Below are 57,671 nucleotides of genomic sequence, written 5' to 3'. Positions count from 1 at the left end.
GCGCGATCAGTTGTTTACTGCTTTTATCTAAATGGCATGACCAGCAGCTTTCTAAATACTAAAGGCGTTTAGTGGCAAAGGGATAGATCTACATTGCCAAGTGGGTAGACATATAATCGATAAGCAACCGGACTTTAGGTGATACATATCTGTTCTGTGGATATAACGCCCAGATACCCTCATCGTCGGGTTGATAGTTTTCCAGCAGGGGGATTAATTGGTGGCTATCAAGGTGTTCCTGTACATAGTAATCAGGTAGTTGAACAAGGCCTAAGCCTTTAAGCGCCGCATCAACGAGGGCGGGGCCACTATTAAAATTTAAGCTCCCATGTATCTTAATATTATGTTCCTGTCCGTTTTCCTGAAATCGCCAAAACTGAAGTGTTCCTTGTAAGCAGTTATGTTGTTCCAGCTCTGTAAGTAGGTGTGGCTCTCCATGGTTGGATAGATAGGTGGGAGAGGCACAGACAAACAACCGTCTTGAGGCTAGCCGTTTTGCCATCATGCTTGAGTCGTCCAGCTTGCCGAGCCTAATGGCTAGATCAAAGCCGGAATCAACCAGATCTATTTTTTGATTGGTAAATAGGCATTCAATCTCTAATTCAGGGTAGAGGAGGGAGAAGTCATTTAGCATAGGCGCTATCTTACTCTCACCAAAGGATGTGGGAGCGGTTAAGCGCAGCCGTCCTTTTGGTGTGTTTTGTAATTGTGTAAGAACCCGCTCAGCTTCACCAAGTCCATCTAATAATTGGCGACAGTGTTGGTAATAGATACCGCCTGCTTCGGTGATGGATACCTTGCGCGTGGTTCTATAGAACAGTTTTGTCGATAGGCGCTTTTCTAAGGCGCTGATCTGGCGACTCACTTGAGCCGTGGATATGCTTAGCTGGCGTGAGGCCGCAGTAAAACTCTCGGTTTCTGCTACCGCAACAAATTCTGCAATACCCTCCCAACTGTACATTACCGCTCCCGTTTCCACTTTATTGTTACTATATAGTAAAAGACATTTATTAAAATCATAGATTATAACTTTGAGGTAATTAACTACAATGGAGTCATCGTAAATATTCAAGACTGCTAGAGGTAGATATGAGTGAGAAGATGATTAAGTCGAAAGCGGCCATTGCTTGGGGTCCAAATCAACCGCTATCTGTTGAAGAAGTGGATGTAATGCCACCACAAAAAGGTGAGGTATTAGTTCGTATTATCGCTTCCGGCGTATGTCATACTGATGCTTTTACCTTATCGGGTGAAGACCCAGAGGGTATTTTTCCTGCAATTCTAGGTCACGAAGGGGGTGGTGTTGTTGAAGCCATTGGCGAAGGCGTCACTAGTGTTGCGGTAGGCGATCATGTTATTCCTCTTTATACCCCTGAGTGCGGTGAGTGTAAATTTTGTAAATCCGGTAAAACAAACTTATGCCAGAAGATCCGTGAGACTCAAGGCAAAGGCTTGATGCCCGATGGAACTACACGTTTCTATAAAGATGGTCAGCCTATCTATCATTATATGGGTTGTTCAACCTTCTCTGAATTTACCGTTCTTCCTGAAATCTCTTTAGCTAAAGTCAATAAAGATGCGCCATTAGAGGAAGTCTGCTTACTTGGTTGTGGTGTAACTACAGGTATGGGCGCAGTAATGAACACCGCCAAAGTTGAAGAGGGTGCTACGGTTGCCATCTTTGGTATGGGCGGCATTGGTCTATCTGCGGTTATTGGTGCGACTATGGCTAAAGCGAGCCGTATTATCGCGATTGATATTAATGAAAGTAAGTTTGAATTGGCTAAGAAACTTGGGGCGACGGATTGTATTAACCCTAAAGACTACGATAAGCCAATCCAAGAGGTCATTGTTGAACTAACGGATGGCGGCGTTGATTACTCATTTGAATGTATAGGCAATGTGGATATTATGCGTTCGGCTTTGGAATGCTGTCATAAAGGCTGGGGCGAGTCGGTTATTATTGGTGTGGCTGGCGCAGGGCAAGAGATCTCTACCAGACCTTTCCAATTAGTAACTGGACGCGTATGGCGTGGTAGTGCGTTTGGCGGTGTAAAAGGCCGCTCAGAGCTGCCTGATATCGTTGAGCGCTATATGTCAGGTGAGTTTAGGCTTGATGACTTTATTACGCATACAATGGGTCTAGAGTCGATTAACGAGGCGTTTGATTTAATGCACGAAGGTAAGAGTATTCGTAGCGTTATTCATTTCGATAAATAAGGTTCCATCATCAAGAGGCTTTATTTCAAAGCCTCTTTTCGGTGTCCTCGTTAAGGAGTTCCTATGAGTATTGAAAACCTGAGTCAAAACAAATGTTTTGATGGTTGGTTAAAGCAATATAATCATCAATCATCTGTCTTAAATTGTACGATGCGATTTAGCATCTTTTTACCACCTCAAGTGAATGATGGGGCTAAAGTGCCTGTTATCTACTGGTTATCTGGTTTGACCTGTACTGATGAAAACTTCACTCAAAAAGCTGGTGCGCAAAGAGTTGCGGCTGAGCTTGGGGTTGCGATTGTTGCACCCGATACTAGCCCTCGGGGTGAAGGCGTTGCTGATGATGATAACTATGATTTAGGCCAAGGTGCGGGTTTCTATCTTAATGCTACAGAAGAGCCTTGGAAGCAGCATTATCAGATGTATGATTACATCACTAAAGAGCTACCGGCACTGATCGAAGAGATGTTTCCGGTGACGGATAAACGTTCAATTTTCGGTCATTCAATGGGGGGACACGGCGCCTTAACTATTGCGCTAAAAAATATCGACAAGTATCAGTCAGTATCGGCGTTTAGCCCCATCACTAACCCAATGAAGTGTCCTTGGGGGCAAAAGGCGTTTACTGCTTATTTAGGTCGTAACACGGAAACATGGAAAGCGTACGATAGTTGTGAGCTTATTAAACAAGCAACATCGACCCTACCTATGTTAGTTGATCAAGGAACATTGGATGATTTCTTGAAGGAGCAACTGAAGCCAGAAGCGCTTTCCCAAGTGGCTGTTGATATGGGCTTTCCGTTGGAGCTGCGTTATCACAATGGTTATGATCATAGCTATTATTTTATGGCTAGCTTTATTGAGGATCATCTTAGGTTTCATGCCAAGTATTTGAAATGAACCTTAGATAATCAAGAATTAAAAAGGGTATAGATCGCTGATTTATACCCTTTTTTTATTCTCGAATATCAGTGTCGAGTAATCAGAAATAAGCCTGCTCCGGCCATAATGGAACCTGCACTTTTATTCAGACGGTTAACCGCTTTCTCTGATTTAAACCAGCGACGTGCTTTACTAGCAAAAAGTGCGATCAGCATTAAACCACTCATCAAGCTAACTAATGTTAGAAAGGAGGCGAGTGCTATATCCATATTATCGAGTGCAGTTAGATCCATAAATGTAGGTAAAAAAGCGATATAAAACAGAATCACTTTAGGGTTTGAGGCAGAGATGAGAAAGCCTTGAATAAATCCCATTATGCCTTCGGATTGTTTCTCACCATTAGCCTCCGTCAAATCTAACGGGGCATGCCACATTTTCCAGCCTAAGTAGAGAAGGTAGCAAGCCCCTAAGATTCGAATAAAAGTAAATAGCTCACTCCAATGGGTGGCAATAACAGCCAAACCATAACAGGCTGCAACTAGGTATAAAATATCACTAATGGTCATGCCTAACGCTAGCATAAGACAAGCAGGCGCACCTTTTGTTAGAGCGCGGGCTAAAATGGCAAAGATACCTGGGCCGGGAGTAATACTAAAAATAAACACTGCCACAAAAAATGATAATGCGCTTTCTAAGGTCATAAATAACTCGAAAATAGGGACTGTAACTATCGTTGAAGAGGGGGTATTTAGCTGGCCAATAAGTTAAGGACTAAACCTCGGTTAGCATTTGCTTGTGCTTGCATTGCAATTCCAACCTCTTGCTGGACCAGTGCCGCAGAGCGCTCAGAGAGTGCTTTCGCATAATCGGTGTCTCCAATCCTAGAGGCTGCCTCCGCGCTATTTAGACTTGTTTCAGCCAGTTGATTGATCGTGCTGTCGAGCCTATTTTGGTTCGCGCCAATTTCGCTAGATACGGTTGTCAAAAAGTCTTGTGCGTTATCTAGCTGATCAAGCGCTGCACTCTCAGTAATATCAATTGAAAATAAGCCTAGTTCGTCTAATGTGTCGGCTAGATTGTATGTCGTAATGTTTTGAGAGTTTTCAGAATCAGGCCCCGTCTGAAGTTTTAACTCGCCGTCTTGGGAAAGAAGGGATTGGCCATTAAATGAGGATTGAGAAAGACTGTCTTTAATACCTTCAAGTAAAGCGTCGGCTTGTTTCTGTAATGACGCTTTATCATTGCTATTAAGTGTTCCGTTTTGAGCTTGAACGGATAGTTCTCTGATCTGCTGTAAGGAATCATTGACTTGGTTGACGCTGCCCTCGGCAATTTGCAGAGCTGATATACCATCTAAGCTATTTTTAATGGCGGTATTATTGCCTAACTCTTGCCCTTGTAACTGTAGAAAGACTTGGAGGCCCGCAGGATCAACCGCAGATTCATTAATACGTTTGCCCGAGGCAAGTTGTTGATCATATTGATTAACACGGGTTTGAATCTGATTAAATTGATTAAGTGAGCCAGCCGAAGCGCCTGTCACAGTAATAGCCATTAGAATATCTCCCTTACAATCTTCTCAATTATAGCTTATTTCAGTGAAACAATAGTGAGATTTGTTCACGCTATAGAAGGGGTATTGTAGAAAAAAAAGGCGTACCTAAGTACGCCACAATATCTTGCAAAGGATAAGATTAGAATGCGTGAGCATTCAATGACTCAAGGTAAAAAGAAGAAAAGCTTGAGTAAACAAAGATAGTAGTTTTTCTTGCGCTTAACTAACATCATCTCTTAGTTCTATTATAAAAAGTATGGTTATTATAGTGGGCTTTATAACCAGCCAAGTATTTTCCACCAGAGGTAATCTAAGGGAAATAGGACTAAAATGGTAATAGGGGTTAAGACAAAGCAAAGTTTAGCGGCATGTCTAATCGATACCCCAGCCAATTGCATTCCCACCATTAAGGGGGCTGATTGGAAAGGAAAAAGAATGGTAGAGAAGCCCAATACTTGAGTCATCAGCACCGCCTCTAATGTGAAACCACTTTTATCACTCATCTGCTCAGCGAAAGGGGTTAGTATGGCGGGCACACCGGGAAGTGTTGCAACCATGCCGGTAGTAAAAGCAGTAAGGGAGAGAGAAAGATAGCTCAGTAACGGGTGTTCGCTTGAAAGTGGTAACCACGTATTAAGCTGCTCGCCAACCACATCACCTATGCCGCTATAGTTAATTAAAGCTCCAACACCTAGTACACCAACAACAAATACCAGCGAGCTAATATTAAATTTCTTCTGGAAACTTTGCTGGCTTACCACGCCAATCCTAGGCATTAATAGTATGCAAACCGCTGCCAAACCTATCCAAGCTGCTGAGATATGATGGAGAGAATCGGTTAACCAAAAACCGAGAGTGACCATCATAATAACCATCAGTTTATATTCCTGTTTAGATACAGGTTCTTTAGCTACAGATCGGCTAGAGCGTGTAGGTGTATCGGGAAATAACCAGACAATGACAGCAATAATGAGCAGGGCTTTGATAAAACCTAAGACGGGGAAATGCAGTAGTAAGTATTCTGCATACATAGGTGTCCAGTTATGCATAGTTTCAGCGGCGCCGATCAATACCATATTAGGTACGTTGGCGGGTAGTACTGCAAAGGTAGGTACATGACAACCAAAGGCAGCAGCAAGCGCAACACCAATTTGACCATTACTCCCCTCTTTAAAACCGCAACTTGTTCCCATCGCCATTGCAATAGGGATTAAAAGTACAGCCCTACCTATAGAGGAGGGCATAAGAAAACCAAGCAAAATAGAGAGTAAAACAATGCCACTAATAAGATGGGTGTAGCTTTTATCTAATCGGCCAGTAAAAGTGTTGCCTATACGTTTTGCTAGCCCCGTTTCATTAACCGCTATACCAATAATTAAACCGGAAAAGATAAGCCAGCAAGCTGTTGAGCTAAAGCCAGAAAATACAACCTCGGCAGGTGCTATAGCTAGCAACATAGCGGCGGTCATAAAGATAAGCATACTGAGGTGTTCAGAGATTGCGCTGGTGGCTAAGAGAACGAGAGCCGATAAAATTAAACAGGCAGATAAAAGTTGTTTGTTATCGAGCGGCAAAGATAGAGGGCTCAAAAAGGCAACAAAAAATATACTAGGAATAAGTATCAGAGCGATTAATTGTGAACGGCTTAATTGAAGATTGATCATTGCAACACCATTATGAATTATCTCATGGGCTTATTGTGACAGGGAATTAAAGGTGATTTAATCGATAATATGACAATAAATATCGCATAAGTGACAAAGCTATGGAAAATTCCACTTCTAAACGGCAACCTTCATCTATTGGTCAGAGAATCGATTCGCAGCGACCTATTGTTGGTTTACGGGGGCATTTAGCCGCTAACGTAGATATGGATCCGCACCAGCATCCACGTGGCCAGCTTGCTTATGCTAGCGAAGGGATTATCCGTGTATATACAGATGCAGGCAGTTGGGTTGTTCCTCCAACCCAAGCCGTTTGGATACCGGGAAATATAGTGCATAGAACAAGTGCAGAGGTGCGCGCTGAATTGCGTCATCTGTTTGTCGATCCTGCGTATCTACATAACTTATCTGATCAATGTAGTGTGGTCGAAGTTTCCCCTCTACTGCGGGAACTGATTATGAAAGTAGCGGATTTTGGTACAGAGTACTTGCCAAATAGTCCCGCTAGTCGGGTATGTGCGGTTATTTTAGATGAACTTCAAGCACTTAAACCCTCTTTACTTCATCTGCCAGGCGCAACAGATCGACGTTTGCAAAGGGTGATGAAAACAATGATTAAGTCACCCAATGCTGAAACAAGTCTAAATGAGTTAGCTGCCAAAGTTGGTGCCAGTGAGCGTACAGTTGCTCGGTTATTTAGCAAAGAGACAGGGATGACGTTTCAACAATGGCGCAAGCAGTTAGTGTTGCAAGAAGCGGTGGATAGAATAGGAAAAGGGGATGCGGTGATTGATGTGGCATTAGCTCTAGGTTATCGCAGCCCGAGTGCTTTTGTGGCGATGTTTAGAAAATCCCTAGGTAAACCGCCGGGTCAGTATTTTAGTGATACAGGTGCAAGAGTTGAGTTCTAATATAAAAAAACAGCCCTAATAAATTAGAGCTGTTGTATTGATTAATCTATGTTTACTAAAGCTTTAGTTATAGTTTAAAAAGATCAGGGTGTTGTTCTAGTGTATCCACTAAAAGCTGCATCTCTTCTTGCGTACCGATACTAATACGCAGGTAGTTATCTATACCGGGTTTACTAAAATAGCGGACCAATATTTTTTTAGTACGAAGGTAGCCCATCAACTCGGCTGCTTCTAAGATGCGGTGGCGAGTAAAAAGGAAGTTGGTTTTTGAGGGTAGGCTAACAAAGCCTAATTCAGCTAAACGCTCAATTGTCCAAGTCCGAGTACCAATAATTTTTTGAGTCGTCTCCTCAAAATAAGTTTGGTCTTTTATCGCTGCAGCGGATGCTTCGATTGCTAACATATCCAGTGGGTATGAGTTAAAACTATTTTTTACCCGCTCAAGACCGTCAATAAGGTCTTCATGCCCAATGGCAAAACCGACACGCATTCCTGCAAGAGAGCGTGACTTCGAGAAGGTTTGTATCACTAAAATGTTGTTGTAACTCTGGGTAAGCTCAACAGCCGAACTTGCACCAAAATCCACGTAAGCTTCATCGACAACAATAACGGATTCAGTGTTACGTTTTGCTAATGATTCGATCTCGTCTAGCTCAATTGCTCGGCTTGTGGGGGCATTTGGATTCGCAAAGATAATACCGCCATTAGGCTGATCGAAATCATCTACGTTAAGCACAAATTCGTCACGTAGGGGGATTTGCTCGTAGTTGATATCGTAAAGGTTACAGTACACAGGATAAAAGCTATACGTAAACTCCGGCATTAACAGAGGTTTATCCTGTTGAAAAAATGCTGCGAAGGTATGAGCAAGTACCTCGTCTGAACCGTTACCCACAAATACATGCTTACGTTCAACGGAAAAGTGATCGGCAATTGCATCTTTTAATAGTGTGCAATCTGGATCTGAATAGAGACGTAGACGATTTGTATCGAAATCCTTAATAACGGCTTCAGCAAGAGGTGAAGGTGGGTAAGGATTCTCGTTGGTATTGAGTTTAGTGATCCCTGATTCTTTAGGCTGTTCGCCGGGGACATAAGGGGTTAGACGCTTAATTGCATCACTCCAATATTTGCTCATTATATGATCCGTAGTGGCGCGCACGTTTGGAAATCGCTTATAGATCTGCCCGTGCGGATATAGATTGTTAACTGGCTTGAAGAATAGCAGAAAAGTGGTTTTTTCATAAGCCTGATAATCGAATGCTAATAGTTCAAGAATCTATCATCAAATTGCTTTATCCTATCCTTTTCTAAGTTCGGATACAGGTTTATGTCAGCTCAAGATAACAGCTATGATTTGGCTGCAATCGAAAAATTAAATGATGAGCAGCTCTACGCTCTTTTTGTTAGCGAAGCAGTCTCATCAGATGAAATTTGGATTCTAACCGATCAATATGGCAGCGTAATGCTCAATACAGAAGATGAAGACTGTGTGCCTGTTTGGCCATATAAAAAGTTGGCTGAAGCTTGGGCTACGGGCGAGTGGGAGGCCTGTAAAGCAGAGGCAATCTCTCTGGCTAAATGGCATAGTCGTTGGACACCCGGTTTGGAGGATGACGAGTTTGCTGTTGTTGTTTGTCCGACTGAGGGCCGAGATGGGTTAGTGGTATCGCCTTTGGAGCTAGATAAGGCTCTTAAAAAGCGTAAACAGAAACAGAGTACTTAAATCCGTTATTGTGGTTAATCGCTTTGATTGGGGCTCTTTTTTATAAGAGCTCTTATTCTCTATAGGTTAGCTTTAGATCTGACTAGGTACCGCGAGTATCTAAGCCTTTATATCCTTTTAGCTTTTTCCAATGTTTTAATTTATCTCAAACGTTAATGGATTAGGTGTCTATTTCCTCCTCGTTTTTATAGCTCCCATATAGATAAGCATAACCTCTCCTTAAATGGGTTCTGCGCAAACATATTTTAAATATGGTTTTTTATGTAAGTTTATACCGTTATCTTATGTGGTTTTTTATAGAGTCCTAAGCTAGAACACACTATAAAAATAAAACTAAAACCAAGTAAACAGGGGGAGGTTTTGGCTTATACCTGAATGCATAAGCCGAGATGAGTCTGAGATCACTTTCTTTTAGAGTGAAGTGTTTTTAGTGGGCGTGCTGGTTGATAAACATGGCTGTGACTGTATCCATTGTTTTAATGTGGTTGATAAACCAGTTCCACAAAGTGCAGTTAAGGTAGTGCGCAATATACTCTCGGTCGTTTCTCTCTTTCCACTGCTCTATTGCTTCAGCTAATTCAAACAGAACGCGGTCATGCTCCCCTTTATGGCAAGAATAAGGGGGAAAATTAACGCGTCTCATCTGTTCCTCTTCACGGGAAAAGTGGACTTGGTTATGAGCGAAGAACGCTTCGAGCCGTGAGGTAACCTCGTCTACAGTACTGTTCTCTATAGCAGCGAGTATGGTATCTAGTATTTCGACTGCTTCCTCATGGTCATTATTCATAAACTCTACTGTGACCTGAGGAATCAACTTTGTATCAGCATGCGTCATTATCTTGTGCTCCAAAAGAACATGAGTGTCTATCTTATGTGGAGAACAAAAGTTTAAAATTGATATCCGTCAATAACATATATTTATAATGCATTTATTTATGAGCTGTACTCGCTTCTTTCAAATAACCCTATATTTTGATTAGAAAAGAATTAGTTCTAGGGTTGTCTAAAATGATGGAAAAGTACCTTAGTCTATTCATGCTGTTTTTTCAGCACCTTACGCAGAGGTAAGCTAGTATCAAGCAGATGCTTTTTAAAAGAGCGCTGTTAAGTAAACATTTGGAAGTTGCTAGATAGAGCGTTATATAAAGCTAAATCTAAAGGGCGCAATCAAGTGGTTTGGCTGCCTGAGTAATGATTAGCGCCAATGAATCCAATAACTGTATTCAACGCGATTAGAGTTGTTGATTGTAGTTTGAAATAGTTGGCTCGCTGATGATGAGCATTGAACTCCTTTAAATTCAGGTTCTGCCCAGCCAGTCATACCTCCCATATACTCACGTTTATAGCCCCAAGTACCACATGACAGCACTAAGTCGTAATGCTGATCTCGTTCACAAATCGCGCAGGTCTCAAAATTAACCTCTAAATCTTCTCCTTCTACACCGTAAGAGTCAGAGACGTAAGGCGTGTCATAGATCGATACGGACGCATCGCGGAAGAATCTTCCCTGCCAAGGTTTATCTGCATCATCTTTAGGTGTTTTATGCAGCCCATGACCATGTTCAAGCGGGGCATTATCATAGAAAGGGTTTTCGGCTTCGTTAGGGATATCAATCTGTATACCTCGCTCGCCTTGGTGGAGTCTAGCATTAGTTTTTCGGATCTGTAATAAGCGATAACGATCACAGTCAGCTAAGTTCAGGCCATCCGTTTTACCATTAAAGTTGTTTTTTAGATGGATCTCTAACCCTATTCCCGTAGCATTATCCCCAGGGATATACTTGGCATCAGAGCGACTGCTATGGTACCAAGGCTGAGAGAAAATAAGCCGTCCAATCGGTTCCTTTTGATAAGTGACAGGGCATACTTTTCCCACTTTTAGCTCTTCGGCCCATAGTTTATGAGATAGGACGCTCAGTAAGATCAACGGCAAAACTTTGTAATAATTAACCATCAAATCACCTTAACTGTAATTTGTATATACAAAGTATAGTCTAAAATTTATAAGCCGATAATTAAGATTTAGTGGGCGATAAGGAGCTAGCTCGGTACTGTTGAGTTTAAGGGAGTGATAAGTTACAACCTAAAGATAAAAGAGAGACCGATCTTTGGCATAGATGAATGAAGCAGTGAACGCTTTGTGCTTTTAGGTATAAGAAATCGCTCAAAAAGAGCAAAGGAGTTCCAGATCGCTTTCTATTTCATTAGTTTCCTCGCAGGCTTTTTCTAACTTATATCGAGTTTTAATATGAAGTTTTTAGTTTTTTTAGGCACTGTTCGTGATAGCACACCACCTAGCCCCGCTCGTCTTGGTTTGCGCGTTTCAAAAGCTTGCATTGAATGTTTATTGAGTCACTATACCGAGCATGAAGTGGAGCTGATTGATCCTTTAGATTATCCTTTGGGACCTGTTTTTAAACCACATTTTGCGTACTCTCAGCGCACGGTTCCCCCAGAACTGAATGAGCTGGCAGACAAGATAGAGTCAGCTGATGGCTATATTATGGTTAGTCCTGAATATAATCACTCGATGAGTCCTGCGTTGGCTGATATGTTAAACCATTTTGGTAGCTCTCTATTCTCTTACAAGCCGAGTGCCATTGTTACCTATTCTGCGGGGCAGTGGGGTGGTATGCGTGCAGCTGTAGGCATGCGGACGTTTCTTTCAGAACTTGGTTGTTTACCTGTTTCTGCGATGATTCATGTACCTAAAGCACAAGAGGTCTTTGCTGAAGATGGGAGCGTGCAGGCAGGCCAGAATCAGGCGTCTTGGTTTGAATATTTTAGCCGTACCTTCAATCAACTTATTTGGTGGGCTCAGGCTACCCGTGAGCATAAAGAGGTAGTCGATCCACACAAAATAGTGATGCCCTTAAAAATAGACCCCTCTCAGCGAAATGCGCCTTAATCAGCTTGGCAACAGGGTCGATTGGATCGGTTTTTGATAGCCATCGGTAAAGAGAGTGGGCGTACGATAAGCAACATGCCGGTGCTACTGACCTGAGGGGTAAGTGAAGTAAATAGATCCAGTTTGTTATCGCTATGATGACTATTGAGGGCAGAGTATGATTTTTTTGATACAGGATTAGCGATGGAAAACTTTCGAGTAATTATATTTATAGTGGGAAGTGTTTTACTGTTATTTGGTTATTTACGTTTTATAACGGATGAGCAAGGCCATGTGAATTTAAATAATTATCGCTTTACGGGCGGGATCGGACTTGTGATTATCGGCATAGTAAAAGGGACGGGTGATATAGTCTCAAGGGATCTCTCCAAAGATGGCGTTTCCGCACTCTCAATCTATATGGGAGCCTTACTTTTCTATATAGGTTTTACATTGTAAGAGCCGAATAAAGAGGGGAGTTATCAATAGTCTTCTCGGCTTAAACTAACACTTACTCATCCCTCTATAGTCAGCTGCTCTATTAGCTTATATATAATCTGTTCTAAGCTTAATCATACTTCTAACTCATAGTGCTAGCGGCAGTTAAGGTGACGTGCTAGATTAATTGAGTACTTGAAGAACGAAGGACGATACCTAATAGGGCCGTGCCGTTGTGAAGCAGTTTAGAGTATAGAATTCCTTTGGCTTAAATTAATCAGGATGTTCTTATGTGGTTACATGCTTCTTGTGTTCTTGACTTCAATATCCCTGTAGCTACGCCATTTTTATTAATGCTTCGCCCTCGTAGTGGGCAGCAGCAGTGGGTAGCCCGTGAGCAGTATGAGTTTTCACCTAGCGTTATGGCGGTCGAGTTCACCGATCCATTTGGTAATTTATGTCAACGGGTGGTGGCACCTGCTGGACCTTTTTCAGTTTACACATCGGTTAATATCGAATGTGCAGATGCCTTTGATGTAGCGCCGGGGGCACCGTTTATTGAAGTGCAAAATTTACCTGAAGATACACTGCCATTTCTGTTACCGAGTCGGTTTTGTGAGTCTGATCGTTTCACTCAATTAGCACAATCACTCGTTGTTGGTGTCGCGCCTGGATATGATCAGTGCACAGCAATTATTGATTATATTCGCCAAACACTGCGCTACTCTCCTGGAAGTGGTCAGCAGATCATTAGTGCCTGTGAAGTTAATGAAAAATCAGAGGCGGTTTGCCGGGATATGGCCCATCTAGGTATAGCCTGTTGCCGTTCTCTGTCGATCCCTGCTCGAATGGTTGTTGGTTATCTTGAAGGGCTTGAACCTATGGATCTTCATGCTTGGTTTGAGGCTTATGTCGGAGGGCGCTGGTATGCATTCGATCCGACTCAGAATAGCCGATATGGTGGACGTGTTGCGATCGCCTACGGTCGAGATGCTGCTGATGTGGCGATATATAGCCAATTTGGTGATCCAGTGGATCTGCTGCGTATGGATATCAGAGTCGAACGGATGTTGTCGCCGCTTCTATGATAGATGCATGCTCTAAATCTATTGCATATTAGACCGATGAACTCTGATATTAGCTAGGTTAAAAATTAGTAGGAATTAACTGCTAATTTATTCCTTTGCTTCGCTATTTTCGTCTATTTGTAGATAATCGATCAAATCCCCGATAGGTTCTGGGGATTGAAAATAAAAGCCCTGAACAAAGTCACAATTGTGGCGGGCGATAAAGTCAAATTGTTCTTTCGTTTCAACACCTTCAGCAATCGTTTTTAACCCTAATGCTTTAGCGATAGATATTGTGGCTTTCACAACTTCTTCTGATTTATCCACTTCTCCAATTCTAGATATGAAGGAACGATCAATTTTTAATATGTCGAAAGGTTTGTTAATTAGGTAGCCTAAATTTGAATAGCCTGTGCCAAAATCATCCATTGAAAAAGAGACATTTAGCTTTTTATAGCGCTCCAAATGTTTTTGATTTTGGTCATTAGATAAAATAACTTTCCTTTCGGTAATCTCTAAGGCGATTGAGCTACCATCAATTTTAAATTGCTGTAAATATTTTTTGAAAATGTAAAAGAGTGAATCAGATTCTAAATCTTTTAATGAAAAGTTAATGGCTATTTTGCATTTATAATGATTAATGTCATTTAGTTTACTGATGGTCGTCATTACCTTAAAAACAACATATTTTGTTATTTCAGTAATTAACTCGGATTCTTCAGCAAGCGGAATAAACTTATGAGGCATAACTAATCCCAGTTTGGGATGGTTCCACCTTATTAACGCTTCTAAGTGCGAGACTTTCATTGTCTCTAATTCGATAATCGGTTGGTAATAGACCTCGAATTCATCTTTATTTAATCCTTCCCGGATTAAACTTTCCATTGATGCTTTCTCAAAAGCAAATGAAGATAGCTCTTGGGAGATATAGCGATACATGTTTCTGCCATTTTCCTTTGCACCATACATCGCAATATCTGCTTGGCGAATGAGTTCGTCAGCGGAATGCCCATCATTTGGGTAGATACTGATCCCAATGCTCGCGCCTACTATGATTTTATGCGTATCGACAACAATCTCTTCTTTAACTGCTTGAATTAAATTCAGAGCTATTTTTGATGCATGTAATGCCGTATCTAAATCTTGAATAATAACAATAAATTCATCGCCGCCCACTCTGGCAATAGTGTCGCCTGAACGTAGAAGGTTCGATAATCTTTTGGAGACTTCAATTAGAACTTCGTCCCCCACATTATGTCCTAAACCATCGTTTACAATTTTAAAGCGATCTAGATCAATAAATAAGATTGCGAGTTGCTTTTTAGAACGGCGAGATTCCTGTAGCGCTTGCTCAAGTCTATCCGCTAGCAAAGTGCGGTTAGGTAAGCCGGTGAGGGAGTCATGGTTGGCTAGATATTGTATTTTATTTTGAGACTGTTTTATTAATGATATATCTGTTATTACACCAACATACTGAATGATATAACCATTTTCATCTTTAACCGCATTTATATTAAGAAAAACAGGGAATATATCACCGTTTTTAGATTTATTGATAACTTCACCGGACCAGAACCCACTTTGTTTGTAGGAACGCTCCATTTCACTGTAGAACTCTGGGGTGTGCTGATCAGATTTTAATATATTTATTTTTTTGCCTGCCACTTCCTTAAAGGTATAACCCGTTATATTTTCAAATGCAGGGTTAATATTGATTATTCGGGTTTCACTATCAGTAATAACAATGCTTTCTTGTGTTGTATTGAACACTGTTTTTGCTTGTGTGCTTTCTAAACTTACTTGTTTTTGATTATCAATATCTTCAATTACAGAGATGAAATATAAGGGTTTGTTTTTATCCCTAACAATAGCAACGTAAAGTACTACCCAGAATAGGTCGCCATTTTTTTTATAGTAGCGTTTTTCCATCTTGTAGGAGTTTCGCTCCCCATTAATGAGCTGCTGTACTAAGCCTAAATCCTCGTTTAGATCTTCGGCATAGGTAATATCTTGGAAGGTTAGTGATAGTAGTTCTTCTTGTGTATAGCCGAGCATTTTAGATAAAGTGCTGTTGACAGAAATCCAGGTTCCATCTAAAGCAACATGGCCAATACCTATGTTAGCGTTATCAAATGTGGCTTTGTATTTCTGCTGGCTCAATGATAGTTCAGCAAGTGCGTGCCTCTCTTTCGATATATCTGAAGCGAAAGACCATATTTGAGTGTTACCTAATTCGTCACGACTGAGATAGTCTTCTACATCTAGAACTGTAGTGACATTACCCTTGGATTTTAATTCGATAATGTAAGGGCCAAATGTTCCTTTTTCTGTTAACTCTTTCTGCCGATTTAAAAAGCGAGTGTTGTCTTCAATGGGGTATAGATCAAACCAGTTTTTAGCGAGTAGCTGCTCTCTTGTTAATCCTGTATAGGTTTGCATGGCATGATTGGTTTTAAGAATCATACCTTGTAAATTAGTGATGATGACGCCGTCATTAATATTTTCTAAAACGGATTCATAACGGCGATTGAGAGAGCCGTACTTTTCTTTGATGACTGTATTTTCATTAAAGATCTCTTTGAGTTCCGCATAGGCGGTTTGAAGCTCTTCGTTAGTAGACTGAAGCTCTTCATTACTGGTTTCCATCTCTTCATTGGTTGCCTGTAACTCTTCGTTAGCACTTTGTAACTCTTCATTGGTTGATTGTAATTCCTCGTTAGATGTTTCTAACTCTTCAACGAGGGTTTGCATATGTTCTTTAATGCGTTGTAATTCAAACTCGAGCTCTTGAGTGGAGGAGGTTACAACGTCATCGGAATTTGTGTTAATGAGCGGTAGGTCTAATACCGAAATGCTCTGGAAATAAAAGATATACATCTGGTTGCGGCCATTCAAAATTGGCACAAGGTAGACTTTTATTAATCGAGCTTTTCCATTTTTTTGTGGTAAAGGTATATAACCACTTGAGCTAACTCCGGATCCTTTTTTTACGTTGCTAAACAATTTTCTTAAATCGATAGCTAAACGGGAGTCGACTATTTTGTACAGATTATATGAGATATATCCTTCTGGGATGGAAACAAAATCAAGGTTCCCTTTTTTATATACAACATCAAGCTGTTCGTTCGTTACTATTATATTCGGCATGAGAAGCTTTGCGGCTTCAGTAACAATCGTTTCTTGAAGGGGAGTCGTTTCTAATGCTTTAGATTGTTCGACTTCCGGATATTTAACGTATTTAGGGGCTTTTATAGTAATTGCTGAGAGGTTTTTATTGGAGGAGGCCACGGTTTTAAAAATTTTATTAGATTTGTCTACGGGTACGAAAAGATGTTCAAAGTAAGTCGCATTTTCAGACTTTCCAAGAAAAAGTAACGCATTCGTTTTAAGTGCATAGTGAAATGCAGGCATGATCCATTTTTGCGCATCAAGATTAAAGTAGATAAGCAAGTTACGACAAACGATAAGATCAAGCTCTTTAAATGGTGGGTCGGATAAAAGGTTATGATAAGAGAATACAATGTTTTGTCGTAAACTTTTCTTCACCTCAAATTCATTGTTGGTAATGTTGAAATAGTCTTTTATATGGGAGTCAGATACTTCCGTCATTGAGGCTTGGCTATAAATCCCTTGCCGAGCTGTTTTTAAGGCATCTTCATCAATATCTGTCGCAAATATTTTTAAATCAAGGTTGTTTTGGCGGTCGTTTAATAGTTCGTTCAGAATTATAGCTACAGAGTAGGCTTCTTCACCGGTGGAGGAGCCAGGCATCCAAATTCTGAGTTCCTTTGCGTCTGGAATTTCATCAAGATATTTATCTAAAAGGTTTTCAAGTGAGTTGTAAGCATCTCTATCACGGAAAAAACTGGTCACACCAATCAAAATATCTTTAAAAAGTAACTCTACCTCTTGTTCATCTCTTTCAATCAGCGCGACATATTCACTTAGGGTTGTGACCTTCAGAGCAACCATACGTCTTTCGATTCGTCGACCAATTGTTGCTTTTTTATAAACAGAGAAATCGATATGTTTTATTTTATGGAGTAAAGCGAAAATAATTGATATGTGGTCATTTTCTGGTGTTACTTGGTGCTTTTTTAGCACTTTATTTCTTGGAAAGTTGGCCAGAGCTACGAGCTCTTCCCCGATTTTGCCTGCTTCGATTAAGATATCAACAACCGAGCCATTAATCGCCGCCATTGGCATGCCATCATACTTGGCTGTACTGGGCTCTTGTACTATGGTAATCCCACCCTCTGAGTTAATTGCTCGCATACCTTGGCAACCATCAGAACCTGTGCCTGATAATATAATGCCGACAGATTTTTCTTTTTTGTATTTGGCAATAGATATAAAGAGTTGATTTACAGAGGGTTTCGGTAGGAAAGAGTGTTTTTCTGGGGCCGATAAAACTATTCGATTATTATTGTTGATTTCAACGTTTTTATTAGGGGGGGTGATATAGAAAATATCAGGTTCAAGCGTCTCGCCGTGCACCGCCTCCTTAATCATTAAAGTACTTTCTCTAGAAAGTAATTCAACCAGCATAGTGTTGTGTTTAGGGCTTAAATGCTGTGCAACAATATAGGCGGTATTGTTATTTCCGGGCAGCCCTTTTATCAAGGTGGTCAGTGCTTCGAGCCCCCCAGCACTTGATCCAATACCTACGACCATAAGGCTATCGGGGGCTTGGGCTAGATCTTCTTCAGATTCATTGTGTACAGTTAAACTATCGCCCAGTATTTTAGTTTTGCCTACAGAGTCTTCATGTTTCCCAAGCGATAAAACCTGATTAATGACTTGTGCTAATTTTTGATTATCTGCGGGTTTACTAATAAAACCATTAATTTGATCTTTAATAGTATCTAATATGAAATCTTCTTGAATATAAGCGCTGAATACGATGATCGGTGTTTTTTTATCTGTTCTACGGATCTCTTGTATTAATTCAGGCCCATTCATGTGGGGAAGCTGAATCTCGGTGATAACTAGGCTGGGACGATGCGTCACAAACTTTGATATGCCTTCTCGACCGTTAGACGCTTCCAGAACGGTTGTAAATATCCCACGGAAAAAGTCGACGTGGATTTTGCGGGTATGTTCATTACTTTCTATATATAAAACGGTTAAATCGTGCTTCATTTACTACTACCGGTAAAATTTCTATTGATTTAGTCAAATGAAGTGAAAAGTCAACTACCACTACCACTACCACTACCACTACCACTACCACTACCACTACCACTACCACTACCACTACTAAAAGATAGTCAATAAATATGTATCTAACAACTTTCTATAGAAATTAATTATCGTTCAAATATAAAAGGCGTTTACTGTTTTTTTGAGGGGATGTTAATTGTTATCTATCCAAGATGCATAAGGTCTGAGGGTCAACCTTATTTGATCGGCGGAGAGGCGTTTTTTTCATGGTATTTGAAGATAGGTTTATTGGTTGCTAAGCCCTCCGTTTAGCCAAAACTTCATTCGAGATAAAGGCCCCTTCCTCGTTTAGAGCTGATTGGCTTTACGGTGTCTGCCTTCGTAATCGAAGATCCGTTCTTGAACGCGCCAGTAGTGTTTTTGCTTACGGGCGATGACGAAGTCTGGGGCCGTAAGAAGTGACTTGATGGCGAGTACTTCGGAAATGTTGTTCAGGGTTTTAGGGGCTTGCGCATTAGCGATGCGTTTGCCAAATAGATTGTTAAATACAGTTTTCTGGCTGTGTTTAGAAAAATCAAAAGATTCGCTCAGTTCTTCGCCATCCTCTCCATAGTAGGTGACTTTTAAGCGATCTTGTACGCTGCTGAGTTCCATGCCTGAACAGCGAATAACCATTGCATCTTTTAGTTTTAAGGCGTTTTTTAACTGGTCATCGGGATCGATAATCGCCATTTTGCATTTATGGCAGTTGCGTGCAGCGATGTCGTTTTCGGCGTTACAGTGAGGGCATTCCTTAAATCTAAAACGGTAATCACACTGTTGTGGTTGCTGTTTTAGCTCTTGCTTATCTGTAGGGTCGAAATCTAGTAAACCTTGACAGCGACGACCGTAATGTTCGATCACGTTCCCTTCATCATCCGTTTTCCCCCAGAATATATTGGCAAAGCCACAGCTAGGGCAAAAGACTTGTACTGGATCAGTATCAGGGTTGGGTTTCTTTTCCCCCACTTCAGGGTGATGCAGGTTAAAGTGGTTGCCGGCATAGTCAATGACCAGACAGTCAGTTTTCCCCTCTGCAAGGCGAAGACCACGGCCAACAATTTGCTGATACAAACTTACCGATTGGGTTGGGCGTAGGATGGCAATAAAGTCTACGTGGGGCGCATCAAAACCTGTCGTAAGTACAGAGACATTGACCAGGAATTTTAGTTTTTTCTGCTTAAAACTTTGTATGAGTTGATCGCGCTCTTTGTTGTCAGTCGCACCAGTAATTAAGGCGGTTTGACCTACTGGGAGGTAGCCGCAGATCTCTTGTGCATGTTTTACGGTAGCAGCGAATACCATGACACCTTGACGGGTTTGAGACAATGCTTTGACTTGTTCAATAATCGTTTGTGTTACGCGGGGATGTTTGCCTAGTAATTGGTTTACTTCTGCTTCTGCATATTCGCCAAAACGGTTTTGCTTTAATGCGGAGAAGTCATATTGGGTAATACTGGCATCAATGCATTTAGGCTCAGTAAGGTATTTTTTACGAACCATATAACTTAAGGGAAGTTCGTAAATACAGTATTTAAAGGGTTTAGGATCGCTACTACGAGCAAAACCACGGTGATGGTATTGATAGATCCATCCCATGCCTAGCCGGTAAGGTGTAGCGGTTAGCCCGAGTACTTTTAGCTGTGGGTTGAGTGAACGGAGTTGGCTGATAACCTTGCCGTATTGGCTGTCGTCATCATCATTTAGGCGGTGGCATTCATCAATAATCAGCAGTGAGTATTCTGCTGAGAAACGGTCAAGATTAGCTGATACGGACTGGATACTGGCAAAGGTAACTTGAAAATCATTTTGTTTGCGCTTTAAACCTGCGGAGAATATTCCGCCTTTGAGCCCGTAGCTTTCATACTTCGCGTGGTTTTGCTCAACCAGTTCTTTTACATGGGCTAAGACCAATATTTTTCGTTTTGCGAGTTTGGCCAGTTTTGCTATGACTAAGCTCTTGCCTGCGCCAGTGGGCAGCACAATGACGGCTGCATCATCTGTTTTACGGAAGTGTTGTAGAGTGGCGTCTACAGCATCTTGTTGATAGGGGCGCAGTGTAAAGGGAGAGCTCATGGATACAGATCAAATGATGATGAATTATAGGGCTGATCATATCAGCCCTGGTCTTTATATGGGAGCGATTGAGCGGCATAAAAAAAACCGGCCTTTAAAAGGCCGGTTTAACGTATATTGCAGCGATTAAGAAGGGGGGTTAATCGTCTGCATTTTCCTGAGAAAACTGAGCCATAATGCTTTGTAATAAACCAACGTTATTATCTAGTTTACTCTGGGATTCTTCATCCGCATCTTTGTAACGTATATCTTCTTGGATCAAATTTTCTAATAAGCTGGCGCCAAATAAAGAGCTATCTTCTAAGAATCCAAGTGCTGGATTATTCATGAAGTTCTCCATGTTTTGCATCATGCCACCTAAGTGACGCCCGTTATCGCCGAGCGGATTATCATACTGCTGAACTTGCTCATAAGCGGCTACTGCAGAGTAGCTCGTTGACTGAGTCATAGTTACATTCAAGTTCATTAATTGGGATTTGTCCATTTCTAATTCGGCCGCTTGGTTAAAAGCATCCTGAACATCACCGCTGTAGAAATCTTCTGCAATCAGATTAATGTCTTGAATTAGGGAGGTGAGGGCGTCTAACTCTTCTTCATTAAGATCGCCTTCTACACTAAAGCTAAAGTTACTGCTGGCGTTACGGTCAATACCATAAGAGACTGCACTGCTTTCACCATCAGTATATGCACCAAGGGACGCTGTAATGCTGGCTTCACTATCAAAGTAGATTGAGACCTTGTCGCCTTCTTGGGTCATCACTTCCATAGAGAAGGATTCTGCTTTGGAATAACGCTCAGCGGCAGAGATAGATGTTTGGCTGCTTGTTGCTGCCACGTCTTCAGTGCTTGCTGTTGGTGCAATTGCGGCTAGTGCTTCAAAGGTGAGGTCTTTAGTTTGATCTATAGTGGCTGATGTATCTTCGGTGAGCATATTCAGCTTTTCTAGTATCTCCGTGGCTTCTTTAAAGCCTTTCTCAACACCCGATACAGCTGCTTGGTACATGCGATTGAGATCAGCGTCAGATGCACCTCTAGAACGAGCTTGTTCTAACCCTTGGGCAACAAAATCTGAAATCCGAGAAGCTACTTTTTCTGGAGAGTAATCATTTGCATCGAGACCTTTCATCTCAGATAAGCTCATTCCAGGAATGTTTTCTGCTAGTTTGGCGACTAACTTATCTGCCGCAGATGCAGAACGACCACTGCTGTCTTTACCATCTGCAAACCCACCGGTTACCAATGTTTCTTGGCGAACCTGAGAATAGGCTGCTTGGCTGCTTAATAAAACTTGCACGGGTAATTCCTCCACAGACAAAAAGGATCCTTATGACCCCGATTTTGCATTTCCATATTATAGCGATAAATGGGTTATCGACAGATATGCACTTTGCTTTAATGTAAACACTGATGTATGAAATTCTTTCATCAGATAAAAGGGTTCTTATTGGCTTTAGTCAATGGGATGGTTATACCCACTTTCAGCTATTGGCCAGATAATAAAACAGTTTTTACCTTATTCATTTAGTTTTTAGGCGGTATAAAATGATTTGATTACGGACAAAGTAAAGAATTTCTTTCATGTTCTGTTAGGGATTAAGCTTTGGCCTGAGTTTAATCGCTATCAGTAGGGCGCTACTTGTATCTATAGCCTGCGCCCGTGCTGAAAGGTCTTTCAATTCCTAGTTCGACTACCACATCAGATCATCAGGGATCTTATAATCGGCGTAAGGGTCATCTTCATCCGGTTCTTCTTCAGGTTGAACGCGAATAACGTAATCAGGTATACGTTGTTCAATCTTTTCTGCGAACTTATCGGGGATTAAGTAAAACTTTTCATCGAGTGTAGCAATGGCTACTTGGCCACGTATCAACTGTGTCTGTAAGTCGCTGGTAACGTACATTGTTTTAACTTTTTTATCGTAGACAAAGTTGTATGTGAGCTCAGCATTGTCTGGAATATTGATCTGCTGCTGCATGATCATTTGTCGGCATTGCGCTTCAATCTCTCGGTTCTGGCGCTCTTCATCGCGCTGTAGATTGAGTAGGCGGTCACGCTCTTGTTTCTCTTTACGCTGTTGCTCGAGTGCTTGTTGTTTAATCGCTTGTTCGTCGATGACTGCTTGGCCAGATTTCCGCGCTTTATTTGCCTGTTTTTTCTGTTTCTTCTTGTCTGAATCGGCTTTTTTCGCTTTCTTCTGATCAACGAGGCCGATGTTTAGTAATTGATCTTTCAGTGAACCTGCCATAACAATCTCTTAATACAAAATATAGATGTTGCGAAACTATATCAAAAACTGATCATAGCGCCTGCATTTAATCGTTTTTAATGTTGTAAATTGTATTAAAAAATAGCCCTTTAATGGCTTGCAGGGGCTAACGCTTAAACGTAATCTTCAGCCATACTGTAATTTATAGCTAGGAATAGAATGTCTGAAGATAAAATGTCTGAGCATGATAAGACCCATCCCTTTGAACGCTTAACACCCTCATTTTTGATGGATGCTGTTGAAACGCAAGGGTTTTGGTGTGATGGTCGGACCTTTCCATTAAATAGCTATGAAAATCGTGTTTATCAGGTAGGTATTGAAGAGAAAGAGCCGCTGATTGCGAAGTTTTATCGGCCCAACCGTTGGAGCCAAGAGCAGATTTTGGAAGAGCACGAATTTTCGTTTGAATTGGCCGAACATGAACTCCCAATTGTTACCCCTTTAAAAAATGAGGAGGGTAATACACTGTTTGATTATCAAGGGTTTATGTTTTCACTTTTTCCTCGAAAGGGTGGACATGCGCCTGAACTTGATAATATGGATAACCTGTTTGTATTAGGTCGATTGCTGGGCCGAATGCACCGTGTTGGTGAGGTTAAACCTTTTACTCACCGCCCCGAAATTACTACGCAAAATTTTGGTTATGAGAGTGTAGCGTTTGTCTCAGAGCACTTTATTCCCTTGGATCTTAAAGCGGCTTATACATCGGTCTCTGCTGACTTGTTACAAGCGATTGATGAGATCACTCAACAGTGTGGCGAGATAAAGAAGATTCGTGTTCACGGCGACTGTCACTCTGGCAATATGTTGTGGCGAGATGATGCCCCTCATTTTGTTGATTTCGATGACGCGCGTATGGCTCCGGCCATGCAGGATATTTGGATGCTGTTATCGGGGGACCGCCATGAGCAAACGGCACAACTCTCCGAAATCGTTGATGGGTATAATGAATTTAATGATTTTAGAACTACAGAGCTTCGTTTAATTGAGGTCTTACGGAGTTTGAGAATTATGCACTATAGCGCTTGGCTAGCTAAGCGCTGGGAAGATCCCGCATTTCCACATAGCTTTAACTGGTTTAATACTAGCCGCTATTGGGGCGAGCATATCTTAGAGTTAAGAGAGCAGATGGCCATTCTTGATCAAGCGCCTTTAAAAATGATCTAGTGTTTATTTTTTCTGGATTACAGGCTTAAATTCCTATACCGTTGAATACTGTTTTTATATACAGTTTATTTCGATGATTTTATATATAGCCGAAAAACCCAGTTTAGGGCGAGCGATCGCTGATGCACTGCCAAAACCCCATAAAAAAGAGGAGGGGTGTATTCGGGCAGCCAATGGCGATACTGTCACTTGGTGTATAGGTCATTTGCTTGAGCAGGTTGAACCTGATGCATATGATGAAAAATATAAACGCTGGTCACTAGAAGACCTACCGATTATCCCTCAACAATGGCGACTTAAACCCCGTAAATCCGCTGTAAAACAACTGTCTGTTATACGCAAGCTGCTGAAAGAGTTTGATTCTATAGTACATGCCGGTGACCCTGATCGAGAGGGGCAGTTATTAGTGGATGAAGTTATTGATTACTGCAAAGTCAGTAAAACTAAAAAAGAACGTATCCAACGATTATTGATCAATGATTTGAATCTACCCGCAGTGAAAACCGCTTTACAGCAAATGCGAAGTAACAAAGAGTTTATTCCTCTATCGGTTTCAGCCTTAGCACGTTCAAGAGCTGATTGGTTGTATGGAATGAATATGTCTAGAGGCTATACACTACTTGGGCAAAAAGCGGGTTATAAAGGGGTTTTATCTGTTGGCCGTGTTCAGTCGCCTCTGGTGGGTTTGGTTGTGCGCCGTGATGAAGAAATAGAAAACTTTATCCCTAAAGATTTTTATACACTGGATGCCATTATCCCTTATCAGCAAAACCCTTTGCTGGAAATTTATGCACGTTGGCAGCCGAGTGAGGCTTGTCAGCCTTGGCAAGATGAAGAAGGAAGAGTTATAAACCGAAAGCTTGTGGAGAATGTTGCTTCACGTATTGCGGGTCAACCGGCACAGGTTGTTACTTCAGAGCAAAAGCAAAGCAAACAAGCGCCGCCATTACCTTACTCTTTATCGGCACTGCAGATCGATGCATCAAAACGTTTTGGTATGAGTGCTCAACAGGTCTTAGATACTTGTCAGTCGCTGTATGAAAAACACAAGCTAATTACCTATCCTCGCTCTGATAGCCGTTATTTACCTAATGATCATTACAAACAGTCAGGCGCTGTTCTGGATGCCATAGCGGGTAATGAACAAACACTGAGTACCGCTATTAATAAGGCCGATCGACACCTTAAATCTAAAGCGTGGAATGACAAAAAAGTAGATGCTCATCATGCGATTATTCCGACACCTAAAAAACAACCTCTAAATGGTTTATCAAGTTATGAGCGGAATATTTATCAGCAGATAGCACGACAATATATTATGCAGTTTTATCCCGCTGCGCTTTATGCGGATTCTAAGTTGGTATTTGATATAGCCGGTGGATGCTTTATTGCGAAAGGGCGTGTTCTTATTGATGCGGGTTGGAAAGCATTAATAGGTAAGGACAGTAAGGAGGAGGAAGGAAATACAGTTCCTGCGCTGGATGAAAATGCGGAGTTAGTTTGTCGTGAAGGTCAGATAAAAGATAAAAAAACAGAACCGCCTAAGCATTTTACCGAAGCCAGTTTACTACAAGCTATGACGGGGATTGCTCGATTTGTAGCGGATAAAGAGTTAAAGAAGATTTTAAAAGAAACCGATGGGCTAGGTACTGAAGCGACGCGAGCAGGCATTATGGAAACGCTGTTCAAAAGAAAGCTCTTGGTAAGAAGCGGCAAATCGATTCTTAGCACCGCTGCAGCACGAGGTTTGATACATGCTTTGCCCAGCGAATCTACATATCCCGATATGACTGCTCAATGGGAGCATCAATTACAGGCGATGGCGGAAAGGAATCAAGCCTATCAGCCCTTTATGGATGAGTTAGAGCATAGAATTAAAACAATTGTGGCTCAGATAAAAACGGGGGGTGTACCTGAATCTTTACGTCATCTACCTCCCGCTGAAGCAACTAACTTTAAGCGTAAACGTAGAAGTGCGGGGAAAAGTAAGCCAAGATCTAGAACGGCTAAAGCTAGGCCTAAGTCATAACTTTCCTTTGTTGCCGATGTTTTACGTCAATTGATATTTTTACGCTTAGCTTAGGTCGCCTTTGACCCATAAGCTTGTTAAATATTTAATGATATAAAACAAAAGCCCGCGGCAAAGTTTAAATATAAAACCAAGACGCGGGCTGTAAGATCAGCTGTCGTTGTTCGCTGAATAGCGACTGTGTACCTTTACCAGAAAATTCTTGCGTATAAAGTGATCACGGCGATACAACCTAGATTGATCCAAATACCTACACGCATCATATCACTTTGTTTGATAAAGCCTGAGCCAAATACAATGGCATTGGGCGGCGTCGCAACCGGCAGCATAAAGGCGCAAGAGGCCGAAATAGCGATAACCGTTGATAGGATAATAGGTGACATTCCCAAGCTTTCTGCAATAGCAGCAAAGACAGGTATAAGTAAGGCTGCACTTGCAGTGTTGCTGGCAAATTCAGTTAGGATGACAACAAAGGCAACTACGCTCAATAATGCAATTACAGCATTGGAGGCTTGTAGAAAATCGCCAATTGTATGAGCGAGAAAAACGCTGGTTCCTGTCGCCTTAAGTACAGCACTTAAACATAAGCCGCCACCGAAGAGCAGTAATACACTCCAGTCTGTTGTTTTTTCAATCTGCTTCCATTCGACCACGCCAAAAAAAGCTAACAAGATAATCGCAGTAATGGCGACTAAGCTGTCAAAGCTAGATAGACCGCCTAAAAAAGCATTAAGTGGCCCACTAAAGATCCAGCATAAAACGGTAAACAGAAAAATACAGAGTGTTCTTATACGAGCAGAGGTTAACACGAAAGGTTCATGCTCGACGCTGAAGCGGTGTTTAAGGTTTGGACGTAGGGCTAAATATAAAATACCAATCGCCAAGGGTAATAAAATGACAGTTAGGGGCGCGGCTAGTTTCATCCAGCCAATAAAGTTGAGTCCAGTTTGGGCTGCTGCAATGGCATTTGGAGGGCTACCTACTAAGGTAGCTATACCACCGATGCTGGCACAGTAAGCAACACCGAGTAAAACAAAGACATAAGTGTGACGCTCTTTTATAGGGTCTAGCTGACGCAGTATTCCAAGCACTAATGGCAGCATCATAGCGGTGGTTGCGGTATTACTGATCCACATTGATAGTAGCGCTGTTACGGCAAAGATAAGCAGTACCGCCACACTTAATCGGTTTTGAGCAACATCTAACACTTTACTAGCGATCGCTTTATCTAGCCCTTGTGCATTAAGTGCAGCAGCTAGCGCAAAGCCGCCTAAAAATAAAAAGATTATAGGGTTAGCAAAATGACTCAGTGCTTGGCTGCTATTAAACACATCAAATACAACCGCTAATATAGGTACAAGCAGGGCAGTAATACTGACGTGTAGTGCTTCTGTAAGCCAAAGGATTGCAATAAATAACAAAATACTTAGGCCTTTAACGATGGGTTCCTCAAAGGGAAGGTACGCCATCATTAGCGTGAATAATAAAATATTGCCCAGTACTATGACGTGTTTGTGATTAATCATTGGGTGAGTATCTTCTTACCGTTATTAAGGGTGAGTGTTTTATATAGCGTGTTAGAGCATATGGGGTGGATAATCGCGCCAGTATAAAGTGCTAAATTGGGGTTGTTCAAGAAATACCACGTTTAATATGGATTAATAGGGGCTCAAATCAATGAGCCGTATCTATGAGGGCGAAAAAGAGAAGGTTTAACACAAGGGAAGTATTATGAACCTTGGGCTGAGTCGAACCTAAAGGTACGACCCAGCTCCAAGCGATTAAAAGTGACGGGTGATATTTCAACAATATCTAGACAGCTGGTTTATAGAGCATCTCGCTCAGTGATCATCAAAATTGTTGAGATAACCGCCCCTAATAAAACCATACCTGCTGCTATCCATAAGCCTAAATTGTAGTCACCCAATCGTTCAGCAAGATTGCCTGTAATGGCGGGTGCGATGATTTGGGCGACACCATAGGTTAAGGTCATTTTACCCATGAGTTTGGCAGGTTTAGTCGGGTAAAAACGGCCAGCCATCGTTAATACTAAACTTACAATCCCGATAAATGTGCCGCCAAAAAGTACAGCGCTTATAATAACGGCTATGGCTGAATCGGTAAGGGCGGGAAGAATAATCCCCAATATTTGTATGATATAAGCGATTAATAGAGCGGTTAACACACCTAACTGTCGAGCGATTAAATCCCAGATAATACAGGCCGGTGCTGCAGCTACCCCAACGATAAGAAAAACAATGGGGCCTAACCCTTGTAGAGCTTCTTGCCTATCAACAATAGCAACAATAAACGTGGCGCTGATAACATAACCGTATCCCGCACAAAAGTAGGCGGATAGCATAAGGAAGAGAAAGCGCTTGCTGGGTGGATTATCCACCATTTGAGCACCTGAGATAGTGGTGCCAGAGGTATCTGGACGTGGTAGCCAAGCCCACGCAGGGATTGCTAAGAGTACGCCCAAACCTGCGAATAACCACCAAAGCTCTTGCCAGTTAAGTTTTATATCCATTAATGCGACAACCGCAGAGCAGAAAATAATGCCCAATCCCATGCCTGAAAAATGAATACCCAGTTCACTGCGGAAGTTATGTCTAATCAGCCAGTTTAAGATTAAACCTGAACCTATTAATAGACCTGCGGCACTCGTTAGCCCTGCAAAAAAGCGCATAATTCCCCAGATGATGACATTATCAGTAACAGCCATACCTGCGGTTGTTAGAATGGCAACAATGAGTCCCCATCTATAGAGTTTATCTTTCAAGACTAAGTCACTTATTGATGCTGCGATAAAAGCACCGGTCATATAGCCCATGTAATTAAAAGTAGCTAACCAGCCACCAACGGCATCCCCAATGCCAGCCTGAGCTTGCATTATTGGCAGCATCGGTGTGTAGGAGAATCGAGCAACGCCTAGCATTAGCATTAGGCTAAAAATACCGGCAATAAGGACTTTATATTTTTGTAATTGAGTCGTCATAATTTGGGTTCATAAATAACTGGTATAAGAGAGATTAACTCGCTTAAACTATCACTACAAATGAATAAATAAGAATCTTTTATTCAATATTAGAGAAGGGTGGAAGTTGGAATGGAGTTGGTCTCATTAAATACATTTAAAACTGTTGCAGAACAGGGTGGAGTGTTAGCGGCTTCACGTCTACTACATACTGTTCAATCTAATATTACCGCAAGAATTAAACGCCTTGAAGAAGAGCTTGGCTCTGAACTGTTTTATCGTAAAGGGCGAGGGTTAGAGCTAACGCCTGCAGGCCATACCTTACTTGAATATGCTAATAAATTACTTCACCTTGAGCAGCAAGCCTGCATGGCGGTAAAGCAGGTGGGAGAATCGGTGGGTGAGATTCGAATCGGTTCAATGGAGTCTTTCGCTGCGACGAGAATGCCGGGACTTCTCCAGTCGCTTCGCAAAGCTCATCCTAAGTTAATACCTAGGATTAAAACAGAAACCAGTAGTGAGCTTGTTCAAGATATTCTCAATTATCGCTTGGATTGTGCATTTGTAGGTGGTCCTATTGAGCATCAACATCTAGTCTGTAAGCAGGTGTTGGTTGAAGAGTTAGTATTAGTGTCAGCGAAAAATATAGATGTTTCCGATTCATTGATCCTTTTTCGTGAAGGCTGTGCTTATCGTGAAAGGGCGGTTAGTTGGTTAAAAGACAATGGCCGTATAGATACTGAAGTCATGAGTATGGGGACGCAAGAGGGTATTTTAGGCTGTGTGGCCGTTGGTTTAGGTTTTACGTTAGTCCCGCGTAAAGTGGTTGAAGAATCTCGGTATGCTAATGATCTGAATATGGAGATTTTAGCACCTGAATATAGCCAAGTGCCTACGTTATTAGTGACGCATAAAGATGCAGCGCAAATGGCGGGGATTCAAACATTGTTAGGTTTATTTAAAGATGATCTCCCTGAATGGGAATCGGCTGCTTAATATTGCATTTATTGCTTGCACCTTGAGCTTGTTCAAGTTTCAATGGCGCAAATTTTTTTATGGTACTTTTCGGGTATTAGTATGGGACTTAGTAAACTATTAGTTGGTGCTGAAGAGTGGTGTCGTTTTCCCGACTTGGCGTTGCCGGCAGTAAAGGCGCGTGTTGACTCCGGTGCAAAAACATCGTCATTACATGCATTTAATATTCAACCTTTTAAACGGGGTGGAGTGCCATGGGTTCGTTTTAATATCTGTCCTATACAAGATAACCGTAAAACACTGGTTTCTTGTGAGGCACCGGTTTACGATCGCCGAAAAGTTAAAAGCTCAAGCGGTACTTCTGAAACCCGATATGTGATCAAGACAACATTAGGTATCGCTGATTCTAGTTGGGAAGTTGAGGTTACTTTAACAAACCGTGACGCAATGGGTTATCGCATGCTTCTTGGTCGTGAAGCGATGTCGGGTCGAATTCTTGTTGATCCTGAAGGGCGTATGCTGCTAGGTGGTTTGTCTGATACTGAGCTGAAATCACTGTATCAAACCAAAAAGCCATCAGTGGGTGGTTTAAAGATCGGTTTGTTGGCAAGTAATCCTAACTTGTATAGTAACCGTCGTATTATTGAAGCGGGCGAGCAGCTTGGTCATGAAATGGTGTTTTTAAATATTAAACACTGTTATATGAAGATGGATGCTGAAGAGCCAGAAGTTCACTACCGTGGTGGACGAGTACTTGATGATTTAGATGCGGTTATTCCACGTATTAGGCCGAGCATGACTTTTTATGGTTGTGCACTAACGCGCCAATTCGCCTCTATGGGTGTTTACTGCTTGAATACAGCGGCGGCAATTACACAATCACGGGATAAGTTACATTCTTTGCAGCTGTTGTTTGAAAATAATATTGATATTCCTATTACGGGTTTTGCTAACTCGCCATTAGAAACAGATGATCTGATTAGCATGGTTGGTGGTGCTCCACTTATTGTGAAGCTATTGGAAGGTACGCAAGGTAAAGGTGTTGTCTTAGCTGAAACCAATAAAGCGGCTGATAGTGTTATCAATGCATTTAAAAGCTTAAATGCTGATATTTTAGTTCAGGAGTTTATTAAAGAAGCTCAAGGCAAGGATATCCGTTGTTTCGTTGTTGATGGCAAAGTTGTCTCAGCTATTCAGCGCGAGGCCGAACCTGGAGAGTTTAGAGCAAATATTCATCAAGGTGGTACTGCCAGTGTTATTCGTCCTACAACGGATGAGAAACGCATCGCTATTAAGGCTGCTAAGTGTATGAACTTAAGTGTGGCGGGTGTTGATATTATTCGCTCAGCTAAAGGGCCGTTGTTACTTGAAGTTAATTCCTCTCCTGGATTAGAGGGGATTGAGGGTGCCACCGGTAAAGATATTGCGAAAATGATGATTCAAGCTATAGAGAAAAAACTACAATGGCAGCAAGCGAGCACGAGTGCTGCCGATCAATAGTAAAAAATTAGGGTTTATTTAACCATGGATGCTCTTCAAGACTTTCGATCATGAAATCGATAAAGAGCCTCACTTTAGGGTTTAAATGTCTTCTACTAGGGTAGAGGGCATTTATACTTACATCGGGGGCTTGGTAATCAGAGAGTACTTCTTTAATAAGCCCTGATTCAATGTCATCCATACAGAACTGGATCGGTAGGCGCGCTATGCCTAAGTCCTTTCTGAGCATTTCACGGCAGAAACTAATACTGTTTGCGCGAACTTTAAAGTTTGCGGGTACTGGTTTTCCATCGTTCCAGTTTTCAAAGATCCAGCCAGGATCCGATAAGGCTCCACCTAGGCAGTGGTGATTAATTAGATCATCAGGTGTTTTGGGCTCACCATGTTTTTCTAAATAGTTAACCCCAGCATAAAGCTTGATATTCACATCAGCAATTTTTCTGCCTATAAGGCTGGAATCGGTTAATTCACCCACTCTTAATGCGAGATCAATGCCGTCCTCTACTAAGTCTACTAAACGGGGGCTAAGCTCAATATCAATTTGAATCAGGGGGTACATCTTCATGAAACCTGCGATCACATCGTTCATGATAAAGATGCCCATTTCTGGAGGCATGGTAATGCGTAAACGTCCCTTTGGAACCGCTTGCTTGGATACTACGCGATCTTCAACGGCTTCCATCTCATCGAGTAGAGGCTGACAGCGTTGAAAAAGGTCTTGCCCTTCAGAGGTTAGGCTAAGTTTACGTGTTGTTCGTTGTAAAAGCCTCACTCCTAGCTCATCTTCAAGCTGGGCAATTCGTCTACTGATTGTTGATTTTTGTATCCCTAGTTTATCGGCAGCCGCAGTAAAACTGTTATGCTCAATTACGCGTATAAATAGCCGTACATCATTTAGGTTCATAGTAATTCTTAAAATCAGTCAGAAAAGGGGAGGCAAGTAAAGCAACCAACTTTTTGATGGACCTAAGAGCAGCGACCTTTAGTTGTTAATGTAACTGAAGGTGTTGTTGTTTTAACTGCTTCGAATGTCATATCCGTTTTGTTGATCGTCAGAGTAGTCGTATCCATACCACCCATAATAGGATCTTTAGCTGTTCTACTTAGTTTGACCATATTGCTATCTTGTTCAACATTAAACCCGCTGACGCCATTAATAGTGCCCGATGAGCCATCAATTGTTATAGCGTATTTACAGTGTTCTTCTGGGCAATCACGTGTACCTGGGGTTTTCATAAAAGGGGCCGTGAATACCGCATGGGTATAGGTACACTGGTAGTGGGTAGCTTCTGCTTGAACGGCTGTAGCTAATAATGAGAATACAGATAATCCTGCACTTGCGATAATCAAATTTAATCTACGGTTCATATTCCTTTCCCCTTAAATTTCCTTGTTAGAGTTTAGGGCAATTTATTGATTGCTTAAACCTTTTTTATTGTGTTTTGTCTTTATAGAACAGCCAAATTAGCTCTTATTGAAACAACTAAAGAGCCTAACATAATGGGTGGCTTGAAATTTGTTGTATGAAGTTTGTACATTTAATCTCGCATATTCAAGATTGAATGGTTAATATGCTGCCACTGAATAATTATCAGTAAAGCTGTCTGTTGATAGAAAAGTAGTATACCTGAGCTGGATTTACCGGCTGTAGTCAGGCCGTGTCGTTCAACCGTTCTGTTTGCGCTTTTAGCGCTTCTACTTATCAAGGAGTCATTCGTTATGAAAAAGCAATTGATTACAACAACGCTTGCAGCAATATTAGTTCTTTCTCCGGCGTTAGCCGTTCATGCTGGTGAAGCCTCGTCCGATCGTGTTCAGGTTAGAAAGCTTGTTTCAGTCCAAGAGCGTGCAGCCCACCGTACAGAGTTGAAAAATGCTGCGACTGCTGAAGAGCGTGAGACGATTCGTACAGAGTTCCGTGCTTTAATTAAGCAGCGCGCCGATGAAAAGGGCATCACGCTACCTGAAAACTTTAAAGTAGAATAAGCGTACTCTGCCGGAGGAACCGTTTCTATTCTGTTCCCCCGGTTTTTCTTTTTCTGTTTTTACATTTACTGCCCCATTAGGGTCTATTTGTACCTAATAAAACATACTGCTTGTCACGAAGCCCCACTAGAAGCATTTCCCCGTCACCGCTAACTTTAAATTCACCGTATTTAGCTTTCTCATAGATTTTGGCACTGCCTTCTTGGAAGAAGAATGCGTTAGTGGCAAATTTTAAGACACCATCACGGATCCTATAGTGCAGCTTGTACTGTTGAGGCGATAGCTCGGCATCAGGATTGAGTGTAATAAACTGAGCGACACTGTGTTGATCGAGCTGCACAATGGCAAACCCATCTACGGATTCTTTGTCGCCGATCGCGTACTGAATCGTTTGACTCATTCTATAACGAAGTCGCATATAATCTCCCTGCATCAGTGAACGTGGATCAACAGGCGCCAGTTCGAGTAATACGCTTTGCCCTTCGCGAATTAACGATTCCTTTTGATAAATATTTATATTGATAGCGGCTAATACGATTAAGATGGTGGCTAAGGAGATCCATTTTTTTCCATTCATTGGTGCGCTGTTAGCTGGGTCTAAGGTAGGTTGAGCCTTGCTGAAGTAATGCAGCGCTCCGACAATTGTAAGGCAGACTGCGCCGATGGAGAGTAAATAGATCGATTTAACCAGCAGTGTTTCCGATAGGCTGTAGTAGTACCAAGATATAAAGCTGATTAAGGCAAGGATGCCTAACGCCATTAAGATAAGGCGCTGTCTAAAGAAGCCGACCAACAGAATTAAGAGAGCACTGCTAACACCTGCAATATTAAACGATAGCCCGAGTAGCATGAGGGTTGCGATAACCGCGATAGAACCGGATGGCGAGGCCAGTTTGATGTTCTGTTCTGACAGAATGGCAAAGACAAGGTAGAGACATGTGCCCGCTAGGATCAGGCTCCCAATCAAGGGGCTGTATTGTTGTAAAAAGCCCACCTCTGCTCTGAATAGGTAGTGTGAAAGTTCATGTTGAAAGAGGAAATGCCCGCTAAATTGCAGAAGTGATATCGCGAGGCCAAAGCTGATAGGCAGCAGATGTGAACGGTATTTATACCAATGTTTCTCTCGGATCCAAATCAAGGTGAAAAGCGCTGCGGCGAGTGCGCTATCTAAGCCAAAAATACCCTGTTGGTTTAAGCCCCAAAAGAGCGCAACCATGGCGAACCAGCTACTGAAAACCCGATGTAAGAAATTCGGCATAATCAAAGCTAAAGCCCCTTGAAATAGGGCTAAGATCAAAAATGCGGAGGAATCTGAAATCGAAAAAACGGTAAAAATGCCCCAAGCTACCATAAACTGGCCGCACAAACTGATAGCTAAACCGAGCTGCTCTAAGAAAGGAGTCTTATCATTACGAAAGATAAAGTACGCGGCAGTACAACAGATAAGGCCGCAGAGGGCCAGTAGCACTTGGTTATCGTAGATAAATAAGCTACCAATAATGGTGCCGACAAAGGCGAGTAAAAACAGCGCGGCTATCCAACCGGCAAAGCCCTGCATTGTTTTTATATACCAAGGGCTTAAATCTAATTCGTTTTCCGGATAGTCAGTGCGGGTCAGGTTATTTCTCTGCAATTCAAGCCATAGCTCATTCCCAGAATTACGCATCCTGATGCTCCTTATCGCTCGTGATTGGCTGATCGGCTGCATGTTCTTTACTAAGTTTTTTTAACCAGATGCCCGCAGATGAAGATAGCCCGATAATAAATATTGCGATAATTAAGAAGGCGTCGCTCTCTAATGCATCATTAAATATATAAATTAATAAGCTACTCGCAATAACAATAGCGCTGGTTACACAGCCAGAAATAATGAAAAGATCGAAGAGGCGGTAGCGGTAGTAGAGATAAGTGCAGAGGATCCAAACTAAATAACAAGGGAGTCCCCATTGTAGTTCGGCCTCATCAAATATGGCCCAAATCGCCAACCATGTTGCGGCTATGCCGGACGCTAATAAGCAGGTTTGAACGACCAAACGGTTATCTAAGCATCGTGTTTTACCCTGTTGAAGTACTTCAAAGGCGATGGCAAGTAAGGTATTGAATAGCAGGAAAAGGCCCACTAAATCGTCATAGTGCAGCAGGATGCCAAAGACACCGCGGAAATCATAATAGTAGAGGTAACAGGATAAATTGATTAAGAGAACCCACAGGAGCCACAATGTGCTTGCGCGGTTGGTGACGGCGATAGGGGTCATAAATAAGGCCCAAAAGGCAAACAGCTGCCAAGGGTCAGCGCCGGTTTGGTAAATCTGTCCACTTAACGCAAGCAGGGCGCCGATCAGCATTACCATAAGGAAAGCGATGGCGGTGCTTGGTAGGGTGAACGGTTTGAGCTTGGTATAGATCAGGGTACTGACCACCAGAGAGGTTTGCATTAAGGCGAATTTAACGAGGTTGCTCATCTCATCCCAGTTAAATGCAAAGAAGAATAAAGTCCCCGCCGCCAGAGAGATAACACCCAGCCATAGGAAGAGGTTTTTTATAAACTGAAACCATTGTTGATTATCTGGGTTTGCATGGGAGAGTGAGAGGGCGGTATCTACGTCATCTGGGCTGATGTAGCCTTGCTCTGCCCAATGGAGTATATGTTGGCGCTTTGAATTCATAAAACAGGCTTCCTGCCGATAGTCGTAGTGAAAACGCTATAGGTTTAAGTGTAATGAGCTGCCTACAATGATCCTGATTCGTTGTAAGCAGATCGGATTGCATTGCTTTCTAACTACAGCCTCCACTCGGGCAGTCTTTTCCGCTCATGCAGGGTAGATCTTTGGCCTTTATTTTAGGGCCATTTTTTACCATACCTGTAACCGCGAATAACTTAGTTACTAATGATTTTGTAGGTATACCTTGAGGATCAATATTTGCTAATAGGCAGAGCTCCTCCCAGTTTTTTGGAGTAAGCGCTACAGTATGTGTTACTTCGATGATATCACCGGTTTCTTCAATGCGGTAATCATATGTCGGCATCGGTTAATCCAAATATAGTAGGTTTAAGATCTGCAAACGAGTGTTGTTAGTCTAGTACAGGTTCATGCCAGTTAGTGTTTTTTAAGAACTTGTGAGCTGGGTAGAACTTACCATCACTGCCAGTTTGGTCTTTTGTGGATTTTACATAGGCTTCTGGAAGTTCACCGCCGGCATAAACATCTAGGCCTTTTTCATTTCGGTAGAAGGCAAGCGTTTTGTCGATCTCTGCTTGGGTTTTACACAGCTTTGATAAGTTGCTTGCTTGAACCGCTGCCATATCTTTGTCGGCATCAATGCCCATAATATGTGCCATGCCGTAAGTCACTACTAGAATATCAGCGACCGCATCACGTATTTCAGACATGTCTTTTTTCTCTATACCTTCAACAAGCTCTGCAAGCTCTTCTTGGATAAGGTGTAGCTGTTTGGCTGACTTTTCCCAATTAGGGTTTTGCATATCCCCTTTCTCGTTTCCGAAAACTGTATTTAGATAGGAAACATCAGTGAAATTGCTCATCTTTACTCCATTACTTGTTAAAAATAGTCAGAATATTTAAATATTAATTATCTTAAGAGCTATCTGTTTGCTTTGCGGCCAATTGATAAATTTTATCGACTACTGCGCGAATACCATTGCCGCGTGAGGGGCTTAAATGGCGTTGTAAGGATAGCTGATTAAAAATGGATTCTATATCAATATCTTGGATCTGTTGTGCTGTTTTATTATGAAATAGATCTAATATTAAGGCTAATAGACCGCGAATAATACGGGCGTCTGAGTCTGCTCTCAATTGTATACGCTGATCTTGCCCTAGTTCATAAAGCAGCCAAGTGTTACTTTCACAGCCCTTTACTCTATTGGCATCTGTTTTGAGATGTTCAGCTAAGCTCTGCAGTTGTTTGCCTTGTAGCATGATTTCACGATAACGGGCATTCCAATCCCGTAGGCTGAGTAATTTATCGAACAACCCTTTTTTTGCTTCCTCTATCGCATGGGTAGACGGGGTGCCTTTAGAATTAGAGGTAACTAAAGCTGACTCATCACGGCTAATCATATCTAATGCTGTGACGAAATTTTCTACCTCATTAAGCGTATTATAGAAAGCAAAAGATACCCGTGTAGTACCTGATAAACCTAGAGCTTGCATGAGGGGCATAGCACAGTGATGACCAGTGCGAACAGCAATACCTTGTTGATCTAGCAGATAGCCAATATCTTGTTGATGTTGATGAGCTAAAGTGAAAGAGATGAGGCTTACAGACTTTTGAGGTGATGCGATCCGCTGCCATCCTTTAATTTGAGAACAACCATCAAGTGCAGCTTTATATAAGCTAGTTTCATGCTGTTCAAGTAGGTGCCTATCTTGGGCTTGTAGCCATTCAATAGCGGAGGCAAGTCCTATAGCGCCAGAGATGTTAGGTGTGCCCGCTTCAAATTTAAAAGGTAAATCATTAAAGGTGGTTTCGCTGAAACTCACTTGAGAGATCATCTCTCCACCCGCTTGCCATGGAGGCATGGCTTCTAATAATTGTTGTTTCCCATAAAGCACCCCTATGCCTGTTGGCGCGTATAATTTATGTGCTGAAAAAACATAAAAATCTACATCTAGGTCGTTTACATCGACTTGAAAATGAGGGAGTGCTTGGGCTCCATCAATTAAGGTTAAAGCGCCTGCATCGTGAGCTAAAGATATGATCTGCTTAACGGGATTAATCGTACCTATGGCATTAGATACATGAGTAATAGCAACAAGGCGAGTTTTATGGGTAAGTAAGGTTTTATAGGCCTGTATATCAAGGTCGCCACTCGCTAACAGTGGAATAACTTTAATAATCGCGCCGCTTCTCTGTGCGAGCAATTGCCAAGGAACAATGTTGGCGTGATGCTCTAGAGGGCTGAGTATAATTTCGTCATCAGGCTTTAAATAGCTTCCCCAGCTATTGGCAATTAGGTTGATTGCCTCAGTTGTGCCGCGGGTCCAGATGATCTCTTTACTGCTTTTAGCGTTTAAAAAATGGGCGACGGTGTCGCGAGCGGCTTCAAACTTACCGGTTGCCTCGGTGCTTAAAGCATGGCTTGCCCTATGCACATTGGCATTAAATGTGGCGTAGTAATTATTTACGCTCTCAATAACAACACTTGGCTTTTGCGTCGTCGCGGCGTTATCTAGATAGATAAGAGGGCAGCCATTAACCTGCTGTTCTAAAATAGGAAACTGGTTGCGTACCTGTTCTAGGGTTTGTTTCTTTGCTTGATCTGAGGCCGTCATGACTCTCTCTAGCGAATAAGTTGTTGAGCGACGTTTAGCTTTCTGGGTTTTTGCTGTTTGCTTTCTTTTCATTATCCCAATGGGCTAACTGTTTGTTGTAGCGGCTCTGCCAGCGTGCATACATCATTGAGCTGGTGAACAACGTGCCGACTAACAGCGAGTAACCTAGCCCATAGATAAACGTATTGGGGTTGGTTGCAGCTAAAACTGACTGAATAAATGGCAGTAATAATACGAAGCATAGCCAAGCGTGGCCGCGAGGATTCCCTGTAATAATGACACGAATAAATGCGAGTAGTGGCAACATATGAAGTAAACTGATCACCCATGGATGACCGGTAGGTACTGGAATTAAAAACATATGCCATAAGATAAACCAGCCTAATAAAGCGGTGTAACTGGTAACTGTTACTCGTCTGCTAAAAAGGGCTTTAGCGGCGTAATTATGGTCGTCTGGTATATATGCTTTCAAAAGAGAGTTCTCAATGTTGTTAGGTTTACAGTTTATGGCGGAGCTTATGTGCGAGTTCGCCAAGACGTTTGCCTTGCGCGACACAGAGTGACAACTCATTGTCATCAAGTGGGCGGTTATCTTGGCCTGCAACATGGGTTGGGCCGTATGGTGTTCCACCGGTTGTTGTCTTTAACAAAATAGATTCGCTGTAAGGTAGGCCTGCGATCACCATACCCTGATGGAGCAGGGGGATCATCATAGAGAGTAGAGTCGTTTCCTGTCCGCCATGGAGGCTAGAGCTTGAGCTAAATACGGCGGCAGGTTTGTCGATTAGCGCGCCAGAAAGCCAAAGGGCACTTGTTCCATCGATGAAATATTTTAATGGTGCTGCCATATTGCCAAAGCGGGTTGGGCTACCGAGGGCAAGACCTGAACATTCAGCCAAATCCTGTTCGCTGCAATATAGCGCGCCCTCATCGGGTATATCGGGTGCCGTTGCTTCACATATAGTTGAGATGGCAGGCACTGTTCGTAATCGAGCTTCCATGCCCGATTGTTCAATCCCGCGTGCAATATGCTGTGCCATAGATCGTGTTGCTCCATGGCGACTGTAGTAAAGAACTAACACGTAGGGCTGAGACATGTTACAAAATGTCCAAAACGGACTCAGGAGGACGTCCTATTCGTGCTTTATCACCGTTGATGACGATTGGACGCTCAATAAGTTTGGGTACCTCGGTCATTACTTTTATAATCTGCTCATCTGATAAAGCGGTGTCATCTAAACCTTGTTCTTTAAATTCAGGCTCTTTCGTGCGTAAAAGCTCGCGAGCTGATATCCCTAGTTGTTTCAACACAAGTTTAAGCTCATCCGCAGAAGGCGCATCATCAAGATATTTACGTATATCTGGTTGAACGCCTTGCTCTTCAAGTAAAGCTAAAGTTTGACGGGATTTGGAACAGCGGGGGTTGTGGTAGATAATTACTTCACTCATTGTGCTATACCGTACTTATTAATTATTAATCAATCAGAGTAAAACGGATGATTGATTTAACATGTTAGGTTATTTTGCATCATTGTATACGGCTATAAGATAGATTTCATGAGTGAATCACCTTTTTAGGTACCTATTACTTATTGTATTTTTGAACGCTGTTTAAAGGAGTGTTATGAGCAGATTGTTTAACCATCCCTATCTACTGTTTCTGAGGTATCTTTTTGCTCAGTTTCGTCATAACCAAGGGATTTTGAATTCAGCGGCATTAACTTATACCACGCTATTTGCGGTAGTGCCTTTAATGACAGTTTCCTACGCGATGTTGGCCGCTGTGCCATCTTTTCAAGGGGTTGGACAAGAGCTACAAGGTTGGGTGTTCCAAAATTTTGTACCGACAACTGGTGCAGTAGTACAAGATTATCTAACTGACTTTTCATCACAGGCTCGTAAACTAACGGCGGTTGGTATCGCTGTATTAGCGGTAACGTCGATCATGATGATGAAGAATATTGAAGCGGCGTTTAATCGTATTTGGCGTGTATCAGAGCCTCGCAAAGGGTTATCAAGCTTTCTACTCTACTGGGCTATTTTGAGTTTAGGTCCAATTCTAATTGGCTTAGGTCTGTTGCTGACCTCTTATATTGCATCTTTACCTTTTATTTCCTCTGCCACAGAGCTTGTAGGTAGAGGTCGTTTGTTGAGTTTGTTACCTACTTTGTTTTCTGCTGCTGCATTCACGCTGATTTATGTTGCCGTACCCAACTGCCGCGTTCCTTTTAAAAGTGCGTTGATCGGTGGTGTTGTCGTGGCTTTGCTGTTTGAAACCGCTAAACGTGGTTTTGCTGCTTTTGTTACTCAGTTTCCCTCCTATGAATTGATCTATGGTGCATTTGCTGCTGTTCCTTTGTTTCTGCTTTGGATCTTTATTAGTTGGGTGATTATTCTTATGGGTGCAGAATTGACTCGCTGTATTACGGTTTATCGGCCAATGGACAAAGGTAAGAAAATACCTCATTTGTATACAGTCGTCGCGGTTCTGTATCGGCTTTGGAAAGCGCAAAATGAAGGTGTAGCGGTCACTGATCGATGTTTGTTACAGGAAGTGGATACACTAGATCAAGGGCGTTGGGATACCTACATAAGATTACTAATAGAGGAGGGGGTGATCAAGCGTAGTGATCAAGGTGAATACCTGCTAAGTCGGAGTATGTCGAGTTTGTCCTTATATGAGCTTAATGACTTATTACCTTGGCCTACACCAGCACCGCTGAAAAATGACTCTGTCCTTGAGTGGGAAAGGGCTTTAAATCAACGCTTACAAGAAGTTCATCATATAGAGAAGAATACTTTTTCTGTTTATATGGAACAGTTATTTAACGGTGATTTAGTAGTTGATTCTACTGGCGATAATGAAACACACAAAGAAGTATGAGTTAATCGTTATAATATTTGATGGGGATTAGTATGACGGAAGTTTGTCTGCATGCGGTTGTTATTGGTCGCGTTCAAGGTGTTTGGTTTCGGAAGTCGACTCAAGAGTATGCTGAGTCATTAGGGTTAAGTGGTTGGGTTAGAAATCTTCCGGATTCAAGTGTAGAGCTGATGGCCTGTGGAGATGAATTAGGAATAAGGCAACTTGAAGCTTGGCTGAGTCAGGGCCCTGAGTTGGCTAGTGTTGCTGAAGTCAAAAGTCGGTTAGTTGCGTTGGAAAAGCTACCTTTTCCCTTCGCTGTGGTGGAGCTTGAATAAGTTTTCAGCGTTGTTGTACAAGTGGGGGATGATTATATGTTTGAGCGAATAAAAGCTTTTTTTTGCGGTAAGCCTCAACTAGAAAACGCCTCTGTTTTTAAAGCAGAGTCCTCCGATAAAGCTCAAAAGAGTAGTGAGTTAACTTTATTAGAAAGTGAAAGTTATGGTTTTAAATCCTTAGATAACGCGCGTGAACTGAGTTTAACCTTTGTCAGTAGTTTGCTGGGGGTTAGGGCATTAGATTCTGATGAATCCAAAGAGCAGGAACGTTTGTTAAGAGCGTCTTTGGATGAGGAGCTGATTGGTTTAAGTGATGAATCAATACCTAAGTTATCTAAAACGGCATTAACACTTATGGCCGATCTTCTTGATTCAGATACTGCCCAGAGCAAAATCATTACTGCAATTCAAGAAGATCCGGCACTGGCGGGAAAAGTTATATCGATTGCTAATTCGCCTTTTTTTGTTTCTTCCGATATGGAGATCAAAGATTTAGGTCATGCTCTCAGTCTTTTGGGTGCTGAGAGACTAAAAAAAGTGGTTATGTCTTCTCTGTTAGCAGATAAGTTTGAAGTGAATAGCTATTATTTTGAAACCTTTGGTAAAGCGTTGTGGGCACACTCATCAGAGGTCGCGGAAAATGCCCGTAAAATTGCTATAAAAGTTGGTGCTAATCCTAACTTGTCTTATTTTGTTGGCCTGATTCACGATATAGGTAAGTTAATGATTTTTAAAAAATTGGTTGAGTTGCATAGTCATGAAAGCATAGAGCCTCATCCACAAGTATTTAGTCATCTTTTGAATGATTATTCCCATGCTTTAACACGTCAAGCCTGTGAGTTTTGGGCGTTACCTGAACATTGGTATCAGCCGATACTTGAGTGCCAGACAGCAGAACCCGGTGATTTGAAACTGCCTGAATCTATGGCCCTCTTTTTGGGCAATCATTTTGCGGAACTGCATAGTCTTCATCAGGCGGGTGAGATCACTGATTTTGAATTGGTTTGGCGACTTACTGAAGTTGGTTCGAATATTGATGAGTATCAGGGTCTATATTCAGATTCGTTGAAAGCTGACGAGTGATAATTAAGGCAATAAAAAACGGGCTCAATGGCCCGTTTTTAAGTGGTGAAGTAGGTTGTATTCAAATTAAAGGTTAATGCGCTCCGCTAGAACAGACATTAGCTCTTCTACTTTGATATCTTGTTTATCTGTATCACGGCGACCTTTGTACTCTAAGGTACCCACTTCTAAGCCTCGTGGTGAAATAACAACACGATGAGGAATCCCCATAAGATCCATATCTGCAAACTTCACACCTGGACTGGTCTTTTTGTCGCGATCATCCAGAATAACGTCATACCCTGCTTGCTGCAGATCTTTGTACATCTGGTCGGTTAATGCTTTTACATCATCCGATTTGTCGTACTGAAGAGGGATAAGTGCAATATGGAAAGGCGCAATGCTTTCTGGCCAGATAATGCCGCTCTCGTCATGATTTTGCTCAATGGTTGCAGCAATAACACGTGATACACCGATGCCGTAACAGCCCATATCCATAACGACAGATTTACCATTTTGGTCGAGGACTTTAGCTTCTAAAGCTTCAGAGTACTTTTGGCCAAGTTGGAAGATGTGACCGACTTCAATACCGCGCTTAATTTCAATGGAGCCTTCACCGCAAGGGCTTGGGTCACCTTCGACGACGTTACGAATATCAGCGACCTGTGGAAGATCTACATCGCGGTTCCAATTGATACCAAAATAGTGCTTGCCGTCTATATTAGCACCAGCGCTGAAGTCTGATGTTTTAGCCACTGTACGGTCGGCTATCACAGGAATCTCTAAACCTACTGGGCCAAGAGAGCCAGGGCCTGCACCAATTAAATTGCGAATTTGCTCTTCTTCCGCAAACTCTAGAGGCTCTGCAACTTCAGGTAATTTCTCTGCTTTGATCTCATTGAGTTCGTGATCGCCGCGAACCAATAGAGCGACGAAATCTGCTTCACAGGCATCGGAAGCCACAACAAACAATGTTTTGATTGTTTTTTCGATAGGAACATCAAACTGAGTAACCAGTTCCTCAATAGTTTTCGCGTTAGGCGTATCTACTATTGTCATTTCAGTGGTCGGTGCTGCAAGCTCGCCTGCAGGAGAGAGCGCTTCGGCTAATTCAATATTGGCCGCATAATCACTAACGTTTGAAAAAGCGATATCATCTTCGCCTGATTCAGCCAATACATGAAATTCATGGGAGGTGGCTCCGCCAATAGAACCTGTATCAGCTAATACTGGGCGGAAGTCTAAACCTAAACGGTTGAAGATCGCGCTATAGGTTTGATACATCTGTTCGTAAGTTTGTTGTAGCGACTCAGTACCTACATGAAAGGAATAGGCATCCTTCATAATAAATTCCCGTGAGCGCATTACACCGAAACGGGGGCGTATTTCATCGCGGAACTTCGTTTGAATCTGATAAAAGTTAGCAGGTAGCTGTTTATAGCTTTTGATTTCGCGGCGGATAAGGTCGGTAATTACCTCTTCATGCGTAGGGCCCACACAAAATTCGCGGTTGTGACGATCTTTGACGCGTAATAGTTCTGGACCATACATCTCCCAGCGGCCTGATTCTTCCCAAAGTTCAGCCGGTTGAATCGCAGGCATAAGGACTTCCATTGCGCCAGACTTGTCCATCTCCTCTCGTACGATTCGCTCTACTTTTCGCAGGGCGCGTAATCCCAATGGAAGCCAGCTGTATAGGCCTGAAGCAACTTTGCGAATCATACCTGCGCGTAACATTAGCTGATGGCTAACGACTTCTGCGTCAGATGGAGTTTCCTTAACCGTGGAAATGAGATATTGGCTTGTGCGCATATTATTACTCAATCAAAGAATTCATTAACAAAACGAGGCACATTGTAGGTGCCAGTGCTTGAACTGCCAAGTAAAAATGAAAGTTATGAAGCTGCTTGAGTCAAAGTGACTTCTCGTTGCGGGAATGGAATGACTATTTTGTTTTCTTGTAATGCATTGTATACGGCTAAGTTAACCTGATATTGAACCTCAAAATAGCGCTCAGTTGGCACCCAATAGCGATAACCAATATTGATAGATGAGTCGGCAAAAGCCTCAATGCCTACTTGAGGTGCTGGGGTTGTTGGAATCTCATTAAATTGTGTAAGGGCGTGGTTGATTACGTTAATTGCTTCTTCAGGTCTGCACTGGTAACTGATGCCAACGTAAGACTCGACAATTTTATATTGAAATGAATTGACGATAACTTCGCCAACAATATGCTTGTTGGGGATGGTTATCATCTCTCCATCTTCTGTATCAAGGATAGTGTAAGCTAAACGTATCTCTTTAACTATTCCAGATATATTGTTGATATTTATAGTATTTCCAACAACAAAAGGGCGGGTTATTATAATGGTGAAACCTGCGCCATAGTTGGAGAAAACCCCTTGTAATGCTAAGCCTAAGCTTAATGAAATGGCACCTATAGCGGCCACGAAGGGGGCGACACTAATACCAAATTTTCCTAAGCAAACAATAAGCACCATTGCGATAATAAGGAGCTTAACGCAGCTGGAAATAAAGAGGCTTAAGGTAACATCGACATTTTTCTTTTCGCACAGCCTTAGGACAATTTTTGCTATCCAGCGGGCAACGATGAGCCCCAATAGGAAAATAATAATGGCGCCAATTACTTGGAAGCTATAGTTGACGAAAAATTCGATAACCATATTACTAAGCTTAGTAATTGTTTCTAACTCATTTTGAAGTTCTTGCTCCATTACTACCCTCTGCGGAAAAATGATTAAGCGGTGATTCTTTCTGAATCTTCGATAAAAGCAAAGAGTTCTGCAAGTTGTTTTTCATTAAAAACAGGAATGCCGTTTCTTAAGAGTTCAGCTGCCGCTACACCCGCACCATCCGTTAAGGTGTTTGTGAAGTTACCATCATAGATTTGATTGTTGCCGCATGAGGGGCTTTTGGCCTTCATTAAGGCGCAAACTACACCTTCACGTTTGGCTATTTCGAGGGTTTTTTCTGCACCACTTAAATATTGGGGCGTTACATCTTGCCCCTCTTTTGTGGTGATAAGTATCGGGAATTTACACTGGGTTTCAGCAGGAGGACGTGGGGTTGCTAATCCACCTGATATTTCAGGGCAGATGGGCACTAAACGTCCCTCTTCACGCCAGCGCTGTAGTTTCGGGTGATTAATTAAGTGATGACCACCATCGAAGCGAACTTTTTCTCCGAGCATGCAGGCACTAATAAGAATTCGTTTCATATCCGTATTTCTTGTTGTTATTTTTTGCGCACATTTTACGGGACAGTAAAAACTTATCAATGAACTAAAGTATAAATTAAAGATTTGATTTGATTTAGGTCAGTTGGCACTAAAAAATTAAGCGGTCTTTAATGGCTGCTTTTTTGATGGGAAGAGGAGGAGTGAAGGGTTGCCTGTTTAATATAGAAAAAACGATAAGCACCATTTTATAAAAGAAGTGGTGCTTAATCGTATCGGTAATTTTACGCGTCGCGTTTATCAACCATAAATGTGGCGCTACCAGTCGCAACTACTTTGTCGCCCACATAAACTTCTGTTTTGCATTTGACTCGTTTGCGGCGCGTATCAATTTCTTCAACGGTGAGGACTGCATTAGCTGTATCGCCAATGAAAACAGGTGCTTTAAATTTGATCTGTTGATCAATGTAAATGGCGCCAGGTCCTGGTAATTTTGTACCTGCTACAGTGGAGATAAGAGCTGCGCTAAACATACCGTGAACAATGCGTTTACCAAACATTGTTGTTTTTGCGTATTCATCGTTGATATGTACTGGATTTGTATCGCCAGATATACCTGCAAACAGACAAACATCGGCATCGGTGATGGTTTTTGCAAATGAATCGTTCATTCCTACTTCAAGGTCTTCTAAGTAATAACCATGTAAATCGGACATTGGGTAATTCCTTAAATAAGCGTCAATAATAGTGTGATAATAACGAATATTACGGATGAATAGCTAATAGAAAACAGCAGAGGTAACAATTCGATAGAATTGGCTAATCCGCTGGCTGACTATGGTTATAAACATTAAATATTACAATCTAGGTGTTTTTGTTGGTTTTTTAGCCCTGATATGACGCTGTAAATTTTGTGCTATTTCATGTATCTTACGAATCAACTTTATTTACTGGATTTGAGACCCGTTTACGCATGATTATCAAACCAAAAATTCGCGGTTTTATTTGTACTACTACACACCCTGAGGGCTGTGCAGCCAATGTTCGTGAACAAATTGCCTATACTAAAAGTAAAGGTGAAATTGCCAACGGACCTAAACGTGTTCTCGTTATTGGTGCATCAAGTGGTTATGGCCTTTCATCACGTATCGCTGCGGCGTTTGGTTCAGGTGCGGCGACTATAGGCGTTTTCTTTGAAAAGCCGGGCACAGAACGTAAGACGGGTACAGCGGGTTGGTATAACTCCGCGGCATTTGATGCAGAAGCGAAAGCGGCTGGCTTATATTCAAAAAGTTTGAATGGTGATGCTTTTTCCCATGAAGCTAAAGCCAAAACTATCGAATTGATTAAAGAGGAGATGAAGCAAGTTGACTTAGTTGTTTATTCTCTTGCTTCGCCTGTGCGAAAAATGCCTGATACAGGAGAGGTTGTTCGCTCCTGTTTGAAACCTATTGGTAAGCCTTATCAGTCTACGGCTATTGATACTAATAAAGATGCCATTATTAGTGCTGAAGTTGAGCCGGCTACCCAGGAAGAGATCGACGCAACCGTTACCGTTATGGGTGGTGAAGATTGGGAATTGTGGATCAATGCACTCGAAGAAGCCGACGTTCTGGCTGAAGGTTGTAAGTCGGTGGCTTATTCCTATATAGGCTCCGATATAACATGGCCGATCTATTGGGATGGTGCTTTAGGTAAAGCTAAGCAAGATCTTGATCGAGCAGCGTCTGCAATTGATGCTAAGCTAAAAGTTAAAGGCGGGCAGGGGAATATTGGTGTTCTTAAATCGGTCGTTACTCAAGCGAGTTCAGCGATTCCTGTTATGCCGTTGTATTTGGCTATGTGCTTCAAGGTGATGCGTGAGAAAGGCTTGCATGAAGGCTGTATGGAGCAGGTTCAGCGCTTGTTTGCTACGGGTCTTTACGGTGAATCGGTTGTTATGGATGAGAGTAACCGTTTCCGCATGGATGATTGGGAGCTTAAAGATGAAGTTCAAAATGCCTGTCGCGAAATCTGGCCTCAAGTTACCACAGAAAATCTGTTCGATTTGACCGATTATCAGCTTTATAAAGATGAATTTTTAAAATTATTTGGCTTTGGAATTGAAGGCATCGATTATGATCTTGATGTCTCTCCGCTCGTGGAGTTTGATGTAAGCGATATATAGTTAATGGGTTATTTGCCAGATAGTAGCGGTATGCTACTATCTGGTGTCTGTAGGTCTTTTATATATCCTTTCTAACCCTGTTTTTTTACTTCAAACGGAATTGAAGAATGCGCTTTATACCTGTAACTCTACTGTCTGTAGTTTCCTCTTTTATCCTCTCTGGATGCCTGTCACAGCCTTCTATGTATAAGAGTGATGGCACTTCTGTCATCATCGATGCGCAGCCATTATCACACCTGCCAGAATCTGCGAAAGTTGAGATTTCATTAATTTATAATGACCATAGCGTTAAATCCGAGGTGATCGAAGAGGGTGGCTATTTACCTTATGACTATGAGCTACCGGTTGAAGCGGACAAGCAGGCCTCAGTCAAAAAAATCAAGGTGACGGCGAGTATTGGGACGCAAAGGGTATTAGAGGGCGAGAAAGTACTCCCCATTGTCGATGATGCCCCTGTTGTCTTGCATGCGCTTAGTGAGCTTGTTTTGAAGAATACTTATTGGCGAGCAGAGGATATTTCTGGACGGGGTATTCCACCATCGACCGAAACGACTCTGGTTTTTAATAGTAATAATCGGTTATCGGGTTATGCTGGCTGTAACTTATATCAAAGCGCTTATGCCTCTTTGTCGGTGTTTCTTGAAATTGATAAAGCCCGTTTAACACGGCAGCGCTGCTCTAGTCCTATCATGTACCATGAAAATCGTTATTTAGCCCTACTGACTTCAGCGGAGTATTTTTCTATTGATGAGCAAGGTGATCTTGCGATTTACTTGTCTGAACGTGAAAAGCCGCTTAAATTTACTCCAATAACCTATCCAGAAGCCCAGCAATCTATGATTCTTCAGTAAAGTTTTCATATGTGAGCGGTTTTCACTGGGAGTCACCTCTAGTTTCTGAGAAAATAGATTTTCTTAGTCACTTACTCCGGTCTATACCTCCTATATGAGTCAAATCAAAGCCCCTGATCTATTTTCTTATCCTAAATACTGGGCTGAATGTTATGCGCCAGCTCCTTTTTTGCCTACCACTCGAGAAGAGATGGAGCAGCTTGGTTGGGATAGCTGTGATGTTATTATCATTTCAGGGGATGCTTATGTAGATCATCCTAGTTTTGGCATGGCTGTAATGGGGCGTCTGTTGGAGGCTCAAGGCTTTAGGGTCGGTATTATTACGCAGCCCAATTGGACAAGTGCGGATGATTTTAAAGCATTAGGTCAGCCAAATTTATATTTTGGTATTACCGCAGGGAATATGGACTCCCTTATTAACCGTTATACGGCGGATAAGCGTATGCGTCATGATGATGCTTATACGGCTGGTGGAATGGGAGGTAAGCGTCCCGATCGAGCCGTGATTGTTTATAGTCAGCGTTGTAAAGAAGCATACAGAGATACACCGGTTGTTTTAGGTGGTATTGAAGCGAGTCTTCGTAGGATAGCTCAATACGATTATTGGAGTGATAAGGTTCGCCGCTCTGTATTGATGGATGCGACAGCGGATATTCTGCTTTATGGTAATGCGGAGAGAGCGATTGTTGAATTAACCCATCGCTTAGCTAATGGCGAAACTATTGAAGCTATTAACGATCTGCGTGGTACAACGATTCTTTCTTCAGCGATTCCTGCTGATTATATTGAGGTTGATTCTACACGTATCGATTGGCCGGGTTATATTGAAGATCTACCAAATCCTTATGAATATAAAGATGTAGCAACTTGCGATAAAAAGGATGATGCTGACAATACGGTTCAACCTTTGCGTATTGTTCCTGCACCTTTAAAGGGTAAAGAGAAACTGCCAGACGAGGCTTATATTCGTTTACCTTCCTTTGAAAAGGTATCAAAGGATCCGGCGCTGTATGCTCATGCTTCGCGGGTGTTACATCAAGAATCAAATCCCCATAATGCTCGCATATTAGTGCAAAAACACGGTAATCGTGAATTGTGGGTTAACCCTCCACCGATTCCATTGACCACCTCCGAGATGGATCAAGTGTTTGGTTTGCCGTATCAGCGTATACCTCACCCCCGTTACGGACAGGAAAAAATTCCTGCCTACGATATGATTAAATTCTCTATTAATATTATGAGGGGGTGTTTTGGTGGTTGTACTTTTTGCTCAATTACCGAACATGAAGGGCGAATTATCCAAAGCCGTTCCCATGAATCGGTAATTAATGAGATTGAGGAGATAAGAGATAAGGTTCCAGGCTTTACGGGCGCTATCTCAGATTTAGGGGGGCCTACCTCTAATATGTATCACCTTAACTGTAATGATCCAGAGATCCAGTCTTCTTGTCGTAAGCTTTCTTGTGTATATCCGGTTATTTGTAAGAACTTAGATACTGATCATAGTCCAACGACTCAGCTTTATAGAAAAGCACGTAAAGTGAAGGGCGTACATACAGTATCTATCTCATCGGGTCTGCGTTATGACTTAGCAGTAGAGGATCCGGAATATGTACGAGAGCTGGTGACATATCATGTTGGGGGATATCTCAAAATTGCCCCTGAGCATAGCGAAGAGGGCACGCTATCAATGATGATGAAACCAGGGATGGGGACCTATGATGCGTTTAAGAAGATGTTTGAGCGTTTTTCCCGTGAGGCGGGCAAAAAACAATATCTTATCCCGTATTTTATAGCAGCTCATCCTGGGTGCGAGGATGAGGATATGGTCAACTTAGCTCAGTGGCTTAAACGTAATGAGTTTAAAGTTGATCAGGTGCAAACGTTTTACCCTTCGCCGATGTCTCTAGCAACGGCGATGTATCACTCAGATAAAAATCCGCTGAAAAAAGTAACCTATAAAAGCGAGAAACTCTATACACCTAAGAATGATGATCAGCGAAAGATACAAAAAGCATTGCTGCGTTACCATGATCCTGTGAATTGGCCGTTACTGCGTCAGAAACTTCCAGAGATGGGGTTTGCTCATCTGGTGGGGGATGGTAAAAATAGCTTAGTACCTGCTGAGGAGGAAAATACAAAAAAAACACTTTCTCGGAGCAAAGGAGGAGCTAAGCAGACGAAGAGAAATGCTTCGTCAGCAAGTAAGCGGTCAACGGATTTAGCCGCTAATGGCAAAAAACCTAAAAGCCAAAAATTTAATAAGCCAAAGCGTAAGCAGCAGCGATCATTGAAACCAAAATAGATAAGTTCAAGAAAGGTCTGTTCAAATAGATGGCTGTTGTTAAAATGTAAAAGCAGCCGATATTTGGTTTCATTAACGTATGAATATTTTAGTGCAGGATCAGCATAGGAGGGCTCCATATGGCAGCTACCGACAAAGTACATCCTAAATTCACAGAGGCGATGGAGAAGCTATCGGCAATGAGCGAAGAGGAAAGGCTTTCAGAGAAAAATAAAGATCTTTTTGAGCAAGCTATGAATTATGCCCCGCTTGATATACAACCAAAACTGGTCGCTATTCGCAAAAAGTATGATGAGTTGCATTAAATCTTGGTCTATATAGTGTCGCATATAAAGCGGCACTATATTTTTACCAATATCTTAACCGATCGTTTACATTCTTAGTCTATTCAAAAGCTCATCATCCCATATATCATCAGGCTTGATCATCAATTCTGATTCATTATCTAGGTTGCTCTCATCATCGCAGCAGTAACCAAAGCTCTGGCTGTACTCACTTAGCTCCGCATAGAGTTGCTCTTCTATTTCCTCTACTTGCCAAGCAATTTTTCCTTCGAGGAGCTGTTTGCTATCAAGCACTTCTCTTGTCTCTATAATCCCATTACGAAGCGCTTCTTTAGTCATATTAATGAAGCAATCGAGAGCGGAAGATTCATTTAACTCCGTATGGTACTCAGTGAAGGGGATAAAAAGGTTTATTGCTGTTGAAAGTATATCTGTTGCAATGACTTCGGGGCTTGTTACATCTTTCGCTTCATAATTTAAATCGAGCGGGGTATCGGACAGCTCTAGCGCAAAAATTTTATTGAAATGACTGAGTATCGAATGATAGAGCAGGGTTTGTAAATATGATTTCTGGGCCTGTTGCTTAGAGCTCGATCTTCGTTTGATGATACTTTGCTCAGGCCCATCGCCTGTAAAGGAGGGGCGGTGGCGTTTGGGTGTTGTTGTGGGTTGGGTGTTATTTACAGTCATCACTTCCTCCTAAGGCTGAATATTTCTGTTGATTAAGTATTGACCATTTTTTAGAGGGCTGACTGATTTTTATTCAATTGAAGTCATTGCTTCATGGAAATAATTCAGTTTTGACTTACTTGTTATTTCGGATGGCTTGATCTGTTAAGACGATCTGGACAACGTTAGATCTTAAGGGAGTGGGAAGTTCTCTGTTGTGTGTGAGGTATAGTTAAACCGAAAGTGGCTTGGGTTTTATTTGTATAAATAATAACCATTACCGCCTAGTGATTTTGCAGCGTACATTGCCTTATCAGAATTGCTGATTAGTTTGTCCGCATCATCGCCATGCTCTGGGTAAACTGAAATACCAGCGCTAGCGCCGAGATTAACTTTAATATTGTCAATTACAAAGGTATGTCTTAGTGAGGTAATGATTTTCTGTGCAACAACGACAACGCTTTCAACGGAGCCAACCTCTTCGAGTAAAACGGCAAACTCGTCGCCGCCTTGGCGCGAGACCGTATCTACTTTTCGGACGGCTTCTTTAATTGTATTAGCTGCGTGGATTAGTACTTTATCCCCAAAAGGGTGACCGTATGTATCATTTAAAGGTTTAAAGTCATTTAAATCTAAATAGATAACAGCGCATCGAGTGTTATTACGATTGGATTGCTGGATGCTTTGGCTGACACGATCAAGAAATAAAGCACGATTGGCAAGGCCTGTTAAGGCATCGTGGAATGCTAAGAATTCTAGTTTATCTTGGGTCTGTTTTTGTTCTGTATTGTCAGTGAATTGCCCCATATAGTGGGATATCTTTCCATCACTTGAACGAATAACCGATATTTTTATTTTTTCATTGTAGAGTTGGCCATCTTTTTTGCGATTCCAAGTCTCTCCTTCCCAATAGCCGTGGTAGTGGAGTTGGTGTTTAATGCTTTCCATAAATTCGGGGGCGAGCCAATTAGCATTGATGATAGAGGCGGGTGCGCCAATTATCTCATTGGCTGAAAAGCCAGTAATTCTTATAAATGCAGGGTTGACTAGTGTTATTTTGAAGCCCGTATCGGCAATAATGATCGCTTCGTTGCTGTGTTTAATCGCATGTGTTGCCAGCTCGCTATAGGTCGACCCGTTCACTTGTAGGGTTGGAGATAGCTTCATCAGGCCGATGATGCCTGTGACGTGACCACAGTTGTTTTTAAGAGGTGATTTGCTTAGCCAATAGGTATCTGTGGCTGTTGAGTGAAGATATATATTATCTAGCTCTATTGTCGCTTTGTTGTGGAAGACAAGAGCGTCGGAATCGATTAATTGGTCTTGAATGAATTTAGGGAATAATTGACGATCGGTACGTCCTTTGATCGCGTTAACGGGAATACCAACAAGATCTGCATAAGCTTTATTTGCATAAAGGTATTCTGCACGTCTGTTTTTGATCCAAGCAGGATAGGGAAGTGCTTCCAAAATGGTAAGCTGCTGGGAGGGTATAGTTCTATTGTCAACGAGGGGCGATGGCGCATCTATTTTGGGATAAAATGTGCTTTCTTCATCCATGTTGTTGTGTATATCGTTTCCCATTCCCTATAGAGCCCTGTTATTTTTACGTTTGCCGGTAGCGAATCCTTGCAGTTTTTAATACAAACGTCTAGTGCTTATGTCAATCGAATAGATGAAAATAAGTGATGATTAGTTATTCTTGATAGAGCGGTGCTGTATGAGCCTTTTCAGGTACGTTAAACCTTGTGTTGTTTTTTTTGTGGTCATCACGGTGGGCTGTGCTCCTTTGAATACCGCTAATGTTTCTTCGTCAAGTGCAGGGGATATAGTGCGTGCCTCTTGGCCTGTCGAAGTGAGGGAGACTTCAGGAATAGCATTACATAAGGGATTAAATTGGACGGTTAATGACAGTGGCGGTGAGGCGGTTGTGTATGCCATCAATAATGATCATGGCATTGAGAAAAAGATCTATATCCGCGGAGCGAAAAATGTCGATTGGGAGTCATTAGCTCAAGATGATGAATTTTTGTATATCGCCGATTGTGGAAATAATCGCGGCAACCGTTCTGTTGTGCAGATCTATAAAGTCCAGTGGCTCTCGCTAGTAGAGGGGGTTACGGGGGGAAGTGTGGCAGCAGAGAAAATGGATATTCACTACGCGGATTTTCCTGAAGAAAAGCTGAGTAAGGAGCATAACTTCGATTGTGAAGCACTGACAGTCGTTGATGATGAGTTATGGCTTTTTACTAAAGGCTGGGGTAACGAAAAAACTAAACTCTACAGATTGAATAAAAATAAATTGAATCAATCGGTACTTGCTGAGCAAGAATATAATGTTGATGGCTTAATTACAGGGGTTGATTTTGATCCATTATCTCGACGTTTAGTTTTGCTGGGCTACGATAAAAATTTAATTTTTGGGCAGTCGTTTATCTGGCTTATTCCTGTTGATCGGCTTCCGCTGTGGGAGAATGCTAAGCGTATTAAGCTACACCCTTATGCTCAATGGGAAGCGGTTGTGTGGAATAGAGAGGGGGAAGGAAATGAGTTGCTTTTAACGAGTGAGAGAAGCCCATTATTAGATGAGAGTATAGGGCGCTTAATAATTAAACCGGAGCTGCGCTAAATAGAGAATGATCGCCTCGCAGATGAAAACGAATTCATCTACAATACTGCTCCTTTCAAATCATTGAACAATAAGTTACGAATCATGCTGCAGATATACAATACGTTAAATAAAGAGAAAGCTCCTTTTGTTCCTTTGCAAGAGGGGAAAATAAAAATGTATGTGTGCGGTATCACCGTATATGACTTTTGTCATATAGGTCATGCTCGGGTGATGGTGGCTTTCGATGTGATTACCCGTTATCTACGCTCTCAAGGTTGGGATGTAGATTATGTTCGTAATATTACGGATGTAGATGACAAAATTATTAAGCGTGCGGCAGAGAATGGTGAAACACCAGAGCAGCTGACTCAGCGAATGATTGCTGCGATGCATGAGGATGAAGATAAGCTCTCTGTACTTCGTCCAGATCAAGAGCCTCGTGCTACAGCGCATATTGATGACATTATTGCCCTTGTCGCGACACTCATTGAAAAAGGGTTTGCTTACCCTGCCTCCAATGGTGATGTGTATTACCGGGTTGAAAAATTTGAAAATTACGGAAAACTAACTAACAAGAATGTTGATGAGTTACGTTCCGGCGCGCGAGTAGAGGTTGAAACCGCTAAAGAGAGTCCGCTTGATTTTGTGTTATGGAAAGCGGCAAAAGAGGGTGAAGTGAGTTGGCCCTCTCCTTGGGGAAATGGTCGCCCAGGTTGGCATATAGAATGTTCCGCGATGTCAAAGTGCTGTTTAGGCGATACCTTCGATATTCATGGCGGTGGACCAGACCTTCCGTTTCCTCATCATGAAAACGAGATTGCTCAATCTGAAGCAGCTAATGGTTGTACTTATGTGAACACATGGATGCATGCAGGGCCTGTGCGCGTTAACTCAGAAAAGATGTCTAAGTCATTAGGTAACTTTTTTACCATTCGCGATGTACTGGAAAAGTACAATGCGGAAGTCGTGCGCTTCTTCCTAGCACGGGTTCATTACCGTACTTATATTGATTACAGCGAAGATAGCTTAAAAGAAGCGCGAGTTATGCTTGAGCGCTTCTATCAAGCACTAAGAGGTGTTGAGCCTATAGACGAGGTTATTGAAAATGATTTTGATGCCCGTTTTATTGAGGCTATGGATGATGACTTTAATACGCCTAAAGCTATATCTGTGCTTTTTGAATTAGTGAACGAGCTAAACAAAGCCTCCCGTGAAGGGGCTCCCGAAGCCGGTATGTTGGCTGCGCAGTTGAAGCGTTTAGGAGGCATTCTTGGTTTGCTTCAGCAAGATCCAGCTGGATTCTTGAAGGGTGAAGATAAAGAGGGTGAGTTGGGTAGCGATGAGATCGACGAGCTTATTCAGCAGCGGGCAGCAGCTAAGACAGCGAAGGACTTTGCTGAATCCGATCGAATCCGTGATGAGTTGGCTGCTCAAGGCGTGATTCTTAAAGATACTCGGGAAGGAACTACATGGTTTCGTGAAGCTTAGGCTTTCTTATGCAACAAAAAAGGCAGCTAAAGGCTGCCTTTTTTTGTGTTTAGACGCTTAACTATCTTGTTTGTTAGCTGCTTCTAAAGTGTTTTCCATTAGTGTTGCTACGGTCATAGGGCCTACACCGCCTGGTACGGGTGTTATAAAGCCTGCACGTTTTTCCGCTTCTTCAAAGCCAACGTCACCCACTAAACGGCCATCATCTAAACGATTGATACCTACATCGATAACGGTAGCCCCCTCTTTGATCCATTCGCCTTTTACTAGGTTCGGGATGCCAACGCCGACAATGACTAAATCAGCGCGGCGAACATGAGCTTCAAGATCGCGTGTAAAGCGATGTGTCGTGGTAACAGTGCAGCCCGCTAAAAGCAGCTCCAGTCCCATTGGACGACCCACAATGTTGGATGCCCCTACGACCACCGCTTCCATACCGTGCAGGTCTTGATGAGTGGACTCCAGCAAGGTCATGACACCTTTAGGTGTGCATGGGCGTAAAACCGGCATACGTTGTGCTAAGCGTCCTAAGTTAAAGGCATGGAAACCATCCACATCTTTTTCAGGGCGAATACGTTCAAGGATTTCGTTTGAGTCTAGATGCTCGGGTAAGGGGAGTTGAACCAAGATACCGTTGCATCCGGGGTCTTCATTCAGCTCATCGACTAATTCAAGTAGCGCTTGCTGTGTCGTTTCAACAGGAAGGTCGTATGAACGAGATTCAAAACCGACCTCTTTACAGGCGTTTTTTTTATGTCGTACGTAAACTTGTGACGCAGGGTCCATACCTACAAGGATTACGGCTAAACAGGGCGCTTTTTTGCCCTTGTCTAAACGTTGTTGGACGCCGGCTGCTACTCGTTGACGTACTTCGGCGGCAATTTTCTTGCCATCAATAATCTGTGCGCTCATTAAAGGGAGGTTCCTTTAGAAAAAATATAACTGAGATAATTCTCTCATGGTTAGGATTTAGCTCCAAGCGCCTTTTGCTAATTAGATGGAGGAAAGTAA

At 42.1% G+C, this 57,671-nt stretch carries 52 protein-coding genes and 2 pseudogenes (1 of these 54 only partly in view); 23 read left to right on the top strand and 31 right to left on the bottom strand.

The features are described 5' to 3' along the window. Positions 1-62: the end of a DUF2238 domain-containing protein gene (locus tag Q4486_RS04675; RefSeq protein ID WP_303518536.1), read on the top strand. It extends 541 nt beyond the left edge of the window; only the last 62 of its 603 coding nucleotides appear in the window; its start codon lies off the left edge, out of view; the stop codon is at positions 60-62. A gap of 26 nt (positions 63-88) precedes the next feature. Here the strand turns inward: Q4486_RS04675 and Q4486_RS04670 are convergent, their stop codons facing one another. Further along, the gene (locus Q4486_RS04670; RefSeq protein ID WP_303417067.1) at positions 89-961 is read right to left on the bottom strand and encodes a LysR substrate-binding domain-containing protein; all 873 of its coding nucleotides are present in this window, start codon (positions 959-961) and stop codon (positions 89-91) included. A 140-nt stretch (positions 962-1,101) separates the two neighbouring features. Between Q4486_RS04670 and Q4486_RS04665 the strand changes: the two genes are divergently transcribed. Both Q4486_RS04665 and fghA read left to right on the top strand, forming a co-directional pair. Beyond that, on the top strand, positions 1,102-2,220 hold the full coding sequence (locus Q4486_RS04665; protein ID WP_303417236.1) for an S-(hydroxymethyl)glutathione dehydrogenase/class III alcohol dehydrogenase: 1,119 nt from the start codon (positions 1,102-1,104) through the stop codon (positions 2,218-2,220). Between the two features lie 63 nt (positions 2,221-2,283). After that, positions 2,284-3,120, top strand: a complete 837-nt coding sequence (fghA, locus tag Q4486_RS04660; RefSeq protein ID WP_303518534.1) for an S-formylglutathione hydrolase — start codon at positions 2,284-2,286, stop codon at positions 3,118-3,120. Between the two features lie 68 nt (positions 3,121-3,188). On the opposite strand, the gene Q4486_RS04655 is transcribed toward fghA, so the two are convergent. The 3 genes from Q4486_RS04655 to Q4486_RS04645 all read right to left on the bottom strand — a co-directional run bounded on the left by Q4486_RS04655 (position 3,189) and on the right by Q4486_RS04645 (position 6,321). Then, a complete protein-coding gene (locus tag Q4486_RS04655) occupies positions 3,189-3,803 on the bottom strand; it encodes a LysE family translocator (protein ID WP_303417063.1) in 615 nt (204 codons plus the stop codon). 47 nt (positions 3,804-3,850) lie between these two features. Beyond that, positions 3,851-4,657: a flagellin gene (locus Q4486_RS04650; protein ID WP_303518532.1), complete on the bottom strand. Its 807-nt coding sequence runs from the start codon at positions 4,655-4,657 to the stop codon at positions 3,851-3,853. 275 nt (positions 4,658-4,932) lie between these two features. Next, complete coding sequence (locus Q4486_RS04645; protein ID WP_303417060.1) at positions 4,933-6,321, bottom strand: SLC13 family permease; 1,389 nt, start codon at positions 6,319-6,321, stop codon at positions 4,933-4,935. A gap of 101 nt (positions 6,322-6,422) precedes the next feature. Here Q4486_RS04645 and Q4486_RS04640 point away from each other — a divergent pair, with 101 nt between their 5' ends. Next, positions 6,423-7,232, top strand: a complete 810-nt coding sequence (locus Q4486_RS04640) for a helix-turn-helix domain-containing protein (protein WP_303417057.1) — start codon at positions 6,423-6,425, stop codon at positions 7,230-7,232. 67 nt (positions 7,233-7,299) lie between these two features. Here Q4486_RS04640 and hisC read toward each other — a convergent pair whose 3' ends face one another. Next, complete coding sequence (hisC, locus tag Q4486_RS04635; protein ID WP_303518530.1) at positions 7,300-8,370, bottom strand: histidinol-phosphate transaminase; 1,071 nt, start codon at positions 8,368-8,370, stop codon at positions 7,300-7,302. 192 nt (positions 8,371-8,562) lie between these two features. On the opposite strand from hisC, the gene Q4486_RS04630 reads away from it, so the two are divergent. Then, complete coding sequence (locus tag Q4486_RS04630; RefSeq protein ID WP_303518529.1) at positions 8,563-8,958, top strand: DUF2750 domain-containing protein; 396 nt, start codon at positions 8,563-8,565, stop codon at positions 8,956-8,958. Positions 8,959-9,385: 427 nt separating this feature from the next. Here the strand turns inward: Q4486_RS04630 and Q4486_RS04625 are convergent, their stop codons facing one another. After that, entirely contained in the window at positions 9,386-9,793 is a 408-nt protein-coding gene (locus Q4486_RS04625; RefSeq protein ID WP_067867593.1) for a bacteriohemerythrin, read from the bottom strand. 360 nt (positions 9,794-10,153) lie between these two features. Then, entirely contained in the window at positions 10,154-10,912 is a 759-nt protein-coding gene (locus Q4486_RS04620) for a hypothetical protein (protein WP_303417049.1), read from the bottom strand. Positions 10,913-11,206: 294 nt separating this feature from the next. Between Q4486_RS04620 and Q4486_RS04615 the strand changes: the two genes are divergently transcribed. The 3 genes from Q4486_RS04615 to Q4486_RS04605 all read left to right on the top strand — a co-directional run bounded on the left by Q4486_RS04615 (position 11,207) and on the right by Q4486_RS04605 (position 13,371). Next, on the top strand, positions 11,207-11,866 hold the full coding sequence (locus Q4486_RS04615) for an NADPH-dependent FMN reductase (protein WP_303417046.1): 660 nt from the start codon (positions 11,207-11,209) through the stop codon (positions 11,864-11,866). A gap of 183 nt (positions 11,867-12,049) precedes the next feature. Beyond that, complete coding sequence (locus Q4486_RS04610; RefSeq protein WP_303417043.1) at positions 12,050-12,304, top strand: hypothetical protein; 255 nt, start codon at positions 12,050-12,052, stop codon at positions 12,302-12,304. 269 nt (positions 12,305-12,573) lie between these two features. Continuing rightward, positions 12,574-13,371 (top strand): transglutaminase family protein, encoded by a 798-nt coding sequence (locus Q4486_RS04605; RefSeq protein ID WP_303417040.1) that lies wholly within the window; start codon positions 12,574-12,576, stop codon positions 13,369-13,371. Between the two features lie 87 nt (positions 13,372-13,458). Here the strand turns inward: Q4486_RS04605 and Q4486_RS04600 are convergent, their stop codons facing one another. The 5 genes and pseudogenes from Q4486_RS04600 to Q4486_RS04585 all read right to left on the bottom strand — a co-directional run bounded on the left by Q4486_RS04600 (position 13,459) and on the right by Q4486_RS04585 (position 22,874). Next, positions 13,459-18,024: an EAL domain-containing protein gene (locus Q4486_RS04600; protein ID WP_303518527.1), complete on the bottom strand. Its 4,566-nt coding sequence runs from the start codon at positions 18,022-18,024 to the stop codon at positions 13,459-13,461. A 132-nt stretch (positions 18,025-18,156) separates the two neighbouring features. Next, positions 18,157-18,492: pseudogene (locus tag Q4486_RS15755) on the bottom strand (response regulator transcription factor); the annotation flags it as partial. A gap of 369 nt (positions 18,493-18,861) precedes the next feature. Beyond that, entirely contained in the window at positions 18,862-20,628 is a 1,767-nt protein-coding gene (locus tag Q4486_RS04595; protein ID WP_303518525.1) for a DEAD/DEAH box helicase, read from the bottom strand. A 139-nt stretch (positions 20,629-20,767) separates the two neighbouring features. Beyond that, the gene (locus Q4486_RS04590; RefSeq protein ID WP_303518523.1) at positions 20,768-21,922 is read right to left on the bottom strand and encodes a DUF5610 domain-containing protein; all 1,155 of its coding nucleotides are present in this window, start codon (positions 21,920-21,922) and stop codon (positions 20,768-20,770) included. 394 nt (positions 21,923-22,316) lie between these two features. Next, entirely contained in the window at positions 22,317-22,874 is a 558-nt protein-coding gene (locus Q4486_RS04585; RefSeq protein WP_067867571.1) for a DUF2058 domain-containing protein, read from the bottom strand. A 180-nt stretch (positions 22,875-23,054) separates the two neighbouring features. On the opposite strand from Q4486_RS04585, the gene Q4486_RS04580 reads away from it, so the two are divergent. Together Q4486_RS04580 and Q4486_RS04575 are read left to right on the top strand one after the other, a co-directional pair. Continuing rightward, positions 23,055-24,062, top strand: coding sequence for a serine/threonine protein kinase (locus tag Q4486_RS04580; RefSeq protein ID WP_303518521.1), 1,008 nt, complete (start codon positions 23,055-23,057; stop codon positions 24,060-24,062). A 73-nt stretch (positions 24,063-24,135) separates the two neighbouring features. After that, positions 24,136-26,091, top strand: coding sequence for a DNA topoisomerase III (locus Q4486_RS04575; protein WP_303417022.1), 1,956 nt, complete (start codon positions 24,136-24,138; stop codon positions 26,089-26,091). A gap of 188 nt (positions 26,092-26,279) precedes the next feature. On the opposite strand, the gene Q4486_RS04570 is transcribed toward Q4486_RS04575, so the two are convergent. Both Q4486_RS04570 and Q4486_RS04565 read right to left on the bottom strand, forming a co-directional pair. Continuing rightward, entirely contained in the window at positions 26,280-27,617 is a 1,338-nt protein-coding gene (locus tag Q4486_RS04570) for a DASS family sodium-coupled anion symporter (protein ID WP_303417020.1), read from the bottom strand. Positions 27,618-27,916: 299 nt separating this feature from the next. Further along, positions 27,917-29,089 carry a YbfB/YjiJ family MFS transporter gene (locus tag Q4486_RS04565; RefSeq protein WP_303417017.1) on the bottom strand — a complete coding sequence of 391 codons (1,173 nt, stop codon included), beginning with the start codon at positions 29,087-29,089 and terminating at the stop codon, positions 27,917-27,919. Positions 29,090-29,200: 111 nt separating this feature from the next. Here Q4486_RS04565 and Q4486_RS04560 point away from each other — a divergent pair, with 111 nt between their 5' ends. The 3 genes and pseudogenes from Q4486_RS04560 to rimK all read left to right on the top strand — a co-directional run bounded on the left by Q4486_RS04560 (position 29,201) and on the right by rimK (position 31,543). Beyond that, on the top strand, positions 29,201-30,064 hold the full coding sequence (locus tag Q4486_RS04560) for a LysR substrate-binding domain-containing protein (protein ID WP_303518520.1): 864 nt from the start codon (positions 29,201-29,203) through the stop codon (positions 30,062-30,064). A 42-nt stretch (positions 30,065-30,106) separates the two neighbouring features. Next, a pseudogene (locus Q4486_RS04555) lies at positions 30,107-30,544 on the top strand (ATP-dependent zinc protease); the annotation flags it as partial. 15 nt (positions 30,545-30,559) lie between these two features. Then, positions 30,560-31,543 (top strand): 30S ribosomal protein S6--L-glutamate ligase, encoded by a 984-nt coding sequence (rimK, locus tag Q4486_RS04550; RefSeq protein ID WP_303518586.1) that lies wholly within the window; start codon positions 30,560-30,562, stop codon positions 31,541-31,543. Positions 31,544-31,550: 7 nt separating this feature from the next. Here rimK and Q4486_RS04545 read toward each other — a convergent pair whose 3' ends face one another. Both Q4486_RS04545 and Q4486_RS04540 read right to left on the bottom strand, forming a co-directional pair. After that, on the bottom strand, positions 31,551-32,447 hold the full coding sequence (locus Q4486_RS04545; RefSeq protein WP_303417011.1) for a LysR family transcriptional regulator: 897 nt from the start codon (positions 32,445-32,447) through the stop codon (positions 31,551-31,553). Positions 32,448-32,509: 62 nt separating this feature from the next. Beyond that, on the bottom strand, positions 32,510-32,911 hold the full coding sequence (locus Q4486_RS04540) for a hypothetical protein (RefSeq protein ID WP_303417008.1): 402 nt from the start codon (positions 32,909-32,911) through the stop codon (positions 32,510-32,512). Positions 32,912-33,262: 351 nt separating this feature from the next. Here Q4486_RS04540 and Q4486_RS04535 point away from each other — a divergent pair, with 351 nt between their 5' ends. Then, on the top strand, positions 33,263-33,529 hold the full coding sequence (locus tag Q4486_RS04535) for a hypothetical protein (protein WP_303518518.1): 267 nt from the start codon (positions 33,263-33,265) through the stop codon (positions 33,527-33,529). 76 nt (positions 33,530-33,605) lie between these two features. On the opposite strand, the gene Q4486_RS04530 is transcribed toward Q4486_RS04535, so the two are convergent. The 8 genes from Q4486_RS04530 to arsC all read right to left on the bottom strand — a co-directional run bounded on the left by Q4486_RS04530 (position 33,606) and on the right by arsC (position 40,275). Next, positions 33,606-35,195 (bottom strand): GDYXXLXY domain-containing protein, encoded by a 1,590-nt coding sequence (locus Q4486_RS04530; protein ID WP_303518517.1) that lies wholly within the window; start codon positions 35,193-35,195, stop codon positions 33,606-33,608. After that, positions 35,188-36,195: a DUF2157 domain-containing protein gene (locus Q4486_RS04525; RefSeq protein WP_303417001.1), complete on the bottom strand. Its 1,008-nt coding sequence runs from the start codon at positions 36,193-36,195 to the stop codon at positions 35,188-35,190. Before Q4486_RS04525 ends, Q4486_RS04530 begins: the two co-directional genes overlap by 8 nt. Before the next feature lie 109 nt (positions 36,196-36,304). Beyond that, the gene (locus tag Q4486_RS04520) at positions 36,305-36,556 is read right to left on the bottom strand and encodes a zinc ribbon domain-containing protein (protein ID WP_303518515.1); all 252 of its coding nucleotides are present in this window, start codon (positions 36,554-36,556) and stop codon (positions 36,305-36,307) included. A 46-nt stretch (positions 36,557-36,602) separates the two neighbouring features. After that, a complete protein-coding gene (locus Q4486_RS04515) occupies positions 36,603-37,073 on the bottom strand; it encodes a nucleoside triphosphate pyrophosphohydrolase family protein (protein ID WP_067867534.1) in 471 nt (156 codons plus the stop codon). Positions 37,074-37,125: 52 nt separating this feature from the next. Further along, positions 37,126-38,898, bottom strand: coding sequence for a SufS family cysteine desulfurase (locus tag Q4486_RS04510; protein ID WP_303518513.1), 1,773 nt, complete (start codon positions 38,896-38,898; stop codon positions 37,126-37,128). Continuing rightward, positions 38,861-39,298 (bottom strand): DUF2069 domain-containing protein, encoded by a 438-nt coding sequence (locus Q4486_RS04505; protein ID WP_067867531.1) that lies wholly within the window; start codon positions 39,296-39,298, stop codon positions 38,861-38,863. Before Q4486_RS04505 ends, Q4486_RS04510 begins: the two co-directional genes overlap by 38 nt. A 25-nt stretch (positions 39,299-39,323) precedes the next feature. Next, positions 39,324-39,923, bottom strand: a complete 600-nt coding sequence (gene wrbA, locus Q4486_RS04500) for an NAD(P)H:quinone oxidoreductase (RefSeq protein WP_303416988.1) — start codon at positions 39,921-39,923, stop codon at positions 39,324-39,326. Position 39,924: 1 nt separating this feature from the next. Continuing rightward, positions 39,925-40,275 (bottom strand): arsenate reductase (glutaredoxin), encoded by a 351-nt coding sequence (gene arsC, locus Q4486_RS04495; RefSeq protein WP_303518511.1) that lies wholly within the window; start codon positions 40,273-40,275, stop codon positions 39,925-39,927. A 175-nt stretch (positions 40,276-40,450) separates the two neighbouring features. Here arsC and Q4486_RS04490 point away from each other — a divergent pair, with 175 nt between their 5' ends. The 3 genes from Q4486_RS04490 to Q4486_RS04480 are packed head-to-tail and all read left to right on the top strand — an operon-like array spanning position 40,451 to position 43,110. Further along, a complete protein-coding gene (locus Q4486_RS04490; protein ID WP_303518509.1) occupies positions 40,451-41,710 on the top strand; it encodes a YihY family inner membrane protein in 1,260 nt (419 codons plus the stop codon). Positions 41,711-41,742: 32 nt separating this feature from the next. Beyond that, positions 41,743-42,027, top strand: a complete 285-nt coding sequence (locus Q4486_RS04485; protein ID WP_303518505.1) for an acylphosphatase — start codon at positions 41,743-41,745, stop codon at positions 42,025-42,027. A 36-nt stretch (positions 42,028-42,063) separates the two neighbouring features. Continuing rightward, complete coding sequence (locus Q4486_RS04480) at positions 42,064-43,110, top strand: HDOD domain-containing protein (protein ID WP_303518502.1); 1,047 nt, start codon at positions 42,064-42,066, stop codon at positions 43,108-43,110. Between the two features lie 66 nt (positions 43,111-43,176). Here the strand turns inward: Q4486_RS04480 and Q4486_RS04475 are convergent, their stop codons facing one another. The 4 genes from Q4486_RS04475 to Q4486_RS04460 all read right to left on the bottom strand — a co-directional run bounded on the left by Q4486_RS04475 (position 43,177) and on the right by Q4486_RS04460 (position 47,001). Then, on the bottom strand, positions 43,177-44,901 hold the full coding sequence (locus tag Q4486_RS04475; RefSeq protein ID WP_303518497.1) for a proline--tRNA ligase: 1,725 nt from the start codon (positions 44,899-44,901) through the stop codon (positions 43,177-43,179). An 83-nt stretch (positions 44,902-44,984) separates the two neighbouring features. Next, complete coding sequence (locus Q4486_RS04470; RefSeq protein ID WP_303518495.1) at positions 44,985-45,824, bottom strand: mechanosensitive ion channel family protein; 840 nt, start codon at positions 45,822-45,824, stop codon at positions 44,985-44,987. A 23-nt stretch (positions 45,825-45,847) separates the two neighbouring features. Then, on the bottom strand, positions 45,848-46,327 hold the full coding sequence (locus Q4486_RS04465) for a DUF523 domain-containing protein (RefSeq protein ID WP_303416968.1): 480 nt from the start codon (positions 46,325-46,327) through the stop codon (positions 45,848-45,850). A gap of 242 nt (positions 46,328-46,569) precedes the next feature. Then, positions 46,570-47,001 carry a MaoC family dehydratase gene (locus Q4486_RS04460; protein ID WP_303416965.1) on the bottom strand — a complete coding sequence of 144 codons (432 nt, stop codon included), beginning with the start codon at positions 46,999-47,001 and terminating at the stop codon, positions 46,570-46,572. A 257-nt stretch (positions 47,002-47,258) separates the two neighbouring features. Between Q4486_RS04460 and fabV the strand changes: the two genes are divergently transcribed. The 4 genes from fabV to Q4486_RS04440 all read left to right on the top strand — a co-directional run bounded on the left by fabV (position 47,259) and on the right by Q4486_RS04440 (position 51,913). Beyond that, a complete protein-coding gene (gene fabV, locus Q4486_RS04455) occupies positions 47,259-48,452 on the top strand; it encodes an enoyl-ACP reductase FabV (protein ID WP_303416963.1) in 1,194 nt (397 codons plus the stop codon). Between the two features lie 107 nt (positions 48,453-48,559). After that, the gene (locus tag Q4486_RS04450; RefSeq protein WP_303518494.1) at positions 48,560-49,303 is read left to right on the top strand and encodes an META domain-containing protein; all 744 of its coding nucleotides are present in this window, start codon (positions 48,560-48,562) and stop codon (positions 49,301-49,303) included. A 94-nt stretch (positions 49,304-49,397) separates the two neighbouring features. Continuing rightward, positions 49,398-51,608, top strand: a complete 2,211-nt coding sequence (locus Q4486_RS04445) for a YgiQ family radical SAM protein (RefSeq protein WP_303518492.1) — start codon at positions 49,398-49,400, stop codon at positions 51,606-51,608. A gap of 119 nt (positions 51,609-51,727) precedes the next feature. Further along, on the top strand, positions 51,728-51,913 hold the full coding sequence (locus tag Q4486_RS04440; protein WP_067867486.1) for a hypothetical protein: 186 nt from the start codon (positions 51,728-51,730) through the stop codon (positions 51,911-51,913). A gap of 66 nt (positions 51,914-51,979) precedes the next feature. On the opposite strand, the gene Q4486_RS04435 is transcribed toward Q4486_RS04440, so the two are convergent. Both Q4486_RS04435 and Q4486_RS04430 read right to left on the bottom strand, forming a co-directional pair. Next, entirely contained in the window at positions 51,980-52,582 is a 603-nt protein-coding gene (locus Q4486_RS04435; RefSeq protein ID WP_303518490.1) for a DUF5610 domain-containing protein, read from the bottom strand. Between the two features lie 234 nt (positions 52,583-52,816). Next, entirely contained in the window at positions 52,817-54,145 is a 1,329-nt protein-coding gene (locus Q4486_RS04430) for a diguanylate cyclase (protein WP_303416955.1), read from the bottom strand. 136 nt (positions 54,146-54,281) lie between these two features. Between Q4486_RS04430 and Q4486_RS04425 the strand changes: the two genes are divergently transcribed. Further along, complete coding sequence (locus Q4486_RS04425) at positions 54,282-55,190, top strand: hypothetical protein (RefSeq protein ID WP_303518487.1); 909 nt, start codon at positions 54,282-54,284, stop codon at positions 55,188-55,190. Positions 55,191-55,274: 84 nt separating this feature from the next. Further along, the gene (cysS, locus tag Q4486_RS04420; RefSeq protein WP_303518484.1) at positions 55,275-56,660 is read left to right on the top strand and encodes a cysteine--tRNA ligase; all 1,386 of its coding nucleotides are present in this window, start codon (positions 55,275-55,277) and stop codon (positions 56,658-56,660) included. A gap of 57 nt (positions 56,661-56,717) precedes the next feature. Here cysS and folD read toward each other — a convergent pair whose 3' ends face one another. Continuing rightward, the gene (gene folD / locus Q4486_RS04415; RefSeq protein ID WP_303416951.1) at positions 56,718-57,572 is read right to left on the bottom strand and encodes a bifunctional methylenetetrahydrofolate dehydrogenase/methenyltetrahydrofolate cyclohydrolase FolD; all 855 of its coding nucleotides are present in this window, start codon (positions 57,570-57,572) and stop codon (positions 56,718-56,720) included. Between the last annotated feature and the right edge of the window lie 99 nt (positions 57,573-57,671).

The sequence above is a fragment of the Neptuniibacter sp. 2_MG-2023 genome, from assembly GCF_030547495.1.
In the GTDB taxonomy this organism is placed as follows: domain Bacteria; phylum Pseudomonadota; class Gammaproteobacteria; order Pseudomonadales; family Balneatricaceae; genus Neptuniibacter.
This window is presented reverse-complemented; position numbering and strand designations above follow the sequence as displayed.

What these genes read in the sequence shown, in the direction of transcription:
- Q4486_RS04670 (WP_303417067.1), bottom strand. Translation starts at nt 961, where the DNA reads ATGTACAGTTGGGAGGGTATTGCAGAATTTGTTGCGGTAGCAGAAACC.
- Q4486_RS04665 (WP_303417236.1), top strand. Translation starts at nt 1,102, where the DNA reads ATGATTAAGTCGAAAGCGGCCATTGCTTGGGGTCCAAATCAACCGCTA.
- fghA (WP_303518534.1), top strand. Translation starts at nt 2,284, where the DNA reads ATGAGTATTGAAAACCTGAGTCAAAACAAATGTTTTGATGGTTGGTTA.
- Q4486_RS04655 (WP_303417063.1), bottom strand. Translation starts at nt 3,803, where the DNA reads ATGACCTTAGAAAGCGCATTATCATTTTTTGTGGCAGTGTTTATTTTT.
- Q4486_RS04650 (WP_303518532.1), bottom strand. Translation starts at nt 4,657, where the DNA reads ATGGCTATTACTGTGACAGGCGCTTCGGCTGGCTCACTTAATCAATTT.
- Q4486_RS04645 (WP_303417060.1), bottom strand. Translation starts at nt 6,321, where the DNA reads ATGATCAATCTTCAATTAAGCCGTTCACAATTAATCGCTCTGATACTT.
- Q4486_RS04640 (WP_303417057.1), top strand. Translation starts at nt 6,423, where the DNA reads ATGGAAAATTCCACTTCTAAACGGCAACCTTCATCTATTGGTCAGAGA.
- hisC (WP_303518530.1), bottom strand. Translation starts at nt 8,370, where the DNA reads ATGAGCAAATATTGGAGTGATGCAATTAAGCGTCTAACCCCTTATGTC.
- Q4486_RS04630 (WP_303518529.1), top strand. Translation starts at nt 8,563, where the DNA reads ATGTCAGCTCAAGATAACAGCTATGATTTGGCTGCAATCGAAAAATTA.
- Q4486_RS04625 (WP_067867593.1), bottom strand. Translation starts at nt 9,793, where the DNA reads ATGACGCATGCTGATACAAAGTTGATTCCTCAGGTCACAGTAGAGTTT.
- Q4486_RS04620 (WP_303417049.1), bottom strand. Translation starts at nt 10,912, where the DNA reads ATGGTTAATTATTACAAAGTTTTGCCGTTGATCTTACTGAGCGTCCTA.
- Q4486_RS04615 (WP_303417046.1), top strand. Translation starts at nt 11,207, where the DNA reads ATGAAGTTTTTAGTTTTTTTAGGCACTGTTCGTGATAGCACACCACCT.
- Q4486_RS04610 (WP_303417043.1), top strand. Translation starts at nt 12,050, where the DNA reads ATGGAAAACTTTCGAGTAATTATATTTATAGTGGGAAGTGTTTTACTG.
- Q4486_RS04605 (WP_303417040.1), top strand. Translation starts at nt 12,574, where the DNA reads ATGTGGTTACATGCTTCTTGTGTTCTTGACTTCAATATCCCTGTAGCT.
- Q4486_RS04600 (WP_303518527.1), bottom strand. Translation starts at nt 18,024, where the DNA reads ATGGTCGTAGGTATTGGATCAAGTGCTGGGGGGCTCGAAGCACTGACC.
- Q4486_RS04595 (WP_303518525.1), bottom strand. Translation starts at nt 20,628, where the DNA reads ATGAGCTCTCCCTTTACACTGCGCCCCTATCAACAAGATGCTGTAGAC.
- Q4486_RS04585 (WP_067867571.1), bottom strand. Translation starts at nt 22,874, where the DNA reads ATGGCAGGTTCACTGAAAGATCAATTACTAAACATCGGCCTCGTTGAT.
- Q4486_RS04580 (WP_303518521.1), top strand. Translation starts at nt 23,055, where the DNA reads ATGTCTGAAGATAAAATGTCTGAGCATGATAAGACCCATCCCTTTGAA.
- Q4486_RS04575 (WP_303417022.1), top strand. Translation starts at nt 24,136, where the DNA reads ATGATTTTATATATAGCCGAAAAACCCAGTTTAGGGCGAGCGATCGCT.
- Q4486_RS04570 (WP_303417020.1), bottom strand. Translation starts at nt 27,617, where the DNA reads ATGATTAATCACAAACACGTCATAGTACTGGGCAATATTTTATTATTC.
- Q4486_RS04565 (WP_303417017.1), bottom strand. Translation starts at nt 29,089, where the DNA reads ATGACGACTCAATTACAAAAATATAAAGTCCTTATTGCCGGTATTTTT.
- Q4486_RS04560 (WP_303518520.1), top strand. Translation starts at nt 29,201, where the DNA reads ATGGAGTTGGTCTCATTAAATACATTTAAAACTGTTGCAGAACAGGGT.
- rimK (WP_303518586.1), top strand. Translation starts at nt 30,560, where the DNA reads ATGCTGCTAGGTGGTTTGTCTGATACTGAGCTGAAATCACTGTATCAA.
- Q4486_RS04545 (WP_303417011.1), bottom strand. Translation starts at nt 32,447, where the DNA reads ATGAACCTAAATGATGTACGGCTATTTATACGCGTAATTGAGCATAAC.
- Q4486_RS04540 (WP_303417008.1), bottom strand. Translation starts at nt 32,911, where the DNA reads ATGAACCGTAGATTAAATTTGATTATCGCAAGTGCAGGATTATCTGTA.
- Q4486_RS04535 (WP_303518518.1), top strand. Translation starts at nt 33,263, where the DNA reads ATGAAAAAGCAATTGATTACAACAACGCTTGCAGCAATATTAGTTCTT.
- Q4486_RS04530 (WP_303518517.1), bottom strand. Translation starts at nt 35,195, where the DNA reads ATGCGTAATTCTGGGAATGAGCTATGGCTTGAATTGCAGAGAAATAAC.
- Q4486_RS04525 (WP_303417001.1), bottom strand. Translation starts at nt 36,195, where the DNA reads ATGAATTCAAAGCGCCAACATATACTCCATTGGGCAGAGCAAGGCTAC.
- Q4486_RS04520 (WP_303518515.1), bottom strand. Translation starts at nt 36,556, where the DNA reads ATGCCGACATATGATTACCGCATTGAAGAAACCGGTGATATCATCGAA.
- Q4486_RS04515 (WP_067867534.1), bottom strand. Translation starts at nt 37,073, where the DNA reads ATGAGCAATTTCACTGATGTTTCCTATCTAAATACAGTTTTCGGAAAC.
- Q4486_RS04510 (WP_303518513.1), bottom strand. Translation starts at nt 38,898, where the DNA reads ATGAAAAGAAAGCAAACAGCAAAAACCCAGAAAGCTAAACGTCGCTCA.
- wrbA (WP_303416988.1), bottom strand. Translation starts at nt 39,923, where the DNA reads ATGTCTCAGCCCTACGTGTTAGTTCTTTACTACAGTCGCCATGGAGCA.
- arsC (WP_303518511.1), bottom strand. Translation starts at nt 40,275, where the DNA reads ATGAGTGAAGTAATTATCTACCACAACCCCCGCTGTTCCAAATCCCGT.
- Q4486_RS04490 (WP_303518509.1), top strand. Translation starts at nt 40,451, where the DNA reads ATGAGCAGATTGTTTAACCATCCCTATCTACTGTTTCTGAGGTATCTT.
- Q4486_RS04485 (WP_303518505.1), top strand. Translation starts at nt 41,743, where the DNA reads ATGACGGAAGTTTGTCTGCATGCGGTTGTTATTGGTCGCGTTCAAGGT.
- Q4486_RS04480 (WP_303518502.1), top strand. Translation starts at nt 42,064, where the DNA reads ATGTTTGAGCGAATAAAAGCTTTTTTTTGCGGTAAGCCTCAACTAGAA.
- Q4486_RS04475 (WP_303518497.1), bottom strand. Translation starts at nt 44,901, where the DNA reads ATGCGCACAAGCCAATATCTCATTTCCACGGTTAAGGAAACTCCATCT.
- Q4486_RS04470 (WP_303518495.1), bottom strand. Translation starts at nt 45,824, where the DNA reads ATGGAGCAAGAACTTCAAAATGAGTTAGAAACAATTACTAAGCTTAGT.
- Q4486_RS04465 (WP_303416968.1), bottom strand. Translation starts at nt 46,327, where the DNA reads ATGAAACGAATTCTTATTAGTGCCTGCATGCTCGGAGAAAAAGTTCGC.
- Q4486_RS04460 (WP_303416965.1), bottom strand. Translation starts at nt 47,001, where the DNA reads ATGTCCGATTTACATGGTTATTACTTAGAAGACCTTGAAGTAGGAATG.
- fabV (WP_303416963.1), top strand. Translation starts at nt 47,259, where the DNA reads ATGATTATCAAACCAAAAATTCGCGGTTTTATTTGTACTACTACACAC.
- Q4486_RS04450 (WP_303518494.1), top strand. Translation starts at nt 48,560, where the DNA reads ATGCGCTTTATACCTGTAACTCTACTGTCTGTAGTTTCCTCTTTTATC.
- Q4486_RS04445 (WP_303518492.1), top strand. Translation starts at nt 49,398, where the DNA reads ATGAGTCAAATCAAAGCCCCTGATCTATTTTCTTATCCTAAATACTGG.
- Q4486_RS04440 (WP_067867486.1), top strand. Translation starts at nt 51,728, where the DNA reads ATGGCAGCTACCGACAAAGTACATCCTAAATTCACAGAGGCGATGGAG.
- Q4486_RS04435 (WP_303518490.1), bottom strand. Translation starts at nt 52,582, where the DNA reads ATGACTGTAAATAACACCCAACCCACAACAACACCCAAACGCCACCGC.
- Q4486_RS04430 (WP_303416955.1), bottom strand. Translation starts at nt 54,145, where the DNA reads ATGGGAAACGATATACACAACAACATGGATGAAGAAAGCACATTTTAT.
- Q4486_RS04425 (WP_303518487.1), top strand. Translation starts at nt 54,282, where the DNA reads ATGAGCCTTTTCAGGTACGTTAAACCTTGTGTTGTTTTTTTTGTGGTC.
- cysS (WP_303518484.1), top strand. Translation starts at nt 55,275, where the DNA reads ATGCTGCAGATATACAATACGTTAAATAAAGAGAAAGCTCCTTTTGTT.
- folD (WP_303416951.1), bottom strand. Translation starts at nt 57,572, where the DNA reads ATGAGCGCACAGATTATTGATGGCAAGAAAATTGCCGCCGAAGTACGT.